Annotated in this window: 55 protein-coding genes (2 of these 55 only partly in view); 27 read left to right on the top strand and 28 right to left on the bottom strand. The window is 75.2% G+C overall.

The genetic code is table 11. The features are described 5' to 3' along the window. The 6 genes from ctaD to ACSUPR_RS01060 all read left to right on the top strand — a co-directional run. Positions 1 to 544 carry the final stretch of an aa3-type cytochrome oxidase subunit I gene (ctaD, locus tag ACSUPR_RS01085; RefSeq protein ID WP_436892189.1) on the top strand. The gene continues 1163 nt to the left of window position 1, outside the view, so the window shows 544 of its 1707 coding nt (coding positions 1164-1707); its start codon lies beyond the left edge, outside the window; the stop codon is at positions 542 to 544. Further along, on the top strand, positions 541 to 900 hold the full coding sequence (locus ACSUPR_RS01080; protein ID WP_436888705.1) for a hypothetical protein: 360 nt from the start codon (positions 541 to 543) through the stop codon (positions 898 to 900). Before ctaD ends, ACSUPR_RS01080 begins: the two co-directional genes overlap by 4 nt. A gap of 917 nt (positions 901 to 1817) precedes the next feature. Continuing rightward, positions 1818 to 3098, top strand: coding sequence for a serine hydrolase domain-containing protein (locus ACSUPR_RS01075; protein WP_436888703.1), 1281 nt, complete (start codon positions 1818 to 1820; stop codon positions 3096 to 3098). Positions 3099 to 3230: 132 nt separating this feature from the next. Then, complete coding sequence (locus ACSUPR_RS01070; RefSeq protein WP_436888701.1) at positions 3231 to 4151, top strand: ketopantoate reductase family protein; 921 nt, start codon at positions 3231 to 3233, stop codon at positions 4149 to 4151. 585 nt (positions 4152 to 4736) lie between these two features. After that, on the top strand, positions 4737 to 8111 hold the full coding sequence (locus ACSUPR_RS01065) for a pyruvate carboxylase (protein ID WP_436888700.1): 3375 nt from the start codon (positions 4737 to 4739) through the stop codon (positions 8109 to 8111). 294 nt (positions 8112 to 8405) lie between these two features. Next, the gene (locus ACSUPR_RS01060; RefSeq protein WP_436888698.1) at positions 8406 to 9962 is read left to right on the top strand and encodes an APC family permease; all 1557 of its coding nucleotides are present in this window, start codon (positions 8406 to 8408) and stop codon (positions 9960 to 9962) included. A gap of 135 nt (positions 9963 to 10097) precedes the next feature. Here the strand turns inward: ACSUPR_RS01060 and ACSUPR_RS01055 are convergent, their stop codons facing one another. From ACSUPR_RS01055 to ACSUPR_RS01030, 6 genes are all read right to left on the bottom strand, one after another. After that, a complete protein-coding gene (locus ACSUPR_RS01055) occupies positions 10098 to 11507 on the bottom strand; it encodes a PepSY-associated TM helix domain-containing protein (protein WP_436888697.1) in 1410 nt (469 codons plus the stop codon). A gap of 114 nt (positions 11508 to 11621) precedes the next feature. Beyond that, positions 11622 to 12197, bottom strand: a complete 576-nt coding sequence (locus ACSUPR_RS01050) for a hypothetical protein (protein ID WP_436888695.1) — start codon at positions 12195 to 12197, stop codon at positions 11622 to 11624. A gap of 204 nt (positions 12198 to 12401) precedes the next feature. Beyond that, complete coding sequence (locus tag ACSUPR_RS01045) at positions 12402 to 13421, bottom strand: pyridoxal-phosphate dependent enzyme (RefSeq protein ID WP_436888693.1); 1020 nt, start codon at positions 13419 to 13421, stop codon at positions 12402 to 12404. Further along, a complete protein-coding gene (locus tag ACSUPR_RS01040) occupies positions 13379 to 14341 on the bottom strand; it encodes a GHMP family kinase ATP-binding protein (RefSeq protein WP_436888692.1) in 963 nt (320 codons plus the stop codon). The genes ACSUPR_RS01045 and ACSUPR_RS01040 overlap by 43 nt, the downstream gene beginning before the upstream one ends. After that, the gene (locus ACSUPR_RS01035; RefSeq protein WP_436888690.1) at positions 14338 to 15147 is read right to left on the bottom strand and encodes a Rossmann-like domain-containing protein; all 810 of its coding nucleotides are present in this window, start codon (positions 15145 to 15147) and stop codon (positions 14338 to 14340) included. Before ACSUPR_RS01035 ends, ACSUPR_RS01040 begins: the two co-directional genes overlap by 4 nt. Continuing rightward, positions 15144 to 15869 (bottom strand): methyltransferase, encoded by a 726-nt coding sequence (locus ACSUPR_RS01030; protein ID WP_436888688.1) that lies wholly within the window; start codon positions 15867 to 15869, stop codon positions 15144 to 15146. The genes ACSUPR_RS01035 and ACSUPR_RS01030 overlap by 4 nt, the downstream gene beginning before the upstream one ends. Positions 15870 to 16164: 295 nt before the next feature. Here ACSUPR_RS01030 and ACSUPR_RS01025 point away from each other — a divergent pair, with 295 nt between their 5' ends. After that, positions 16165 to 17445, top strand: coding sequence for an MFS transporter (locus tag ACSUPR_RS01025; RefSeq protein WP_436888686.1), 1281 nt, complete (start codon positions 16165 to 16167; stop codon positions 17443 to 17445). Position 17446: 1 nt separating this feature from the next. On the opposite strand, the gene ACSUPR_RS01020 is transcribed toward ACSUPR_RS01025, so the two are convergent. Further along, complete coding sequence (locus ACSUPR_RS01020) at positions 17447 to 18775, bottom strand: MATE family efflux transporter (RefSeq protein WP_436888684.1); 1329 nt, start codon at positions 18773 to 18775, stop codon at positions 17447 to 17449. A gap of 172 nt (positions 18776 to 18947) precedes the next feature. Here ACSUPR_RS01020 and ACSUPR_RS01015 point away from each other — a divergent pair, with 172 nt between their 5' ends. From ACSUPR_RS01015 to ACSUPR_RS00970, 10 genes are all read left to right on the top strand, one after another. Beyond that, complete coding sequence (locus ACSUPR_RS01015) at positions 18948 to 20033, top strand: CobW family GTP-binding protein (protein ID WP_436888682.1); 1086 nt, start codon at positions 18948 to 18950, stop codon at positions 20031 to 20033. A gap of 12 nt (positions 20034 to 20045) precedes the next feature. Continuing rightward, positions 20046 to 20288: a 30S ribosomal protein S18 gene (gene rpsR, locus ACSUPR_RS01010; protein WP_436888681.1), complete on the top strand. Its 243-nt coding sequence runs from the start codon at positions 20046 to 20048 to the stop codon at positions 20286 to 20288. 47 nt (positions 20289 to 20335) lie between these two features. After that, a complete protein-coding gene (rpmB, locus tag ACSUPR_RS01005; RefSeq protein ID WP_436888679.1) occupies positions 20336 to 20572 on the top strand; it encodes a 50S ribosomal protein L28 in 237 nt (78 codons plus the stop codon). Continuing rightward, entirely contained in the window at positions 20572 to 20877 is a 306-nt protein-coding gene (gene rpsN / locus ACSUPR_RS01000) for a 30S ribosomal protein S14 (protein ID WP_436888677.1), read from the top strand. The genes rpmB and rpsN overlap by 1 nt, the downstream gene beginning before the upstream one ends. 176 nt (positions 20878 to 21053) lie before the next feature. Further along, positions 21054 to 22169, top strand: coding sequence for a FecCD family ABC transporter permease (locus tag ACSUPR_RS00995; protein WP_436888675.1), 1116 nt, complete (start codon positions 21054 to 21056; stop codon positions 22167 to 22169). Continuing rightward, complete coding sequence (locus ACSUPR_RS00990; RefSeq protein ID WP_436888673.1) at positions 22169 to 22951, top strand: ABC transporter ATP-binding protein; 783 nt, start codon at positions 22169 to 22171, stop codon at positions 22949 to 22951. Before ACSUPR_RS00995 ends, ACSUPR_RS00990 begins: the two co-directional genes overlap by 1 nt. Next, on the top strand, positions 22948 to 23961 hold the full coding sequence (locus ACSUPR_RS00985) for an ABC transporter substrate-binding protein (RefSeq protein ID WP_436888672.1): 1014 nt from the start codon (positions 22948 to 22950) through the stop codon (positions 23959 to 23961). The genes ACSUPR_RS00990 and ACSUPR_RS00985 overlap by 4 nt, the downstream gene beginning before the upstream one ends. A gap of 229 nt (positions 23962 to 24190) precedes the next feature. Continuing rightward, positions 24191 to 25375: an alcohol dehydrogenase catalytic domain-containing protein gene (locus tag ACSUPR_RS00980; protein ID WP_436888670.1), complete on the top strand. Its 1185-nt coding sequence runs from the start codon at positions 24191 to 24193 to the stop codon at positions 25373 to 25375. A gap of 61 nt (positions 25376 to 25436) precedes the next feature. Then, a complete protein-coding gene (locus ACSUPR_RS00975) occupies positions 25437 to 25844 on the top strand; it encodes a ChaB family protein (RefSeq protein WP_436888668.1) in 408 nt (135 codons plus the stop codon). Between the two features lie 58 nt (positions 25845 to 25902). Beyond that, positions 25903 to 27708, top strand: a complete 1806-nt coding sequence (locus ACSUPR_RS00970) for a thiamine pyrophosphate-requiring protein (protein ID WP_436888667.1) — start codon at positions 25903 to 25905, stop codon at positions 27706 to 27708. 54 nt (positions 27709 to 27762) lie between these two features. Here ACSUPR_RS00970 and ACSUPR_RS00965 read toward each other — a convergent pair whose 3' ends face one another. Further along, a complete protein-coding gene (locus ACSUPR_RS00965) occupies positions 27763 to 28617 on the bottom strand; it encodes an SDR family oxidoreductase (RefSeq protein ID WP_436888665.1) in 855 nt (284 codons plus the stop codon). Positions 28618 to 28761: 144 nt separating this feature from the next. Between ACSUPR_RS00965 and ACSUPR_RS00960 the strand changes: the two genes are divergently transcribed. Continuing rightward, positions 28762 to 30852, top strand: a complete 2091-nt coding sequence (locus ACSUPR_RS00960; protein ID WP_436888663.1) for a catalase — start codon at positions 28762 to 28764, stop codon at positions 30850 to 30852. Between the two features lie 87 nt (positions 30853 to 30939). Here ACSUPR_RS00960 and ACSUPR_RS00955 read toward each other — a convergent pair whose 3' ends face one another. Genes ACSUPR_RS00955 through ACSUPR_RS00910 form a run of 10 tightly spaced genes read right to left on the bottom strand, consistent with a single transcriptional unit; the run spans position 30940 to position 42036 of the window. Continuing rightward, the gene (locus tag ACSUPR_RS00955; protein ID WP_436888662.1) at positions 30940 to 31815 is read right to left on the bottom strand and encodes a glycosyltransferase family 2 protein; all 876 of its coding nucleotides are present in this window, start codon (positions 31813 to 31815) and stop codon (positions 30940 to 30942) included. Positions 31816 to 31855: 40 nt separating this feature from the next. Beyond that, positions 31856 to 32839, bottom strand: a complete 984-nt coding sequence (locus tag ACSUPR_RS00950) for an NAD-dependent epimerase/dehydratase family protein (RefSeq protein WP_436888660.1) — start codon at positions 32837 to 32839, stop codon at positions 31856 to 31858. Positions 32840 to 32876: 37 nt separating this feature from the next. Beyond that, entirely contained in the window at positions 32877 to 33563 is a 687-nt protein-coding gene (locus ACSUPR_RS00945) for an SDR family oxidoreductase (protein ID WP_436888659.1), read from the bottom strand. Between the two features lie 58 nt (positions 33564 to 33621). Beyond that, positions 33622 to 34986, bottom strand: coding sequence for a PfkB family carbohydrate kinase (locus ACSUPR_RS00940; protein WP_436888657.1), 1365 nt, complete (start codon positions 34984 to 34986; stop codon positions 33622 to 33624). Further along, entirely contained in the window at positions 34983 to 35573 is a 591-nt protein-coding gene (locus ACSUPR_RS00935; protein WP_436888655.1) for a D-sedoheptulose-7-phosphate isomerase, read from the bottom strand. Before ACSUPR_RS00935 ends, ACSUPR_RS00940 begins: the two co-directional genes overlap by 4 nt. Next, positions 35573 to 36826, bottom strand: a complete 1254-nt coding sequence (locus ACSUPR_RS00930; RefSeq protein WP_436888653.1) for a glycosyltransferase — start codon at positions 36824 to 36826, stop codon at positions 35573 to 35575. The genes ACSUPR_RS00935 and ACSUPR_RS00930 overlap by 1 nt, the downstream gene beginning before the upstream one ends. Continuing rightward, positions 36823 to 37875 carry a glycosyltransferase gene (locus ACSUPR_RS00925; RefSeq protein ID WP_436888651.1) on the bottom strand — a complete coding sequence of 351 codons (1053 nt, stop codon included), beginning with the start codon at positions 37873 to 37875 and terminating at the stop codon, positions 36823 to 36825. Before ACSUPR_RS00925 ends, ACSUPR_RS00930 begins: the two co-directional genes overlap by 4 nt. Further along, entirely contained in the window at positions 37872 to 38891 is a 1020-nt protein-coding gene (locus tag ACSUPR_RS00920; protein ID WP_436888649.1) for a glycosyltransferase family 9 protein, read from the bottom strand. Before ACSUPR_RS00920 ends, ACSUPR_RS00925 begins: the two co-directional genes overlap by 4 nt. Then, on the bottom strand, positions 38888 to 40387 hold the full coding sequence (locus tag ACSUPR_RS00915; protein WP_436888648.1) for an HAD-IIIA family hydrolase: 1500 nt from the start codon (positions 40385 to 40387) through the stop codon (positions 38888 to 38890). The genes ACSUPR_RS00920 and ACSUPR_RS00915 overlap by 4 nt, the downstream gene beginning before the upstream one ends. Then, positions 40384 to 42036, bottom strand: coding sequence for a carbamoyltransferase family protein (locus ACSUPR_RS00910; RefSeq protein ID WP_436888646.1), 1653 nt, complete (start codon positions 42034 to 42036; stop codon positions 40384 to 40386). The genes ACSUPR_RS00915 and ACSUPR_RS00910 overlap by 4 nt, the downstream gene beginning before the upstream one ends. A gap of 208 nt (positions 42037 to 42244) precedes the next feature. Between ACSUPR_RS00910 and ACSUPR_RS00905 the strand changes: the two genes are divergently transcribed. The 6 genes from ACSUPR_RS00905 (at position 42245) to mgrA (ending at position 47717) form a co-directional block, all read left to right on the top strand. Further along, entirely contained in the window at positions 42245 to 42640 is a 396-nt protein-coding gene (locus ACSUPR_RS00905; RefSeq protein ID WP_436892188.1) for a CBS domain-containing protein, read from the top strand. 83 nt (positions 42641 to 42723) lie between these two features. Further along, a complete protein-coding gene (locus ACSUPR_RS00900) occupies positions 42724 to 43722 on the top strand; it encodes a glycosyltransferase family 9 protein (RefSeq protein WP_436892187.1) in 999 nt (332 codons plus the stop codon). A 229-nt stretch (positions 43723 to 43951) separates the two neighbouring features. After that, positions 43952 to 44791 (top strand): SigB/SigF/SigG family RNA polymerase sigma factor, encoded by an 840-nt coding sequence (locus ACSUPR_RS00895; protein WP_436888644.1) that lies wholly within the window; start codon positions 43952 to 43954, stop codon positions 44789 to 44791. A 9-nt stretch (positions 44792 to 44800) separates the two neighbouring features. Further along, the gene (locus ACSUPR_RS00890; protein ID WP_436888642.1) at positions 44801 to 45994 is read left to right on the top strand and encodes an aromatic acid exporter family protein; all 1194 of its coding nucleotides are present in this window, start codon (positions 44801 to 44803) and stop codon (positions 45992 to 45994) included. A gap of 124 nt (positions 45995 to 46118) precedes the next feature. Then, on the top strand, positions 46119 to 46547 hold the full coding sequence (locus tag ACSUPR_RS00885) for an HIT family protein (protein WP_436888640.1): 429 nt from the start codon (positions 46119 to 46121) through the stop codon (positions 46545 to 46547). 129 nt (positions 46548 to 46676) lie between these two features. After that, on the top strand, positions 46677 to 47717 hold the full coding sequence (mgrA, locus tag ACSUPR_RS00880; protein WP_436888639.1) for an L-glyceraldehyde 3-phosphate reductase: 1041 nt from the start codon (positions 46677 to 46679) through the stop codon (positions 47715 to 47717). A gap of 22 nt (positions 47718 to 47739) precedes the next feature. Here the strand turns inward: mgrA and crcB are convergent, their stop codons facing one another. The 6 genes from crcB to ACSUPR_RS00850 all read right to left on the bottom strand — a co-directional run bounded on the left by crcB (position 47740) and on the right by ACSUPR_RS00850 (position 51326). Then, positions 47740 to 48105 carry a fluoride efflux transporter CrcB gene (crcB, locus tag ACSUPR_RS00875; RefSeq protein WP_436888637.1) on the bottom strand — a complete coding sequence of 122 codons (366 nt, stop codon included), beginning with the start codon at positions 48103 to 48105 and terminating at the stop codon, positions 47740 to 47742. Beyond that, positions 48102 to 48518, bottom strand: a complete 417-nt coding sequence (locus ACSUPR_RS00870) for a fluoride efflux transporter FluC (RefSeq protein ID WP_436888635.1) — start codon at positions 48516 to 48518, stop codon at positions 48102 to 48104. Before ACSUPR_RS00870 ends, crcB begins: the two co-directional genes overlap by 4 nt. A 113-nt stretch (positions 48519 to 48631) precedes the next feature. Beyond that, positions 48632 to 48799, bottom strand: coding sequence for a DUF397 domain-containing protein (locus ACSUPR_RS00865; protein WP_436888633.1), 168 nt, complete (start codon positions 48797 to 48799; stop codon positions 48632 to 48634). Between the two features lie 113 nt (positions 48800 to 48912). Then, on the bottom strand, positions 48913 to 49815 hold the full coding sequence (locus ACSUPR_RS00860; protein WP_436888632.1) for an aminoglycoside phosphotransferase family protein: 903 nt from the start codon (positions 49813 to 49815) through the stop codon (positions 48913 to 48915). Between the two features lie 129 nt (positions 49816 to 49944). After that, positions 49945 to 50265 (bottom strand): hypothetical protein, encoded by a 321-nt coding sequence (locus tag ACSUPR_RS00855; RefSeq protein ID WP_436888630.1) that lies wholly within the window; start codon positions 50263 to 50265, stop codon positions 49945 to 49947. A gap of 347 nt (positions 50266 to 50612) precedes the next feature. Then, positions 50613 to 51326, bottom strand: coding sequence for a TioE family transcriptional regulator (locus tag ACSUPR_RS00850; protein WP_436888628.1), 714 nt, complete (start codon positions 51324 to 51326; stop codon positions 50613 to 50615). 92 nt (positions 51327 to 51418) lie between these two features. On the opposite strand from ACSUPR_RS00850, the gene ACSUPR_RS00845 reads away from it, so the two are divergent. After that, the gene (locus ACSUPR_RS00845) at positions 51419 to 52246 is read left to right on the top strand and encodes an erythromycin esterase family protein (protein ID WP_436888626.1); all 828 of its coding nucleotides are present in this window, start codon (positions 51419 to 51421) and stop codon (positions 52244 to 52246) included. 63 nt (positions 52247 to 52309) lie between these two features. Here ACSUPR_RS00845 and ACSUPR_RS00840 read toward each other — a convergent pair whose 3' ends face one another. Next, positions 52310 to 53116, bottom strand: coding sequence for an NmrA family NAD(P)-binding protein (locus ACSUPR_RS00840; protein ID WP_436888625.1), 807 nt, complete (start codon positions 53114 to 53116; stop codon positions 52310 to 52312). 82 nt (positions 53117 to 53198) lie between these two features. Beyond that, positions 53199 to 54185: an SDR family NAD(P)-dependent oxidoreductase gene (locus ACSUPR_RS00835; RefSeq protein WP_436888623.1), complete on the bottom strand. Its 987-nt coding sequence runs from the start codon at positions 54183 to 54185 to the stop codon at positions 53199 to 53201. A 153-nt stretch (positions 54186 to 54338) separates the two neighbouring features. On the opposite strand from ACSUPR_RS00835, the gene ACSUPR_RS00830 reads away from it, so the two are divergent. Beyond that, positions 54339 to 54887: a TetR/AcrR family transcriptional regulator gene (locus ACSUPR_RS00830; protein WP_436888621.1), complete on the top strand. Its 549-nt coding sequence runs from the start codon at positions 54339 to 54341 to the stop codon at positions 54885 to 54887. Between the two features lie 71 nt (positions 54888 to 54958). Here ACSUPR_RS00830 and ACSUPR_RS00825 read toward each other — a convergent pair whose 3' ends face one another. Together ACSUPR_RS00825 and ACSUPR_RS00820 are read right to left on the bottom strand one after the other, a co-directional pair. Continuing rightward, positions 54959 to 55495: a hypothetical protein gene (locus tag ACSUPR_RS00825; RefSeq protein ID WP_436888620.1), complete on the bottom strand. Its 537-nt coding sequence runs from the start codon at positions 55493 to 55495 to the stop codon at positions 54959 to 54961. A 73-nt stretch (positions 55496 to 55568) separates the two neighbouring features. Continuing rightward, positions 55569 to 56180, bottom strand: coding sequence for a TetR/AcrR family transcriptional regulator (locus ACSUPR_RS00820; RefSeq protein ID WP_436888618.1), 612 nt, complete (start codon positions 56178 to 56180; stop codon positions 55569 to 55571). 142 nt (positions 56181 to 56322) lie between these two features. Here ACSUPR_RS00820 and ACSUPR_RS00815 point away from each other — a divergent pair, with 142 nt between their 5' ends. Then, positions 56323 to 56749: the 5' portion of an SDR family NAD(P)-dependent oxidoreductase gene (locus ACSUPR_RS00815; protein WP_436888616.1), read on the top strand. The gene runs 335 nt beyond the window's last position; the window shows 427 of its 762 coding nt (coding positions 1-427); it begins with the start codon at positions 56323 to 56325; the stop codon falls past the right edge of the window.

Below are 56749 nucleotides of genomic sequence, written 5' to 3'. Positions count from 1 at the left end.
CTTCGTGGTGGCGCACTTCCACTACGTGGTGTTCGGCACCGTGGTGTTCGCGATGTTCGCGGGCTTCTACTTCTGGTGGCCCAAGTTCACCGGCACGATGCTCAACGAGCCCCTGGGCAAGATCCAGTTCTGGCTCCTCTTCTTCGGCTTCCACGGCACGTTCCTGGTCCAGCACTGGCTGGGCGCCATGGGCTTCCCGCGCCGCTACGCCGACTACCTGCCCGGCGACGGCTTCACCGAGCTGAACCGGATCTCCTCCGCCTTCACCCTGGTGCTCACGGTCTCCCTGCTGATCTTCTTCTGGAACGTCTTCCACACCGCGAGGACGGCACCCAGGGTCGAGTCGGACGACCCGTGGGGCTACGGCTGCTCCCTGGAGTGGGCGACGTCCTGCCCGCCGCCGCGGCACAACTTCACGTCGCTGCCGCGGATCCGGTCCGAGCGGCCCGCGTTCGACCTCAACCACCCGCACGCCGCCATGAAGGGCGGCCTGGTGGAGGAGGACCGCGAGGAGCAGGAGGAGCCCCGGGGAGGAACACGGTGAGGGGACACCGGGAGAACCCCCCGACCCCGCTCGTCGAAGGACGCATCGTGATGGTGTGCTCGGTCCTGGCCACCCTGGTCACCCTGCTGATGCTGTGGACGTGGACGGACGCGGTCCCCTTCGCGGTGATCGCGCTCTGCCTGCTGGCCGGGGTGGGGGCCCTGGGCCTCGTACACCGCAGGTCGGGCTCGGCCGAACTGGTCGGCGGGCCCTTCGACGGAGCCCGGATCGGTCCCGCGCGGGCCGCGTCGTGCCGCCGCCGGGGGGAGCTCGTCCTCTCCGACCGCGAGGGCACCGTCCGCTACAGCCCGGACCGGTCGGGACGCCTCGTCCACGACCCCGACCACGGTGCGTGACCCCGGTGCACGGGTGCGGCGGACCGCCCCGTGCACCGGGCCGCGGCGCCTCCCCCGCCGCGGTGGCCTCGCTCCGGCCTCCGGGCCGCCGTTCGGCACAGGACGGTCTCTCCGCCGGGACCGTGCGGGACCGCCTCCATGAGCGGTTCGGGCCCCTCCGCCGGATCCGCGTCCACGCCGGGTACCGCAGGCGCCCGGCCCGCGCCGGCCCCGGCGCGGGCGGGCCGCCCGGACCCGGCTGCGAGGTGGCGCCCCGGCCGACGGGGAACGGCACCGGCTCCGGATGGCCCGCACCCTCCCTCCGGGACGTCGACCACCGCGGCCGCCGCCCGTCCTGGGCGGCCCGGGACCGCGGCTCCGGGCCGCCCGGCCGCCACCCCGCGGCGCGGGCCCGGGACACCGCGCCCGGCGGGTCTGCGCCCCCGGCGAACGCCACCGGGTGTCGCCGCCCCGGGGACGCCGGCCCGAGCCCCCGCACCGGCCCGGGGTCCGAGCTCCCGGGGTCGGGCCCGATGGCCTCCAGGCGGTGCGGCGCCCCCGGCGGCGGGCGCCTCCGGTGCGTTCGCGCCGCCCACCGGGCGGTGCCTCCCGGGGCCGGGCGGCCCCCGCCGGTTCTCGGAGGCCTCGGCGCCCGCCGCCGGACCGGGCACCGCGTGCACCAGGTGGTCGGGGCCTGCCGGGGAGGCCCCGACCGTCTCTCCTGCACCCGCCGGAGCACTGGAACGCACCGCCCGGTACGGGGACGGGGGCGGTGCCGCCCGGCGGCGGGCCGCGCTCCGTCCCGGGAGGGCCCGGGGATCCGGGGGAACGGCGTTGACCCGTCGCGCCGGGGTCGGTACCTTCTCCGGGTTCCCCCGCTTCTCCCCGTGCCCCCGCCGGAGAAGGCCCCGCCACCCCCTTCTTCGAAAGGCCTTCCCTTGCCTCACGGCACCCACCCGCGGACGTCCGCCCTCCTCCCCCGGCGCCGGGCCCTGGCCCTGGCCGCCGGGCTCGGTGCGGCCGTGCTCACCGCCGACGCACTGCCCGCCGTCGCCGCGGAGAGGACCTGGCGCACCGCGGGTCCGAACGTCTCCGCCATGGCGCACTTCGACACCGTCATGCGCGAGTACATGCAGGCCCGCGGCATCAGCGCCGGTTCGCTGGCCGTGGCCCGCCAGGGCAGGATCGCCCTGGCCCGCGGCTACACCTGGGGCGGCTCCACCGTGGCGACCACCCGCGAGACCGACGTCTTCCGCATCGCCAGCCTCAGCAAGAACATCGCCGGGACCGCCGCGATGCTCCTGGCCCAGCGCGGCGAACTGGACCTGGACGCCCCCGTCGCCGACTTCGTCGACCTGTCCCCGCTGCCCGGGCGGAGCGCGGACCCCCGCCTGGGGCGGGTCACCGTCCGGCGCGCCCTCCAGCACCTGGGCGGCTGGAACCGGGACGTCTCCGGGGACCCCCTCTGGCGCGACCACGCCATCGCCGGCGCGGCGGGGTTCGACCTCCCGCTCACCGAGGAGAACGTGATCGCGTACACCAGCGGTCTCGCCCTCGACGCCGAACCGGGGACGGCGTACTCCTACAGCAACTACGGCTACCTGCTGGTGTCGCGGGTGATCGCCGCGGTGGCCGGCACCGACTTCGAGGACTTCGTGGTCTCCGACGTCCTGGGGCCGGTGGACGTGGCCCGCATGCGCGCCGGGCGCTCGCTCGCGCAGGACCAGGCGGGCGAGGTCCGCTACGAGTCCGGGTACACCGCGACCACCGTCCTGGACTCCTCCGGCGCCAGGGTGCCCCACCCGTACGGCGGGTTCAACCTGGAGAACCAGCTCGGCAACGGCGGCTGGGCGGCGTCGGCCGTGGACCTCGTCCGGTACTGCACGATCTACGACGCCCCCGGGCGGGCGGGGGTGCTGACCCCCGCGTCCATCGACGAGGTCATGGCGGTCCCGGAGATCGGCGGCGGTGCCACCCACTACGGCCTGGGCTGGTACGTGCGGCCCACCGCCAACGGGCGCAACACCTGGCATTTCGGCAGCATGCCCGGGACCTACACGTTCCTGGCCCGGTCCAACGGCTACACCATCGCGGCGCTGTTCAACCGGCGCGGCGAGGGCGACGGCCTGAACTGGGGAGAGATCGACCCCGAGCTGTGGTCGGCGGTGAACGCGGTCCGGACGTGGCCGACCGAGGACCTCACCCCCCGGTACTTCTGACGGGGACGCGCGGGCCGGTCCCGGCCGCGCCGCCCCCGGCGGGCGGCCGGGCCCCGCGCCCGGTCTTGCCGGGGACCATCCCATGGCCCTACGTTGTTCGATGTTCAACGAACTAACCGGGTGGGAGCAACTGTGAGAATCCTTGTCGTGGGTGCGGGCGCGGTCGGCGGCTACTTCGGGGCCCGCCTGGTCCAGGCCGGCCGGGACGTCGACTTCCTGGTCCGCCCGGCCCGCGCCGACCTGCTGCGCGGGCAGGGCCTGCGCGTGCGCGACCTGGACGGCACCGTCGAGGCGGTCCCCGTCACCGCGGTCACCGCCGACACCCTCGCCCCGGGCTACGACCTGGTGGTCCTGGCCGTGAAGTCCTACGGGTTCGACGCCGCGCTCAAGGACATCACCCCCGCCGTGGGCCCGGGCACCGCCGTGCTTCCGTTCCTCAACGGCATGCGGCACCTGGACGCGCTGGTCGACCGGTTCGGCGCCGACCGCGTGTACGGCGGCGTGGCCATGGTGCAGACCCGGCTGGGCGAGGAGGGGGAGATCGTCGAGGTCGGCAGGATGGCGCAGCTGATCTACGGCCCCGTCTCCGACTCCCCCGTGGTCCCCCTGACCGAGGTGCACGCCGCCCTGGACACCGGGACGTTCTCCGCGACCGCCACCGGGGACGCCGTGCGGGAGCTGTGGGACAAGTGGGTGTTCCTGGCGACCATGGGGGCCTGCAACTGCCTGATGCGCGCACCCATCGGCCGGATCAACTCCGCCGTGGGCGGGCGGGAGTTCTCCCGGGCCGTGTTCGAGGAGGCCGCCGCCGTCTCCGCCGCCTCCGGACACCCGCTCCGGCCCGAGGTGCGCGAGCGCGCCGACCGGATGCTGGGCAGCACCACCTCCGAGACCACCACCTCCATGTACTGGGACCTGACCCGCGGCAACCCGGTGGAGGCCGACCACATCATCGGCGACCTGGTGGCGCGCGGCCGCTCCCTGGGGGTGGCCACGCCGCTGCTCGCCCTGGCCGACCTGCACCTGCGGGTCTACGAGGCCGAACGGGCCTGACCGGGCCGGACCGCGGCGGCCCCCTCCCCGCGCACCCCGGCGACCGGAGCCCCGGCCGCCGGACGGGGAGACCGCCGTGACCGGCGGAACACGGGTCCCGGCCCCGGGCGGCACCGACGCCGACGGCGCCGACGGGTTCCCTCCCGCCCGCCCTCGGGCACCGCGGCCCCACTCCGGCCCGCCCCGGTCCGCCGGCGGACCACCTCGAACAGGCAGGACTCCGCCGGCGCCGTCCCCCAGCGCGTGTCCCGTGGCGAACGTGCCGGGACGCGCCCCGGACTCCAGGGGCCGCTCCTCTCCGGGTACGGAGCGGACCCGGCCCCGGGGACGGTCCTGCCGGAGGCGCACCGGGCCCGACCGGCCGGGTTCGACCGCCCCGCTCCCGGGGAGGACCCGAGGGGACGCATCGCGCACACCCGTTCCCAACACGAGGGCCGGTCGCCCGGCCCGGCGGTGCCGGTGGCTATGGTGCCCGTACCGACGCGCGGGGCGTACACGCGCACGGGATGCGCCCACCGTCGACGGGGCCGGTGGCGCGCCCGCGCGGGTGCGGACCCCGCCGTTCCCACCGATCAGAAGGACACCATGTTCCGCACAGTGCTTGTGGCCAACCGGGGCGAGATCGCCATCCGGGCCCTGCGCGCCGCCTACGAACTGGGCGCCCGGACCATCGCGGTCTTCCCCCACGAGGACCGCAACTCGCTGCACCGGCTCAAGGCCGACGAGGCCTACCAGATCGGCGAGCCGGGGCATCCGGTCCGCGCCTACCTGTCCGTCGACGAGATCGTCCGCGCGGCCCGCGAGTCCGGGGCCGACGCCGTCTACCCCGGGTACGGGTTCCTGTCGGAGAACCCGGCGCTGGCCCGGGCATGCGAGGAGGCCGGGATCACGTTCGTGGGCCCGCCGGCCGACGTCCTGGAGCTGACCGGCAACAAGGCCACCGCGGTGGCCGCCGCCCGCGAGGCGGGCGTACCGGTACTGGCCTCCTCCGCGCCCTCCGCCGACGCCGACGCCCTCGTCGCGGCGGCCGGGGAGATCGGGTTCCCGCTGTTCGTCAAGGCGGTCGCCGGGGGCGGCGGCCGCGGCATGCGCCGGGTGGACCGCCCCGACCGGCTGCCCGAGGCCCTGGCCGCGGCCATGCGCGAGGCCGAGTCGGCGTTCGGCGACCCCACCGTGTTCCTCGAGAAGGCGGTCGTGGACCCCCGCCACATCGAGGTGCAGATCCTCGCCGACGGCGAGGGGAACGTGGTGCACCTGTACGAGCGGGACTGCTCGCTCCAGCGCCGCCACCAGAAGGTGATCGAGCTGGCCCCCGCGCCCGGCCTGGACCCGGAGCTGCGCGCGCGGATCTGCGACGACGCGGTCCGGTTCGCCCGGCGCATCGGCTACCGCAACGCCGGGACCGTCGAGTTCCTCGTGGGCGCGGACGGCTCCCACGTGTTCATCGAGATGAACCCGCGCATCCAGGTCGAGCACACGGTGACCGAGGAGGTCACCGACATCGACCTGGTCCAGTCCCAGATGCGCATCGCCTCCGGCGAGACCCTGGTCGACCTGGGCATCTCCCAGGACACCGTCACGGTGCACGGGGCCGCGCTCCAGTGCCGCATCACCACGGAGGACCCGGCCAACGGGTTCCGCCCCGACACCGGCATCATCAGCGCCTACCGCTCCCCGGGCGGCTCGGGCATCCGCCTGGACGGCGGCACCGCGGCGGCCGGGACCGAGATCAGCCCGCACTTCGACTCGCTGCTGGTCAAGCTCACCTGCCGGGGCCGGGACCTGACCACGGCGGTCAACCGGGCCCGGCGGGCGGTGGCGGAGTTCCGCATCCGCAGCGTGGCCACGAACATCCCGTTCCTCCAGGCGGTCCTGGACGACCCGGACTTCCAGGCGGGCCGGGTCACCACCTCCTTCATCGAGGAGCGGTCGCACCTGCTGACGGCACGGCCCTCCGCCGACCGCGGCACGCGGCTGCTCACCTACCTGGCCGACGTCACCGTCAACAAGCCGCACGGGGAGCGCCCGCACCTCATCGACCCGGCGGCCAAGCTGCCCGAGGTCCCGGCCGGGTCGCCGCCGCCGGGGTCGCGCCAACGGCTGGCCGACCTGGGCCCGGAGGGGTTCGCCCGGTGGCTGCGCGAGTCGCCGGGCCTGGGGGTCACCGACACCACGTTCCGCGACGCCCACCAGTCGCTCCTGGCCACGCGGGTGCGCACCAAGGACCTGCTGGCGGTCGCCCCGGCGGTGGCGCACACCCTGCCCGGGCTGCTGTCCCTGGAGGCCTGGGGCGGGGCCACCTACGACGTGGCGCTGCGGTTCCTGGCCGAGGACCCCTGGGAGCGGCTGGCCGCGCTGCGCGAGGCGGTGCCCAACATCTGCCTGCAGATGCTGCTGCGCGGGCGCAACACCGTCGGCTACACGCCCTATCCCACGGAGGTCACCTCGGCGTTCGTGGAGGAGGCCGCGGCCACCGGGATCGACATCTTCCGGATCTTCGACGCCCTCAACGACGTCGAGCAGATGCGCCCGGCCATCGAGGCGGTGCGCGCCACCGGCCGCTCGGTCGCGGAGGTGGCCCTGTGCTACACCGGCGACCTGTCCGACCCGGCCGAGGAGCTGTACACCCTCGACTACTACCTGCGCCTGGCCGAGGAGATCGTGGCGGCGGGCGCGCACGTGCTCGCGGTCAAGGACATGGCGGGCCTGCTGCGCGCCCCTGCGGCGGCGACCCTGGTGTCGGCGCTGCGCCGGGAGTTCGACCTGCCGGTGCACGTCCACACCCACGACACGGCGGGCGGCCAGCTGGCCGCCTACCTGGCCGCGGTGGGCGCGGGCGCCGACGCGGTGGACGGCGCGGTGGCGTCCATGGCCGGGACCACCTCCCAGCCGTCGCTGTCGGCGGTCATCGCCGCCTTCGACCACACGGAGAGGAGCACCGGGCTGAGCCTGCGGGCCGCCAACGACCTGGAGCCGTACTGGGAGGCGGTACGGCGCGTGTACGCCCCGTTCGAGGCCGGCCTGTCCTCGCCGACGGGGCGCGTGTACCACCACGAGATCCCCGGCGGGCAGCTGTCCAACCTGCGAACCCAGGCGATCGCGCTGGGACTGGGGGACCACTTCGAGGAGATCGAGGCGATGTACGCCGCCGCCGACCGGATGCTGGGGCGGCTGGTGAAGGTGACCCCGTCCTCGAAGGTCGTCGGCGACCTGGCGCTGCACCTGGTCGGCGCCGGGGTGTCCCCGGCCGACTTCGAGGCGGAGCCGTCGCGGTTCGACATCCCCGACTCGGTGGTCGGGTTCCTGCGCGGTGAGCTGGGGGTGCCGCCGGGCGGCTGGCCGGAGCCGTTCCGCACCCGCGCCCTCGAGGGCCGCCCGGCGGCGCGGCCGGTGGTGGAGCTGGACGCGGAGCAGCGCGAGGGCCTGGAGAAGGACCGGCGCGCCACCCTGAACCGGCTGCTGTTCCCGGGGCCGACGGAGGAGTTCCAGAAGCACCGTTCCGCCTACGGGGACACGAGCGTGCTCTCCAGCGCGGACTTCTTCTACGGCCTGCGCCCGGGCCGGGAGTGCACGGTGGACCTGGACCCGGGGGTGCGGCTGCTCATCGAGCTGGAGGCGGTGGGCGAGGCCGACGAGCGCGGGGTGCGCACCGTGCTGGCCCGGCTCAACGACCAGCTGCGGCCGCTGCAGATCCAGGACCGCTCGCTGGCGTCGGCGGTCCGGGCGGCGGAGAAGGCGGACAAGGGCGTTCCGGGGCACGTGGCGGCGCCGTTCGCGGGCGTGGTGACCCTGGTGGTGGGCGCCGGTGAGGAGGTGGAGGCCGGTGCCACCGTCGCCACGATCGAGGCGATGAAGATGGAGGCGGCGATCACGGCCCCGGTGGCGGGCAGGGTCGCGCGGGCGGCGGTCGACCGCGTCCAGCGCGTGGACGGCGGAGACCTGCTGGTGGTCCTGGAGTAGGCCCCTTCCCGTGGTACGCCCCCGTCGCGGCGCGGCGGGGGCGTTCGCGTGTCCGGGCGGCGGCCCGGAGCGCGGGGGCACGGCCTGCGCGGTGAGGAGACACCGTCCGGCCCCGCCCCGGGAGGGCGCGCTCGGCGTCGTTCCCGAACCTGGCGGAGTCCCCTCATCCTGCAACTGAATCCGTTGCCCAAAGTCAATATTACAACTGTGTCCGCACTTTGATGCAAAATCTGATCCGATTTCAGTTGCCCAACCCTTGACTTGCAACGGGCCCTCCGTCTTAGATGGGGCACTATGCGTGAGACACATCACCCCCTCTCCCCCGACCCCGGAGTCGGAGCCAAAGGGCTGGCCCGCGGTCGCGTGGGCGTCCTGTCCGGTGCCCTGATCGGCGTTTCGACCGTGGCCCCGGCCTACACGCTCACCGCCACCATCGGCCTCATCGCGGCCTCCGTCGGCCTGAAGATGCCGGCGATCTTCATCGCCGGGTGCATCCCGATGTTCCTCACCGCGTACGCCTACCGCGAGCTGAACAACGCCATGCCGGACTGCGGTGCGTCCTTCACCTGGTCGGCCCGCGCCTTCGGCCCCTACGTCGGGTGGATGTGCGGCTGGGGCATGGTCGCGGCCACGATCATCGTGCTCTCCAGCCTGGCGTCGGTGGCGGTCGAGTTCGGCTACCTGCTGCTGGGACAGCTCTTCGCGAACCCCGCCGTCGCCGCACTGGCCGACGACAGGGCCGTCAACGTGGCCTCCACCGTCGGGCTCATCGCCCTGGCCGCCGCGGTCGGCTACCGGGGCGTCACCGTCACCCAGCGCGTCCAGGCCGTGCTGGTGGTCTTCCAGCTGGCCGTGCTGGCCCTGTTCGTCGTGGCCGCGTTCGTCCAGGTCGCCAGCGGCCGCGCCGCCGACCCGGCGCCCTTCGACCCCGGCTGGTTCAACCCGTTCACCGGTCTCACCACGGTGGCGTTCGTGGCCGGTGTGACCGGGTCGATCTTCGCCTTCTGGGGCTGGGACACCTGCCTGACCCTGAACGAGGAGAGCCGCGACCCCGAGCGCACCCCCGGCCGGGCCGGGCTGCTGTGCGTGGCCGCCATCCTGCTCACCTACGTGACGGTGACCGTGGCGGCGATGATGTACGCCGGGGTCGGGGACACCGGGCTGGGGCTGAGCAACCCCGACACCGCCGACAACGTGTTCGCCGCGCTCGCCGGGCCGGTGCTGGGCGGGCCGGGCGGCATGCTGCTGTTCCTGGCGGTGGTGGCCTCCAGTATCGCGAGCCTGCAGACCACGCTGCTGCCCGCGGCGCGCACCATGCTGGCGATGGGCTCCTACGGGGCGTTCCCGCGCTCGCTGGCGGCGACCCACCCGCGCTTCCACGTCCCGTCCCGGGCGGTGGTGGTGGCGGGGGCGGCCACCGCGGCGTTCTACACGGTGATGACGTACCTGAGCGAGCGGGTGCTGTACGACATGGTGGCCTCGCTGGGCGTCCTGATCTGCTTCTACTACGGCATCACCGCGTTCGCCTGCGCCTGGTTCTTCCGCCGCTCGCTGCGCGGGTTCCGCGACGTCGTGTTCCGGCTGCTCTTCCCGGTGGCGGGCGGCCTGATGCTGCTCGGCGTGTTCGGGGTGTCGGTGCGCGACAGCATGGACCCGGCCTACGGCAGCGGCAGCTCCGTGGGCGGGATCGGGCTGGTGTTCGTGATGGCCTGCGGGATCCTCGCGGTGGGCGCGGTGCTCATGGCCGTCACCCGGCTGCGCAGCCCGGAGTACTTCCTGCGGGGCGTCGCCCCCGGCACGGAGGACGGGGGCCCGGCCCCCGCTCCGGAGCGCGCGGCCGAGCCCGTCTGACCCGGGTCCGGGACCGCGCCCTCCCGGCCCGGGCCGCCGCCGGCGGCGCCGGTGTCGGGCACCGCGGAACACCGGGCCCCCGGAGAACCGGTCCCGCGCCCCCGCCACCGTCCGCGGCGGGGGCGCGGCCCGTTCTCAGGCGGCGGCGCGGCGGCGGGCCCGGGCGGCCAGCACCAGGTCCACCAGGACGAACGCCGCCAGGGACACCGCGAACAGCGGCAGCAGCCACGCCACGGCCAGGGCCGCCGCGACGACCGCGGCCCGCCCCCACCAGGGCAGCGCCCACCAGGCGCCCCGGGCGGCGGGACGGCCCAGCGCCCAGGTACCCGCGCGTGCGGGGCGGCGCAGCCACCACATCCGGTAGCCCCACACCACCAGGCCCAGTACCCCGAGTGCGACCACCGTCAGCAGCACCTGGTTGGCGACCCCGAACAGCAGTCCCATGTGGAAGGCGATACCCCAGCTCGTGAGCTTGGCGGGCAGCGGGTGGTCGGCGAACCGCAGCTCCTCGACCACCTCGCCGGTGGCGGCGTCCACCGCGACGGCGTCCTTGTGCGCGGGCCAGTGGTCCTGGGTGCCCCGCACGGTGTAGGCGGCGCCCTCCTCCACGGGCAGGGTCACCTCCACCGGGCCGGTCAGCCCGGCCTCGCGGGCGGCGGCCAGCACCGTGTCCGCGTCCACTCCGTGACCCGTGTGGCCGTCGTGACCGGAGTGGTCGCCGTGGCCGCCGTGGTCGGAGGGTGCGGGCGTGCTCAGGCTCGGGGAGGTCCACCCCCACGCCTGGCGCAGTTCGCCGATGTTCTCGCCGGCGAACCGGGACCAGGTCAGCCCGGTGGCGGACAGCAGCAGCACCCCGGCCAGCGCCCACACACCGACCGCCCCGTGCCAGGACAGGGTGCGCGCCCGGCCGGAGGCGGAGTCGTCGGGCAGCAGTACCCGGCGCACCGCCCGGCCGCGGCGCCGCCGCCCGATCCACAGGGCGGCCCCGCCCAGGGCGACCACCCAGACCCAGGTGGCGGCCAGCTCGCTGTAGACGCGCCCCGCCTCCCCCAGGTGCAGGTTGCGGTGGAACGTGGCGAGCCAGGAGCGCACCGGCAGGGAGCCACTGCTCCCGTAGCCGGTGCTCTCCCCCAGCACCTCGCCGGTGTGGGGGTCCACGAACAGGGCGAGCCGGTGGCTCTCGGCCAGGCCCTCGGCCTCGGCCAGTACCCGGGTACTGTCTCCGGGCTCCCGGCCGGGGCGCACGGCGACCACGGTCGCGTCGGGGCGGGCGTCCGCCGCGGCCGCCACCTGGTCGGCGAGCGGCACGCTCCGCGGCCCGGGTTCGACGGTGAGCAGGTCGGCGTACACGGCCTGCTCGATCTGCGGGGTCCACACGTAGACCAGTCCGGTGAGCGCGGCCACGGCGACGAACGGGGCGACGAGCACCCCGGCGTAGAAGTGCAGGCGCAGCAGCAGGGGCCGCACCGCGGCCCAGGCGCCGGAGCGGGGTGTGTCGGCGGGCCCGAGGTTCTCGGGCAGGGCTGTGGAGGTGTCGTCGGACACGGGGGTTCCTTCTGGTCTGCGCGGCGCGGGCCGCGGGCACGTCGGGGGGCCGGTGCGGGCGCACCGGGGGCGGACCGGGCGCGGGGGCGCGCACGGCCGCGGAACGGCGTGGGATCAGAAGGAGGCGGGCGGGCCGCGCCGCACGTGGACGTGGCGCAGCAGGGCGGACCGGGGCGGGCGCCGGTCGGCGGCGGGCCGGGGCGCCCCTCCGGGCGGGGCGGCGGGCACCGGCACCGGGCGCGGCAGGACCAGCACCGCGGCCAGCAGGGCCCCGACGAACCCGAGCAGGTCGAAGAAGCCGCGTTCGCCCTGGCGCAGCCACCAGGCGCTGACGCACCCGGCGGCGGCGTGCGCGGCGACCATGGTCGCGCTCAGCCCGCCCCCGTCCAGGTCGGCGGTGGCCGCGGTGTGCGCGGCGGAGGTGTGGCCGGCGGTGGGGGCGGTGATCGTGAACAGCAGGTGCAGGGCCCCCTGCCCCCACAGCATCCAGCCGGTGAGGACGCCCAGGCGGCGCTCGGACCCGGCCATCGCCCAGGCGGCCGCGAAGAGCAGGGCGAACCCCGCGGCCAGGGCGGCCGGGGAGACCGCGTGTGCGGAGTTCAGCGCGTGCCCGCCGGCCGAGACCCCGGTGCACACCCCGGCGAACACGGCGGCGCGCGCCGGCCGGAGCGGGGGCGGGGTCTCGTTCACGGGGCCGACCCTAGCGCCCGGCACCGGGGACGGCCATCCCCCCAGGGGGAAGGGAAGGGTTCCGTCCGCTCTCCTCCGGCACCGCGGAACATCGGCGCCGCCGCACCCCGGGCCGCGGGGCGCCGGGCGACGGGACCGCCCGCACGGCGGACGCGCGGCGCCCGTCCGCGGCCGGTGCGGGCACCGGCCGCGGACGGGACCGGCTCAGTCCTCGACGTGGACGGCGCGGGCCGGGGCGGGGGCCCGGCCCCATTCCATGCGCGACCAGGGCGCGGCCAGCTCCGCGGTGTCGCGGATCGCCACCGGCTCCAGCGAGTCCGCGTCCGGCGCGCCGCCGTGGCGGGCGAACACCGACTCCACGTACCGGTGCCCGGTGTCGGCGGCCACGAACACCACCCGCCGCTCCGGTGCCCGCCGCGCCTCCCAGCGGGCCACCAGGTGGGCGGCCCCGGTGGACAGCCCGGCGAACACGGCGTGCTCGCGCAGCAGAGCCACGCTCCCCGCCAGGGCGGCGTCGAACCCGACCCAGTGGACGACGTCGTACAGGGCGTGGTCCACGTTGCCGAAGGGGATGGAGCTGCCGATCCCGGCGATGATGATCTCCTTGTCGCGCACCGCCTCCCCGCCGAAGGTGACGCTGCCGAAGGGCTGCACCCCCACCAGTCCGGTGTCGGGTGCGCGCTCGCGCAGGAACGTCGCCAGCGCCCCGGTGGAGGCCCCCGACCCCACCCCGCCGACCACGGTCAGCGGGGCGGGGTCCAGTTCCTTGGCGATCTGGTCGGCCACCGCGCGGTAGCCCAGGTAGTGCACCGAGTCGTGGTACTGGCGCATCCAGTGGTAGTCGGGGTGCTCCGCCAGCAGCTCCCGCACCCGCGCGACCCGGCGGCTCTGGTCGAACCGGAGGTCGTCGGAGGGCGGCACCTGCTCCAGGGTGGCGCCCAGGATCTCCAGCTGCACCCGGGTGGTCCGGTCGATGGTGGTGGACCCCACGATGTGGCAGCGAAGCCCGTACCGGTGGCAGGCCAGGGCCAGGCCGTAGGCGTAGATACCGCTGGAGCTGTCCATCAGGGTGTCGCCGGGGCGTACCGCCCCGGTGTCGAGCAGGTGGCGCACGGCCGCGGCGGCGGAGGCCACCTTCATGGATTCGAACCGCAGGCACACCAGCCCGCCGCCGAGGTCGATCAGGTCCGGTCTGCCAAGGGTCTCGCACACGTGGTCGTCCACGTCGTCTCTCCAGGTTTCGGGGGGCTGGTGGGAAAGACCCGGGTGGGGGCGAGCCCCGCCCCGCGCAACCGTTCCAGGGCGGAGTCGATCCGGGCCCCCAGGTCGTCGGCGCGCGCGTCGAAGAGCACACCGGCCACGTTGCCGCTGTGCGCGACCTGGACGCCGACCGCCCCGCACAGGCGGGCGACGTCCCTGAGCGTCCCCAGTTCGGGCTTGGGCAGAACCCGTTGGTTGAGGACGGCGCTCTCGGTGCTGATCCGGCCCACCTCGGCGGCGTCCCCGGCGGCGACCGCGGAGCGCAGGGCGTCGCGCAGCCGTTCGTACACGGCGGCCTCGCGCCGGTCCACCCGGGCCCGCAGCCCCAGGGTGTCGACCGGCGCCCCGCCGCCGGTGAGGCAGCCGACGACGACCAGCGGCGGCAGGGGCGCCCCCAGGTCCTCCAGGACCCGGCCCTCGCGCTGGGCGAACAGCAGCGCCCGGTCGTCCTCCCACATGATGGGGTCGCTGGCGCCCTCGGCGGCGACGGCGATGCGGGCGACGGTGGCGGGCGCGGGGTCCACCCCGAACCCGGCGCACACCGCGCGCACCGCAGCGGTGACGTCGCTGGTGGAGGAGCCCAGGCCCAGTCCGGTGGGGGCGCCGCCGCGCAGCCGCAGTGTCCCGCCGCACACGCGGGCGCGGCGGGACGCGCACTCGGCGGCGGCCAGTGCTGCGGCACGGGCCGCCTTGACCCGGCCGGGCGGGTGGACCTCCACCCGGTGGGCCGGGGTGCCGGGGCGGGGGGTGAAGACGGCCTCGGTGACCGGGTCGGCCATGGGCAGGGTGACCAGGCCCCGGCGGGGGCGGCCGCGCCGGTCCAGGAACACCCCCTGGACGATCTCGCCGTGGTGGCAGGCGGCACGTCCGGTGCCGGTGATCACGAACCGGCCCCCGCCCCGTCGGCGCGGTACCGGTACAGGGCGGTGGGGACCGCGCTGAACTGGGAGAAGGGGAAGGGCTCGGCGGACAGGGCGGTGACGCCCTCGCCGAGCAGGGCGCGGGCGACGGCGGCGCCGCTCTGGGCGTAGACCACCAGGGGGATCCCGCGTTCGCGGCAGCGCCCCAGGATGGTGTCGAAGCTGCCGTTGCCCAGGGTCATACCGGTGGCGACGACGGCGTCGGCCTCCTCCAGCACCCCGTCCATGGACGCGGAGACCTCGTCGCCCCACTGGGTGCGGCGCAGGTTGAGGTCGCAGGGCAGGCATTCCCCGCCGCGCTCGCGGATTGCGGCGACCAGCGGGTTCACCACTCCGATCAGCCCGATCCTGCGGCCCCGCGGATCGGGCAGGAGTCCGGCGATGGCGGCGTCGCGGGCGACGGCACGCTGTTCGGGGGTGCCCTCGGGCAGGGTGACGGCCTCGGCGCGCGGGTCCCGGTGGTGGGGCAGGGCGGCGGCCAGGTGGGCGTCCAGGGCGGCCAGCCGCAGGGGCGTCGGCCGGTCCTCGGAGAGGAGTTCGCCCAGGGGCAGGCCGGAGGCCTGCGCGCACACCGCCGGGTCGAGTTCGCCGTCCTCGAAGGCGCAGGCGCCGAAGGCCGGTCCGACCCGGACCAGTACGTACCGGTTGAGGTAGGTGACGTCGCCGCCGGCCAGGCGGGTGCCGTGGTGGACCCAGAACACGCTGGTGGCCACCGGCAGCGGGGCCGGGGAGGTGCGGGCCGCCTCGAACAGGTCGCTGAGGGTCTTCACGCGTCCCCTTCCCGGGTCAGGCGGAACAGGTAGGTGAGCACGCCGTCCTCCCAGTCGTGCAGGTGGGCGACCCCGGGGGTGAAGCCGAGGTCGGCGGCGCGGCCGATGATGGTGCGCAGGTCGGCGGTGTTGGAGACGATGAGGTAGGCCTCCCCGCCGGGGGCGAGCAGTCCGCGTTCGGCGATCTGGGTGAAGAACGCGTCGGTGGCGGGGGCGCCCACGCAGACGTTGCGCACCACGTCGGGGTCCTCGCTCACGGCCTGGCTGACGGCGGGCGGGTTGAACGTGATGACGTCGAAGGCGGTGCCGTCGGGCACCGCGGAGAACTGGTCGGAGACCACGGCGGTGAACGCCGTGCCGGGCGCGGTGTCGCCGACGACGGTCCGGTAGACGGCCTCGGCGGCGCCGACGCTGGCGGGGTGCACGTCCAGGGCGTGGACGGCGCGGGCGCCGCGCAGGGCGGCGACGGCGGCCTCCACGCCCAGCCCGCAGCCCATGGCGGCGTAGCGGCGGCCGCGCACGTCGATGGCGTCGTCGAGGATCCTCTGGTGGATCATGCGGCTGGTGGCGCCGGGCAGGAAGACGCCGGGGGGCACGTCCAGGGTCCAGCCGTTCCACTCGTAGCGGCGGTGGGTGGCCAGGTCGGCGCGGGGGCGGTTCAGATCGATGATCTGCTCCGCCGGGAGCGGGGGCGGCAGGGTGGCGATGAGGGAGCGGTCCACTCGGTTCCTTTCGGGGAGGGTCGTCCTGAGCGGCACTATAGGGGAAATGAAAATCGTTGTCACCGAATTGCAAGAACACGGAACGTGACTCATCCCGCACCCGCGGATGCGGCGTGCCGCACCCGGAACGGACATTCCCACTTCTCTCCACCCGAAAGCGGACCACTTCCGGCCCGCCCGCCCCCTTGCGGCCCACCACCCACTCCGGTATCGCCACAACGGTCGCGACTGATAATCGTTTTCACTAGAGTGGACCCGCAGCCATCGCCACCTTCCGGAGAGTGAGAACAACCGCGTGTCCTCGACAACGGCGCCGAACACCGAACCCGCCGCCCGCCCGGGCGGCCCGCTGCGCGACCCCGCCTTCCTGCGCCTGTGGAGCGCCACCACGGCCTCCGGCCTGGCGACCTGGGCGCTCCCCTTCATCCTGGGACTGGCCGTGCTCGACGGCTCCCTCACCGCGGTCGGCCTGGGGCTGGTCCTGGCCCTGCGCACCGCGGGCTTCCTGGTGGCCGTCCCGGTCGGCGGCCTGCTCGCCGACCGCTACTCCCGCCGCGCCGTCGTGCTGTGGTCGGGTCTGGCCGCCGCCCTGGCCACCCCCGCCATCGTGCTGGGCCTGGGCTCCTCCACCGCCCTCATGGCCGCGGCCGCCGTCGTCGTGGGCGCCGGGCAGGGCGCCTGCCGCCCCGCCTTCCAGGCGCTGACCGCCGAGGTCGTCGCCGAGCAGGACCGCCAGCAGGCCAACGCCGCGCTGACGTTCTCGACCCGGGTCAGCACCCTGCTCGCCCCGGGCCTGACCGCCCTGCTGGCGCTGGTCGCCGGGCTCTGGGTGCTGCTGCTGGGCACCGCCGCGCTGTGGCTGGTCGCCGCCCTGGCCCCCGCCCCCGGCACCGCGGGGCCGGGCCCCCGCGCCCGCGCCCCGTTCCACGTGGAGTTCCTGGACGGCCTGGCCGAGGCCCGCCGCCACCCCTGGTTCCTGGCGGGGCTGGGCGCGCTCACCGTGGTCATCGCCACCGGCTACTCCGCCACCGGCGTGCTGCTCCCGCTGGCCAGCCGCGACCACTACGGCAGCGAGGCCGTGCTGGCGGGGGCGCTGACCGCCTACACAGCGGGTGCGCTGCTGGGCGCGGTGATCGTGTCCCGGTGGCGGCCGCGCGCCCGGGGCTGGGTGGCGCTGGCGGGGCTGGGGCTGTACGCGCTGGCACCGCTGAGCCTGGTCGCCCCGGTGGGCCCGGTCGTGGTGATGGCCGCGTACGCGCTGGTGGGGGTGGGCATCGAGCTGTTCAACGTGCCCTGGTTCACCGCCGTTCAGCGCGAGGTCGCCCCCGACAAGCTGGCCCGGGTGTCCTCACTCGACTTCCTGTTCTCCTACGGGCTGGCACCGGTGGGCCTGGCGCTCATCGGGCCGGCGGCCGCCGCCTGGGGCGCCGGCCCGGTGCTCGTCGCCTGCGCGCTGGCCTGCGTGGCCGCCCCCGCCCTGGCGGCCCTGGTCCCGGGCGGCCGCACCTTCTCCACCCCCGGATCCGCCCCGGCCCGCGCCACCGCGGACGCGGGGGCGGAGGCCGCCGCGGGCTGAGTCAGGGTTCCGGCGGGCGGCCCAGGGCCCGGCCCAGGACCAGGGCCGACGCCCCGTACCCGACCCCGCGGGCGGCCACCGCCCCGAACGCCGACCCCCACAGGAACACCGCGCACCAGGCCAGTGGGACCGTCACCGCGTAGGTGAGCAGCGAGGTCGCCGCCAGCACCCCGCCGCGCCGGTGCACGATCAGGAAGCGGGCCCGGAGCTGGTCGAAGAAGTACGGCGGCAGTCCCAGCATGTACGCGAAGAAGAGCCACCGGGCCGCCCCCTGGTCCACGCCCTCCCCCGAGAACGCCGCGACGAGCCAGGGGGAGGCGGCCACCGCGAGCGCGCCGCTGAGGGCGGTGACGGCGCCCGCGTACCGGGTGAGGGTCCGCGCCGCCCGCTCCCGCGCCGCGTCCCCCTGCGCGTAGCCGTAGAACACGAACGCCGCCTCGAAGCACGCCTGCGGCAGGCGGCAGTACAGCGTGTAAACCCGGGTCGCCACGGCCGTCGCGGCCACCGCTCCGGCGCCCAGGGTGCCGATGAACAGCACCGGCAGCACCGCGCCCATGTAGTCGTTGAGGTGGCGTCCGCCGACCCCGCAGGCCGTGGGGGCCAGCGTGCGCAGCTCCTCCCCCACGGCCCTGCGCGTCGGCCGGGCGGGGCGCCGCCCGCGGCGGGCCAGGACCCGGTACAGCAGGAGTCCGCCGACGGGGATCATCACCGCCTGGGCGGCGACGGTCGCCCAGGCCACCGCCGCCTCGGGCGAGGGGAACCAGGCGGCCGCCCCGGTGTACAGGAAGGCGTGGTCCAGGCCCAGGTTGGCGGCGAACCCGACCGCCGGCACCAGCGCGGCCGCACCCCGGGATCCGCACACCCGCAGCGCCGTGCCCAGGGCCACGGCGGCCAGGGCGGGGGCGAGGCCGCACAGCCGCACCGCCAGGTGGTCGGCGACGGCGGGAACGATGAGCGGATCCTGTCCGGCCAGCGCGAGCAGCGGAGCGGCCAGGGGGACCAGCGCCAGGGCCGCCAGCTGGAAGGCCCCCAGGACCACCAGCGCGGCCAGGCCCACGGCGGACAGGCGGAGGAGCAGTTCGCCCGCGCCCTCGGCGGCGGCCAGCCTCCCGCCCAGGGCGTGCACCAGCCCGCCGAAGAACGCGAACAGGGCCACGGCGAGGAGGTCGGCCAGGCCCAGCGCCGCGATGTGGACCATGCCCAGCGGGGCGATCATCAGCAGGTCCACCGCCCCCATGCCCACGACCAGGAACTCCACCGGCAGCATCGTCCCGGCGAACCCGGCGAAGGCGCGCCCGGTCAGGCGCGTGTGGTCGGCGGACCGGGCCACGGCGGTCCCTTCCTGCGGGGGTGCGGACGCTCCGTTCTCTCACGGCGCGCGCCGGGGCGCCATCGGTTTTCCCGGCCAGGCGGGGCGGCGGCCCGGCCCCGGGGGTCCCGGTGCCGGGTGGCCTGGTGTATCTTTTGACAATGGTTTTCATTTCCATCGAGAGGAGGCGACCATGCGCGTGGCCGTGATCACCGGTCTGCACCGCCGGGCGCGCGAGCGCGCCGTCGAGGCCGCACTGGGTCTGCCCGGTACCCTCGTCGTCCACCACGACCTGTCGGAGATCGGCGAGGGCGAGGTCCACCGCGTCACCCGCGACCACCGCGGCGAACTCGACCGCAGCCCCGTCCACCTCGTCCACGCCTGCGCCTCGTGCACCCTGCGCGAGGACCTGGTCCCCTTCCTGCTGGCCACCGCCGCCATCGGCGAGCACGACCTGTGCGTGGTGGACGCCTGGGACGGCGTGGAGCCCCGGATGGTCGCCGAGGCGGTGGCCGCGCAGCCGGAGCTGACCCTGACCGCGGTCGTCACCGCCGTGGACGCCGACCGGCTGCTGCCCGACCTGGCCTGCCACGACGACCTCGTGGACCGGGGACTGGACATCGCCGAGAACGACGAGCGCGCCGTCAGCGAGGTGCTCACGGCCCAGATCGAGTACCCGACCGCGATCGCCCTGCACGGCCGCCGGCACCTCGCCGAGGCCCGCGCCCTGGTCGAGCACCTCAATCCGGCGGCCGCCGTCCTGGACCCCACCGACACCTCCGCCCTCACCGCGGGCCGGTTCGACACGGAGGCCGCGCACAACCGCACCGACCCGCTGGGCGCCCACCACGCGGGCCACGCCACCGGACGGGTGCGCACCGTGGTGTGGTCGCGGCGCCGCCCTCTGCACCCCGGCCGCCTGCACGAGGCCATGGACGACCTGGTGTCCATGACCCTGCGCGGGCGCGGGCGCCTGTGGCTGGGCAGCCGCCCCGACACCGTCCTGGTGTGGGACTCCCACCGCGACCTGGCCACCGTGGCCGCCGCGGGCCCGTGGCTGGCCGCCCTGCCCGACGCCGCCATGGAGATGGTCCCCCAGGCCCGGCGCACCACCGCCCTCCTGGACTGGGACCCGCAGGTGGGCGACCGGGGCCAGCACCTGGCGTTCACCGGTGTGGACCTGGACGCCGACCGGCTCACCGCCCTGCTCGACTCCTGCCTGACCACCGACGACGAGACCGCCTTCGCCGACGACCCGTTCGCCGCCGCCGAGGGCTGAGAGGAGACCCCGATGCCGACCGAGCGCCGCCCCAGGAGGGCGCCCCGCAGGTTCGCCGATCCGCTGGGCGAAACGGACTACGTCGACTACAAGGACGTCGACCTGCTGCGCAGGTTCATCTCCGAGAAGGGGAAGATCCGCAGCCGCCGCGTCACCCGGGTCACCGCCCGGCAGCAGCGCCTCATCGCCGCCGCCGTCAAGAACGCCCGCGAGATGGCCCTGCTCCCCTACCCGGGACCGCACTCCCCGCGCTGACACACCGGACCCGAACACCACCACCGAGAGAAAGGAAGGAACCACCCGTGTCCCGCATCTGCCAGGTCACCGGCAAGGCGCCCGCCTTCGGCAACGCCGTCTCCCACTCCCACCGGCGCACCAGGCGCCGCTTCGACCCCAACATCCAGAGCAAGCGGTACCGGCTGCCCGGCGAGCAGCGGTTCGTCAAGCTCAGGGTCAGCACCAAGGGCATGAAGGTCATCGACGCCCGCGGAATCGAGCGCGTGGTCGCCGACATCCGGGCCCGGGGGGAGAAGATCTAGTGGCCAAGAAGAGCAAGATCGCCCGCAACGAGCAGCGCAAGGCCGTCGTCGCCCGCTACGCCGAGCGCCGCGCCGAGCTCAAGCGCCTCATCAGGAGCCCGCACACCGACGGGGACACGCGCGCCGCGGCGGTGGCCGAGCTGCGCCGCCAGCCGCGCGACGCCAGCGCCACCCGCGTGCGCAACCGCGACTCCGTCGACGGCCGCCCCCGCGGCCACCTGCGCAGGTTCGGGCTGTCGCGCATCCGCTTCCGCGAGATGGCCCACCGCGGCGAGCTGCCCGGCATCACCAAGTCCAGCTGGTAGCCCGCCCTCCGGTCCGGGCGCTCCCGCCGGACCCCCGCCCTCCCCCGCGCGGCGGGAGCGCCCCCGACCGGACCCCCCGTTCCCCTCCCGCAGGGGGCGCACACCCCCTAATATGACAACCGTTGTCATTTCCATCACCGTGGCGCGACCACCGCCCCGACCCTGGAGGAGCACGGGTGTCCCCGACCCCAGCACCCCCGCTGACCGCGCCGCCCCCCACGGCGCCCGCCCCGGCCCCCGGCCCCCGGTGGCTCGCAACCCCCGCCGGGACCACCGCCACCGCCGCCGGGCTGGCCCTGCTCCTGGCCGCCTCCACCCTGCCCGCCATCGGCCTGGGCACCGCCCTGATCCCCCCCGACGAGACCGCCCGCTACCTGTGGGCCGCCCTCACCGGCGGCGCCATCACCCCCGACGAGGTCACCCGCTACCAGATCATCTGGAACATCCGCACCCCCCGCGTCCTGCTGGCCGCCCTGGTCGGGGCGGGGCTGGGCGCGGTCGGCGTCGCCGTCCAGGCCCTGGTCCGCAACCCCCTCGCCGACCCGTACATCCTCGGCGTCTCCTCCGGGGCCTCCGTCGGCGCGGTCACCGTCGGCGTGCTGGGCGCCCTGGCCGCGCTGGGGCCCTACGCCGTCTCGGCCGGGGCCTTCGCCGGGGCGCTGGCCGCCACCCTGCTGGTGCACCTCATCGCCCGCTCCCCCGCCGGGATCACCCCGCTGCGCCTGGTCCTGACCGGTGTCGCCCTCTCCTTCGGGTTCCAGGCGATCATGAGCGTCATCGTCTACCTGGCGCCCGGAAACGAGGCCACCGCCACCGTCCTGTTCTGGACCATGGGCGGTTTCGGCGCCGCCACCTGGGGATCACTGCCCGTCGTCGCCGTCATCGTGCTGGCGGGCCTGGCGGTGCTGCACTCCCTGGCCCGGCGCCTGGACGCCACCGCCCTGGGCGACGAGACCGCCGCCAGCCTGGGCGTGGACACCGAGCGGCTGCGCCGCGTCCTCTTCCTGGTCACCGCCCTGATGACCGGGGCCATGGTGGCCGTCAGCGGAGCGATCGGGTTCGTCGGCCTGGTGGTCCCGCACGTGGTGCGCATCCTCGTCGGCGCCGCCCACCGGCGGGTGCTGGCCGTCGCCCCGCTGGCGGGCGCGGTACTGATGATCTGGGTGGACCTGGCCTCGCGCACCGTCGCCGCGCCCCGCGAGCTCCCCCTGGGCGTGCTCACCGCGCTCATCGGCGTCCCGGTGTTCCTCATCCTCATGCGCCGCCGCGGCTACCTGTTCGGGGGCCGCTGATGCACCTGAGCCTGGACGGCCTCACCGTCGCCGTCGACGGCGCCACCCTCGTGCACGCCCTGTCCCTGGACGTCCCCGACGGAACCGTGGTCGGCCTGGTCGGCCCCAACGGGTCGGGCAAGTCCACCGCACTGCGCTGCGTCTACCGGGCACTGCGCCCCACAGGCGGCACCGTCCGCGTCGGCGGCGACGACCTGGCCTCGCTCAGGCCCCGCGAGGGCGCCCGCCGGGTCGCCGCCCTGACCCAGGAGAACGGCAGCGACCTCGACTTCACCGTCGCCGAGGTCGTCGCCCTGGGCCGGGTCCCGCACCAGCGCGGCAACGGGCCGCTCACCGCCCGCGAACACGGGCTGTGCGCGGACGCCATGGAGGCCATGGACGTCGCCCACCTCGCCCACCGGGGCGTGCTGACCCTGTCCGGCGGCGAGCGCCAGCGCGTCCTCATGGCCCGCGCGCTGGTGCAGGAGCCCCGGGTGCTGGTGCTGGACGAGCCCACCAACCACCTGGACGTGCGCCACCAGATCCACCTGCTGTCGCTGCTGCGCGAGGTCGGCGTCACCACCCTGGTCGTCCTGCACGACCTCAACCTGGCCGCGGCGGCCTGCGACCGCATCGGCGTCCTCAGCGAAGGACGGCTGGTGGCCACCGGCGCGCCCGCCGACGTGCTCACCCCCGGCCTGGTGCGCGAGGTGTTCGGCGTGGAGGCCACCGTGGTCCCCCACCCGCTGACCGGCGCGCCCCAGCTCCTCTACCGGCTCACCCATCAGGAAGGCACCCCGTGAACCACCCTCCCCTCCCCCCGCGCCCCCTGGCCGCAGCGTCCCTGGCGCTGGCCGTCCTGGCCGCCACCGGCTGCGGCGCCCGGGTCGAACAGGACCCCGCGCAGGCGGGCCCGGCCCCCCGGACCACCACCGTGAACCGCTGCGGCGAGGAGGTCGGGTACACCACCCCGCAGCGGGCGGTGGTGTACGAGGGCGGCAGCGCCGACAAGATGTTCGCGCTGGGCCTGACCGAGCACGTGCACGGCTACGTGATGCCCCCGGCCAACCCGCCGGTCACCGAGTCGCCCTGGGCGGACGAGTACGCGAAGGTCGAGTTCCTCAGCGACGACCTGCTCAACCGCGAGCTGGTCGTGGACGCCGAGGCCGACTTCGTGGTCGCCGGGTGGAACTCCGGGTTCAGCGACCAGCGCGGTATCACACCGGAGATCCTGGACGGGCTGGGCATCCAGAGCTTCATGCACACCGAGTCGTGCTTCAACTACCCGGGGTTCCCCGAGCGGGTCGCCCCGTTCGAGGGCCTGTACACCGACCTGGAGCGGCTGGGGGCCATCTTCGGGGTGGAGGACCGGGCCGAGGAGCTGGTCGCCGACTACCGCGCCCGTGTCGAGGCGGTGCAAGAGCAGGCGCCGCAGGGAGACCCGGTGCCGGTGTTCCTCTACGACTCGGGCACCGACCAGGCGTTCACCGCCGGGTCCCAGGTCCCGCCCAACGACATCATCCGGTTCGCGGGCGGGGAGAACGTCTTCGGCGACCTGGACGAGCGCTGGACCCAGGTCGGCTGGGAGGCCGTCGTGGAGGCGCGGCCCGAGGTGGTCATCATCCTGGACTACGGCGACCAGCCCGCCGAGGACAAGATCGCGTTCCTCCAGGACCTGCCCGCGCTGTCCGACGTCCCGGCCGTCGCGGAGGAGAACTTCTTCGTCCTGGACTACAACGAGGGCATCTCCGGGCCGCGCAACATCGACGGCCTGGAGAAGTTCGCCGAGTACCTGCGCGAGCACGCCGCCTGACCCCCGCGGGCGCCTCCCGGCGGACCTGCGCCGGGAGGCGCCCGCGGTCGCGGACCCGCCGGGACCGCACCGGGTCGAAGCCCTCCCGCGGCCCGACCCGGTACAGGCACGGCAGCGCGGCCCCGAAGCCCTCCCGCGGCCCCGCCCCGCCGGTGTTTCCCCTGCAGGCCCCCGGGTAGTGGCCCGCCCACGACGGACCGACGACGCTTTCCGACACCGTGGGGGGAACATGAGGGCGGTCGTGTGGAACGGCACCCGCGACGTGCGCACCGAGGAGGTGCCCGATCCGCGGATCGAGGAACCCGGGGACGTGATCCTGCGGGTCGACAGCTCCGGCCTGTGCGGCTCCGACCTGCACCTGTACGAGGTCCTGGGCCCCTTCATGCACGAAGGCGACATCCTGGGCCACGAGCCCCTGGGCACCGTCGAGGAGGTGGGCCCGGGCGTGCACGCCCTGTCCCCGGGCGACCGCGTGGTCATCCCGTTCCAGATCTCCTGCGACCACTGCGCCATGTGCGCCAGCGGGCTCCAGACCCAGTGCGAGAACACCCGCGACGACGAGCAGGGCACCGGCGCCGCCATCTACGGGTACAGCTCCCTGTACGGGTCGGTCCCCGGCGCCCAGGCCGAGTACATGCGCGTGCCCCGGGCCGAGGCCAACGCCATCCCGGTCCCGGCCCAGGGGCCCGACGACCGCTACCTGTACCTGTCGGACGTGCTCCCCACGGCCTGGCAGGCCGTGCGGTACGCGGACGTCCCGCCGGGCGGCTCGCTCGCCGTCCTGGGGCTGGGCCCCATCGGCGAGATGTGCTGCCGGGTGGCCCGCCACCTGGGCGTCGGCCAGGTGTTCGGGGTCGAGCCCGTACCGGAGCGGCGCGCCCGCGCCGCGGCCCGGGGCGTCGAGGTGTTCGACTCCTCCGGAGGCACCGACGACCTCATCGCGCAGATCCGCGAGCAGACCCGCGGCCAGGGGCCCGACGCCGTCATCGACGCCGTGGGGCTGGAGGCCGAGGGGCACGGGTCGGCCCGCCTCGCCCAGCGGCTCACCGCGTTCCTGCCCAAGGGCGCCGCGGCCAGGCTGATGGAGACCGCCGGCGTGGACCGGCTCTCGGCCCTGCAGACCGCCATCGAGCTGGTCCGGCGGGGCGGCACCATCTCCGTCGTCGGCGTCTACGGCGGAACCGCCGACCCGCTGCCGATGCTCACCCTCTTCGACAAGCAGATCCAGCTCCGCATGGGACAGGCCAACGTGCGCCGCTGGACGCCCGAGATCCTGCCCCTGCTCGGTGAACGCGACGTGCTGGGGGTGGAGGACTTCGCCACCCACCACGTCGGCCTGGACGAGGCCGCCGACGCCTACGCGATGTTCCAGGCCAAGCGGGACGGGGCCGTCAAGGTCGTCTTCCGGCCCTGACGCCGCGCACCGCGCCCGGACCCGAGAGAACACGACAACGGACACGAGGGAGGTGGGTCCCATGCCCGGGACCCGGGAACTGCCCGACACGCTGCGCAGGTCCTCCAAGAAGGCCCAGCGCACCTGGATCAAGGCCCACGACTCCGCCGTGGAGCAGTACGGCGAGGGCGAGCGCGCCCACCGGGTGGCCATGTCCGCCGTCAAGCACTCCTTCGAGAAGGTCGGCGACCACTGGGAGGCCAAGGACGGCAAGGGCCCCTCCGACTCCCGGGCCTCCGACCCGGACGCCAAGAAGCGCTCGGGCTCGGGGGGCACGGCCGGGGGTGTGGACGCCAACGCCGGTAAGGACCACCTGTACGAGCAGGCCCGCCGCCTGGGCGTGAAGGGCCGCTCGAAGATGACCAAGGCCGAGCTCGTGGACGCCCTGCGCAAGGAGAGCGGCACCCGCACCTCGCGCGCCCGGGGCTGACCGACGACGACCAGCGGGGGCCGCGCAACGCCGCGGCCCCCGCTTTCGAGGGGGAGAGATGACGCAGAGCGTCGCCGAGCACCTGCTGCGCCGACTGTCGCAGTGGGGCGTGACCAAGGTCTTCGGCTACCCGGGGGACGGGATCAACGGGCTCATAGCCCAGATGGGGCGGCTGCCCGACGGACCCCGGTTCGTACAGAGCCGCCACGAGGAGATGTCGGCCTTCGAGGCCGTCGGCTACGCCAAGTTCGGCGGCGGGCCCGGCGTGTGCCTGGCCACCGGCGGACCCGGGGCGATCCACCTGCTCAACGGGCTCTACGACGCCAAGCTGGACCGGGTGCCGGTGGTGGCGGTGGTCGGCCAGGCCGACCGCACCGCACTGGGCGGCTCCTACCAGCAGGAGGTGGACCTGCACTCCCTGTTCAAGGACGTCGCCGCGTACCTGGCCACGGTCACCGTGCCCGAGCAGCTGCCCAACGTCCTGGACCGGGCGGTGCGCACCGCCGTGGGCCGGTCCGCGCCCACCGTGGTCATCGTTCCCGGGGACGTGCAGGAAATGGACTACAGCCCGCCCCAGCACGCGTTCAAGCACGTGCCCTCCAGCGCCCCCGACCCGCTCGCCGAGCGCAGCCGGACGCTGCCGCCGGTGAAGGAGCTGGACCGGGCCGCGGAGGTGGTCGACGCCGGTGAGCGGGTGGCCCTCCTCATCGGCCAGGGCGCCCGCGGCGCCGCCGAGGAGGTCCTGGAGCTGGCCGACGCCACCGGTGCGGGCATCGCCAAGGCCCTGCTGGGCAAGGACGTGCTCCCCGACGACCTCCCGCAGGTCACCGGCGGCGTCGGGCTGCTGGGCACCCGGCCCTCCTGGGAGATGATGCGCGACTGCGACACCCTGGTCATCATCGGCTCCAACATGCCCTACACCCAGTTCCTGCCGCCGTTCGGCCGCCGGGCCGTGCAGATCGACACCGACCCCGGCGCCATCGGCATGCGCTACCCCACAGAGGTCAACCTGGTGGGCGACGCCAAGGCCACCCTGCGGGCGCTGCTGGAGCGGCTCGAGCCGTCCCCGGCCCTGGCGGAGCCGCGCCGCCGCTGGAGGGAGACCGTCGAGGAGGGCGTGGCCCGCTGGTGGGAGGTCCTGGACGCGCAGGCCCGGGTGCCCGCCGATCCGGTCAACCCGATGCTGATCGTGCACGAGCTGTCCCTGCGCGTGCCGGCCGACGCGGTGGTCACCGCCGACTCCGGGTCGGTCACCAACTGGTACGCGCGGCTGCTGCGGATGCGCGCGGACATGCGCGGCTCCCTGTCGGGGACGCTGGCGACCATGGGCTGCGCGGTGCCCTACGCCATCGGAGCCAAGTTCGCCGCCCCGGACCGGCCCGTGATCGCCCTGGTCGGCGACGGCGCCATGCAGATGAACGGGCTGATGGAGCTGCTCACCGCCCGCCGGTACCACGAGCTGTGGGAGGACCGGCGGCTGGTGGTGTGCGTGCTGCACAACAACGACCTCAACCAGGTCACCTGGGAGCTGCGGGCCATGGGCGGCTCGCCCCGGACGCCGTTCTCCCAGGACCTGCCGGAGATGTCCTACGCCGCGTTCGCCGAGCAGATGGGGCTGGTCGGCATCTCGGTGGACCGCCCCGAGGACGTGGGCCCCGCCTGGGACCGGGCGCTGACCGCCGACCGCCCGGCGCTGATCGACGTGCGCTGCGACGCCGACATGCCGCCGATCCCGCCGCAGGTGGACCGCGAGCAGCTCGTGGACACCGTCAAGGCCCTGCTGTCGGGAGACCCGGAGCGGCGCGGCGTCATCGCCCGCGGCCTGGCCGCCAAGGCCCGGGAGTTCCTGCCCGGGCGGGACTGACCCCGGACACGGGAGGGCGGGGCGGACCGGGTCCGCCCCGCCCTCCTCGCGCGGTCAGCCGGCCTGGATCTCCCCGCCGGTCGGCGCCAGTGTCTCCCCCGTGTAGTACGACGACAGTCGTTCACTGGCGAAGAACACGTAGGAGGGCGCGATCTCGTCTGGATCGGCCGCCCTGCCCATCGGCGCCTGCTCCCCGAAACCCTCGGCCCCCTTTTCTCCGAGGGTGGCGGGGATGAGCGGCGTCCACACCGGCCCGGGCGCCACGCAGTTCACCCGGATGCCGCGCTCCATGAGCGACTGTGAGAGCGACATCGACAGGTTCATGGCGGCGGACTTGCTCGCCGCGTAGTCGATGAGCGTGTCGTTGCCGCGCAGTCCGTTGATCGACCCGGTGATGATGATCGATCCGCCCTGGGGGATGTGCGGCACGGCCTCGCGCACCGTCCAGAACACCCCCATGACATTGACGTCGAAGGTCCGGCGCAGCTGCTCGGTGGTCAGCTCCGTGATGTCATCGACCGGGGCCTGGGTGGCGGCGTGCTCCACCAGGATGTCGATCCCGCCCAGCTCCTCCACCGCCCGGCGCACCAGGTGCGCGCAGTAGGACTCGTCGGCCAGGTCGCCGCGCACGCCCACGGCGCGCCGCCCCTGTTCCTGCACCAGTCCCACGGTGTGCTGGGCATCGGCGTCCTCGCTGAGGTAGCCGAACACCACGTCGGCCCCCTCCTTGGCGAAGGCCACCGCCACGGCCCGCCCGATACCCGAGTCACCGCCGGTGATCAGGGCCCGCTTGCCCTCGAGCAGTCCGCTGCCCCGGTAGTCGCGCATCTCGTCGCGCGGTTCGGGGTCCATCGGTTCGGTGCGCCCCGGATAGGGCTGGCTCTGCGCCGGCGGTCGTTTGTCCGTCATCACCGATCCCTCCCTTCGCTTTCCGCGTGCCACTGCCCGGTTCTCCGCGGCTCACACCTGGACGGCGCCCGGACCGGGGGTTTCACCACCGCCCGGTCCGGTCAGTGGCACCCGGGGAGAGGTATGAGACACCGAGGGGACCCGATGAACGACGGCACGCGCGACGCCAAGGACAGGGCGCTCGACAGCGCCCGCACCGACTCCGAGGGGCCGCTGACCACCGACACCGGGGTGCGGGTGGAGGACACCGACAACTCGCTCGCCGCCGGTGAGCGCGGCCCGACGCTGCTGGAGGACTTCCACGCGCGGGAGAAGATCACCCATTTCGACCACGAGCGCATCCCAGAGCGGGTCGTGCACGCGCGCGGCGCGGGCGCCTACGGGCACTTCCGCCCCTACGAGGACCTGTCGGACCTGACCGCGGCCCACTTCCTCAGCGGGCCGGACGTGGTCACGCCGGTGTTCGTGCGCTTCTCCACCGTCGCCGGGTCGCGCGGCTCGGCGGACACGGTGCGCGACGTGCGCGGGTTCGCGGTGAAGTTCTACACCGAGCAGGGCAACTACGACCTGGTCGGCAACAACATGCCGGTCTTCTTCATCCAGGACGGGATCAAGTTCCCGGACTTCGTGCACGCGGTCAAGCCCGAGCCGCACAACGAGATCCCGCAGGCGCAGTCGGCGCACGACACCCTGTGGGACTTCGTCGGGCTCCAGCCCGAGACCACCCACATGATCATGTGGCTGATGTCGGACCGGGCCATCCCGCGCAGCTACCGGACCATGCAGGGGTTCGGGGTGCACACCTTCCGGTTCGTCAACGCGCAGGGGCGGGGCGTGTTCGTCAAGTTCCACTGGAAGCCGCTGCTGGGCACCCACTCCCTGGTGTGGGACGAGGCCCAGCGCATCCAGGGCAAGGACCCCGACTTCAACCGGCGCGACCTGTGGGAGGCCATCGAGCGCGGGCAGTTCCCCGAGTGGGAGCTGGGCGTGCAGCTGGTCCCGGAGGAGCACGAGCACGCGTTCGACTTCGACCTGCTGGACGCCACCAAGATCATCCCGGAGGAGGAGATCCCGGTCCGGCCCGTCGGCAGGCTCACCCTGGACCGCAACCCGGACAACTTCTTCGCCGAGACCGAGCAGGTCGCCTTCCACACCGCCAACGTGGTGCCGGGCATCGACTTCACCAACGACCCGCTGCTCCAGGCCCGCAACTTCTCCTACCTGGACACGCAGCTGCTGCGGCTGGGCGGCTCCAACTTCCAGCAGATCCCCGTGAACCGGCCGGTGGCACCGGTCGACAACAACCAGCGGGACGGGTTCGCCCAGCACCGGGTGCACCGCGGCAGGACCTCCTACTTCCCCAACTCGCTGGGCGGCGGCTGCCCGGCCCTGGCCGACGAGGGGGTGTACCGCCACTACACGGAGAAGGTGGAGGGGAGCAAGATCCGCAGGCGGGCGGAGAGCTTCAAGGACTACTACTCCCAGGCCACCCTGTTCTACAACAGCCTGTCCTCCTGGGAGCGCGAGCACCTGGTCGCGGCGTTCCGGTTCGAGCTGGGCAAGTGCGAGGAGGTGGCGGTGCGCCGCCGGGTGGTCGCCAACCTCGTCAACGTCGACCTCGGGCTGGCCGGGGCGGTGGCCGAGGGGCTGGGCCTGGAGCCGCCCGAGGAGGAGGCCGTCCCCAACCACGGGCGGTCCTCCCCCGCGCTCAGCCAGGCCCGGACCTCCTTCGGGTCGGTGGTGGGCCGCAAGGTAGCGATCCTGGTCGCCGACGGTGTGGACGCGGCGAGCGTGGAGGGGCTGCGGGACCCGCTGGCGCAGGAGGGCGCGGTGGTGGAGCTGCTCGCCCCGGCGGCCGGCGCGGTGCGCACCTCCGACGGCGGGTCCCTGGCCGTGGACCGGGCACTGCCCACCATGTCCTCGGTGCTCTACGACGCCGTGGCGGTGCCCGACGGCGCGGACGCCGTGGCGGCCCTGGCCGGCGACGGCCTGGCCCGCCACTTCGTGCTGGAGGCGTACAAGCACCACAAGCCGCTGGCGCTGGTGGGCGCGGGCGCGGAACTGGGAGTGGCGCCGCCGCTGCCCGAGCACGCCGTCACCCCGGCGCAGCGGACCCGGGAGGAGCTGGGCGTGGTGGTCGCCCCCGAGGCCGACGGCACCTGCGCCGCGGAGTTCGCCCGGCTCGTCGGACTGCACCGCGTCTGGGACCGTCCCACCGACGCCGTCCCGGCCTGAGGCCGCGGACGGACCACGGACGAGAACGGGGCGAGGGGGCCGTGCCGCCGACCGGCGGCACGGCCCCCTCCGTGTCGGCGGCGGCCCTCAGGAGGGCGCCGCCGCCTCCAGGTCGCGCTCCACCCGGGCGGGCAGGCGCCTGCGGCGGACGAGCACGGCGGGGAGCCTGAGCAGCGCTCCCGCGAGCGCGTGCCGCGGGACCGGGTCGGACGGGCAGCGGACGAGGACGCGCAGCGTGCGCTCCCGGACCACCGCGGGGCTGCGGCGCAGCCACACCGTCAGCAGGGCGTTGCGCTCCTGGAGCGCCTCCCGCCGCCGGCTCGGCGGCCGGTGCCGGGAGGGGTGGTGGCTGACCACCGCGGAGGGCAGCAGCCGCATCTCCCACCCGGCCGCCGCCAGGTCCAGGGCCAGCAGCTCCTCCTCCCCCCCGAAGAACAGCAGCGGCTCGAAGCCCCCGACCGCCTCGAAGGCGGTGCGGCGCACCACCGCGGCGCAGGCCAGGAAGCCCAGCACCCGGGGGCCGGGGCCTCCCGGGGAGGGCAGCGGCGCGCGGAGCTGCGCCAGGGTGACGGGGTCGGGCCGACCCTCGGGGCCGACCCGGACCGAGGCGGTCACCAGCGCCACGTCCGGATGGGCGTCCAGGGCGTCGGCGGCGGCCTCCAGGGAGCCCGGCTCCCACCACGAGTCGTCGTCGCAGAAGGCGACGTAGGGGGTGCGGGCCCGGGCGGCACCGACGTTGCGGGCCGCGCACCCGAGGTTGCGGGTCCGGTGCAGGAGGCGGACCCACGGGAAGCGCTCCCGCACCGCCTCCGCGGTACCGTCCGTGGAACCGTTGTCCACGACCACCACCGGGGGGCGGGGGTCCAGCCCGCCCAGCCGGGACAGTGTGCGGCACAGCTCCTGCGATCTGTCGCGGGTGGCGACCACCACGGTCACCCTCGGCTCGCGCGCCGTGCCGTCCACGACCCCCACCCCCCGTTCGTCCGGCCGCTCGGCCCGGTCCTCAGCTCTTCGACGCGACGGTTTTCCCGGGGCGGGGACGGGTCCTCGCGAAGTGGTCGATGACCCGACGCATGCCCTCCCTGATCCGCACCCGCGGGCTCCACCCGAGAAGCTCCCGGGCCAACCGGATGTCGGGCCTGCGGAACCCCGGGTCGTCCTGCGGGCGGTCGACGAACACGATCTCCGAGTCCGACCCGGTCAGCCTCAGGACCAGCCCGACCAGGGAGAGCACGCTCATCTCCTCGTCGCTGCCGATGTTGACCGGCCCGCGCACCCCGCGGCGGGCGGCCAGGGCCATCAGCCCCCGGACCGTGTCGTCCACATAGCACAGGGACCTGGTCTGGTGGCCGTCCCCGGCGACGGTCAGCGGCCGCCCCTCCAGCGCCTGGTTGACGAAGGTGGGGACCATGCGGCCGTCGTCGGCCCTCATGCCGGGCCCGTAGCTGTTGAAGATGCGGGCGATGCCCGCGTCGGCCCCCCGGGCCCTGGCGTGCGCCATCACCAGCGACTCCGCGTACCTCTTGGCCTCGTCGTAGACGCTGCGCGGCCCCACCGGGTTGACGTTGCCCCAGTAGGTCTCGCGCTGCGGGTACTCCAGCGGATCACCGTAGACCTCGCTGGTGGAGGCCAGCAGGAACCGGGCCCCGTGCTCCTCGGCCAGGGCCAGGGCGTTGCGGGTCCCCAGGCTGCCGGCCTCCAGGGTCTCCACCGGCATCCGCAGGTAGTCGGGCGGCGACGCCGCCGACGCCAGGTGGAACACGGTGTCCACCGGGCCCTCCGTCCGGACCGGGCGGACGAGGTCGGCCTCCTCCAGCCGGAAGCGCGGGTGGTCCGCCAGCCGGGCCACCGCGGCGGGGCTCCCCGTCGCGAAGTTGTCCAGGCACACCACCTCCGCCCCCTCCTCCAGCAGCCGCCGGCACAGATGGGATCCGAGGAACCCGGCGCCGCCGGTCACCACGGTCCTCCCCCAGGTCGCGGTCGTCATGCCGTCTCCTTCCTCTGGTGCGGTCACGGGGCTCCGGTCAGGGCCAGGAGACCTCCTCGGAGGGGCACACGACCATCTCGCGCACCTCGCACCCCGCCGGGCGGGTGAGGGCGAACAGCACGGCCTCGGCGACGTTCGCGGGGTCGTTGAGCGCGGCGTCGGGCCCGGGCCGGTACCGGTCGGGCCTGCCGTCGAAGAAGGAGGTGGCCATGCCGCCGGGGATCAGCAGGGTGACCCCCACCTGTCCCGCCGTCTCGGCGGCCAGGGCACGGGTGAACCCCACCACCCCGAACTTGGAGGCGCAGTAGGCGGTCGCGTCCCCCACGGCGCGCACCCCCAGGGTCGAGGCGCAGTTGACCACCTTCCCGCCGGAGTCGCGCAGGTGGGGCAGGGCGGCACGGGTGACGGCCGCGGTGCCGAGCAGGTTGACCGCCAGGACCCGCTCCCACTCGCTCGCGGACACCTCGGTCAGGGAGCCGCAGGCGTCGATGCCCGCGGCGTTGACCACGGCGTCGATACGGCCGTGCCGTTCGACGACCCTGCGGACGGCCAGTTCCACCTCTTCCCGCTCGGCCACGTCGACCTGCTCGAACGGCAGGTCCTCGCCGGGGTGGCGCCGGTCGAACACGATCGGTTTGCCGCCGGCGTCGCGCACGGCGCGGACCGTGGCCGCGCCCAGTCCGGACGAGCCTCCGGTGATGACGGTGTTCCCCAAGGAGACCATGTCCCCTCCTCTCGCTTTCGCGTCTCTGTCTCTCCCGCACGCCCCGGCGGGGCGCGGTTCAGGACACGGCCTCGCGGCCGCGGATACGGGTGATGAGCCCGGTGGTGGACCGGCCCGGGATGAGCGGCACCGTGAGGACCTCCCCGCCCCAGGAGCGGACCACCGGGGTCTCCGGCAGCCGGTCCGCCTCGTAGTCGCCGCCCTTGACCCAGACGTCGGGCCGCAGCCGCGCCAGCGCCTGCACCGGGGTGGGCTCGTCGAAGATCCGCACGGCGTCCACGCAGTCCAGCGCCGCCAGCAGCCGGGCCCGGTCGGCCTCCCCCACGACGGGCCGGCCCTCCCCCTTGAGGGCACGGACGGATGCGTCGCCGTTGAGCAGGACCACGAGCCGGTCGCCGAGGCGGCGTGCGTAGCGGAGGAGTTCGACGTGTCCCGCGTGCAGGAGGTCGAAGCAGCCCCCGGTGGCCACCAGGCGCTCGCCGTCGCGGCGGGGGAGGTCCGCCCCGCCCCCGGTGAACGCGTCCGACCCCACGCTCTCCGGTCCGCCGTCGCGGGAGCACGTCCCGGCCCCGCCCCGGGCCACGAACTCCGACGCCGCGGCCACCCCGGCCCGGACGCAGGCGGCGGGGCCCAGCCCGTCGGCCAGGGACGCCGCGCAGGCGGCCGCGAAGGCGTCCCCGGCGCCGCAGGTGTCCCCGTCGGCGGGTACGGCGGGGATCCGCTCCCCCTCGCCCGCCCGGTCCGCCCGGACGGCCCCCCTCCCGCCCAGGGTGACGGCCACCTGCCGGGCGTCCCAGACGCGGGCCAGGTGCGCGGCCCGCTCCAGGGCCGCGGCGGGGTCGCCCACGCCGGCCTCGGCCGCGTTGGGGGTGACCAGCCATGCGCCGCGCACGGGCGGGGCCCCGCGCGGATGCGGGTCCCACACCAGCGGCCGCCGCTCCGCGTGGGCGGCCAGCAGGTCCCGGACCTCGGGGCGCGAGGTCAGCCCCCGGCCGTAGTCGGACACCAGGACGGCGTCGGCTCCGGCCAGCGCCTCCTCGACCGTGTCCCGGTCCACGGGGCCGTCCACCCGCCCGGCCCCGCCGTCCACTCTGGCGACGGTGCGGCCGTCGGCCATGATCCGGGTCTTGGTGGGCGTGCCGGCGGCCGTGGGGAGCCCGACCAGGCGGACCCCGGCCCCCAGGATCCCGGCGAGGGTCTCGGCCGCGCCGTCGCGCCCGACACCCGTGACCAGGGTGACGGCCCGCCCGTCGGCCGCGGCGCGGTGGGCCGCCAGGGCCGCGCCGCCGGGTCGGTGGCGGGCGGCGGTGTCCTCCACCACCGGTGCCCCCGGGGCGTCGGGGCAGTTCCGGTGGGAGGACCCGCACAGGTCGATGTCGAGCAGGGCGTCCCCGATGACCGTGATCGCTCCCTTCGAGCTCATGACGCCCTCCTCTCGCGGGGCGCGGGCACGGACGCCCGGTCCTCGGCCAGGCCCCGTTCGACGCCGGAGCAGAACACGTGCACCAGCGCCAGGTGCACCTCCTGGACCGTGGAGGTGTCCGGGGCCGGAACCGCCACGGTGTCGTCGCTGAGCGACTCCAGGACGGTGGGCCCCGGGCCGGTCAGCGACCAGCACAGGACCCCGATCTCCCGGGCGGCCTCGGCCGCGGCCAGGACGTTCTCGCTGGACCCGCTGGTGGACAGGCAGACCAGGAGGTCGCCGGGCCGGGCGTGGGCGCGCAGCTGCCGCGCGTACACCTGGCGGTATCCGTAGTCGTTGGCGATGGCCGTGAGACTGGAGGTGTCGGCGTGCAGGGCGATCGCGGACAGCGGTTCGCGCTCCCCCTCGAAGCGCCCCGTCAGCTCGGCCGTGAGGTGCTGGGCCTCGGCGGCGCTCCCCCCGTTGCCGCAGCAGAACAGCCGCCGCCCGGCGGTGAGCGCCGGGGCCGCGCGGAGCCCCCATTCCTCGACGCGTTCGGCGTCGGTCAGCGCCAGGGCCGCTCCCAGTGATTCCAGGTGTCCGTGCATCACTCCCCCTCTCCGTGGCGGGCGGCGGCGATCGGCTCCGGCCGTGCCGTCCGGGGGCGCGGGACCGGGGACGCACCCAGGACGGCGCGGTAGCACTCCTCACTGCGCCGGGCCACCTCGGCCCAGGAGTAGAGCCGCCGGGCGCGTTCGGCCGCCGCGGCGCCGAACATCTCCCGCGCCCGCCGGTCCGCCGCCAGCCGGGTGAGCGCGTCCGCGGCCCGCCGGGGGTCCCGGTCGGGCACCAGCAGCCCCGTCTCACCGTGGAGTACCGTGTCGAGGTGGCCCCCGACCCGGGAGGCGACCACGGGGACGCCGCAGGCCATGGCCTCGACCGTGGACATGCCGAACGGTTCGTACCAGGGCAGGTTCACCGCGATGTCGGCCGAGCGCAGCAGCGCGGGCACCTCGGACCGGTCCACCGACCCGATGAAGCGCACCCGCTCGCCGACCCCGGCCCGGTCGGCGATCGCGCGCAGCCGCCGCACCTCGGGGTCGTCCTGCACCAGTCCGGCCGGGGGGCCGCCGGCGACGAGGAGCTCGGCCCCCGGCACCCGGCGCAGGGCCCGGACCGCGGTGTCCACCCCCTTGCGGGGGACGAGCCTGCAGAGGCTGAGCAGGCGGAGCCGCTCCCCCCGCGCGACGGCGGGGCCCTGTGGGGCGAACCTCTCGGTGTCCACCCCGCAGGGCGCCACCGCCACCCTCCCCGGTGCGACGCCCCAGGACAGGAGTTCCCGCCGTTCCTCGGTGGATGTGGCGATGACCAGGTCGCTGCCGTGGGCGACCGCCCGCTCGGCCGGGATCCTCTCCACGGGGCTCGTGTCGGCCGCGCCCTGGTGGCGGGCCTTGACCACGCCCAGCGCGTGGAAGGTCGACACGACCGGCAGGCCGAGCCGGTCCGCCGCCTCCAGGGAGGCCTGCCCGCTCATCCAGAAGTGGGCGTGGACCACGTCCGGCCGCTCGGTCCGCCAGGAGGCGCGCAGGCGGCGGGCGAACTCCCCCATGAAGGGGAGCAGTTCGTCCTTGGGCACCGGGTACTCCGGTCCCGCCCGTACGTGTTCGACGCGGACCCCCGGCGCGACCGACACGGTCTCCGGACGGTGGACGTCGGTGCGCCGGGTGTGGACGACCACCTCGTGACCCCGCTCCGCCAGGGCCATGGCCAGTTCGGCCACGTGCACGTTCTGTCCCCCGGCGTCCTCTCCTCCGATCGCCGCCAACGGGCTGGCGTGCTCGGAGACCATGGCGATCCTCATCCCGTCACCTCCTCGATCACACGGTCCCAGTCCTCCAGGAACCTGGTGAGTCCGTAGCGGCGCAGCGCGGCCCGACGGGCCTGCGCGCCGACCCGTCGGGCCAGTCCGGGGTCGTCGACGAACGCCCTCGCGGCCTCCGCCAGGAAGCGGGGGTCGGTCGTGACGGTCCCCGCCCCGTCCGGCAGCGCCTCGTACGCCTCGGTCGCGCCGAGCGCGACCACGGGCAGGCCGAGCATCATGGCCTCGATGAGGGAGAGGCCCAGCGAGGTCCACCTCGACGTGTGCACGTAGACGCTGGTGCGGGCCAGTTCGTCGTGCATGAGCGCCTGGGGCAGGTCCTCCCGGGTCCGTATGCGGCCGGGCGGCGTGCCCAGGTGCCCGGGCACGCCCTCCACACCCATGCCGAACAGGTCGACGGGGACCTCTTCGGCCAGGCCGGGGAGCAGGTCGGTGCCGGTGAACCGCCACCGGCGCAGCGGTTCGTTGATGACGACCCCGGCGCGGGGGACGTCGGCGACCCTGCGGTGTCCGGGGTCGGGGACGCCGTGCTCCACCACGCGGACGGGTGCCCGGCCGCAGTCCCACATGAGGGCGTTGAACCCGGTGACGTGCACGACCGGGATGTCGCCGCGGTCGGCGAGCGGGTGGCGGGTCAGGGGGACGTCGCCGCGCGGGGTGTTGTGCTCCACGTACACGGCGGGCACCTCCCTGCCCGGGGCCCGTCCCAGCAGCCGCTCGGCGAGCTCGATCTCGTGCGGGCGCTGGAGGACGACCAGGTCCGGTCCGCTCTCGCCCACCAGGTCCCAGGGGACCTCGCGGGCCCGGTCGGGCCAGTCCCAGGTGCTGGCCCGGCCCCTGCCGTCCGGTCCCCGGTCCGGGGTCACCGGCAGCAGGAAGGTGTGCGCCCCCTGGACGAAGGCGGTGGTCCACGAGCCGTGGACGTGCCAGAGCAGGATGCGGCGCCCGGGCGCCCGCTCCCCTGCGTCCCGCCGGGAGGGCTGTTCCCCCCGGTCGGTGGAGGGCTGTTCCCCCCTGTCGGTCGCGGTCATCGCGCCTCCTGTATCTCGTCGACGGCGGCCATCACGGTTTCCGGGGAGACGGAGGTCAGGCAGGGGTGGCCCGGGACGGGGCACACCCGGGCCCTGCTGCCCGCACAGCGGGCGTGCTGGTCGCCCAGCACCCGCACGCGGGAGCCGCGGGGCGCCCAGACGGCGGCGGGCACCACGGGGGCGAACAGGGAGACCACGGGCGTGCGCACGGCGGCGGCCAGGTGGGCGGGGCCGGTGTTCCCGCAGACCGCCGCGGCGGCCCGGGACAGGACCCCGGCGAGTTCGGGCAGGCTCGTGCGCCCGGTCAGGTCCACCACGCCCGGAGCGCGGAGCACCCCGGGGGCGCTGTGCGGTTCCCCGGCCGGACCGGTGACGACCACCCGGTCCCCGCGGTCCCGGAGCGCCCCGACGATCTCGACGGCCTTGGCCGGGGGGATCGCCCGGGCGGGGGCGTCGGAGCCGGTGTGGACCACCGTGTACCCGTCCGGTCCGGTGAGCTCCCGGGTGTCGGGCAGGGGGCCGCGGACCGCGGGCAGCCCGTCGTCGTCCGCGGCGGGCTCCATCCCGCAGGCCCGGGCCAGGGACAGCATCTGCTCGGACTCGGGCAGGCCCTCCGTGGGGCGGTGCCGGACGTCGAGCAGGCTGCCCGGGTAGTCCACGCTGGTGCCGCCGATCCACGGCACCCCCGCCATGCGCAGCACCAGGGCCAGCGGCAGCGGCGACTGGTGGAAGGAGGCGGGCAGGACGGCGCGGTCGATGCCGATCCCGGCGAGCAGGCGGACCAGGCGGCGCATCCGGGCGGGGTCGACCGGCGGCGGGTCGGCGACGATCCACGGCACCGTGCAGACGACGACCCGGTCCACGCCGGGCAGCATCCGGGCGGCCCCGGCCCCGCGCGGACCGGCGAGGTAGACGACCCGGTCCGCGTGGCGGGCGACGGCGCGCACGGCCGGGCCGGACAGCAGGACGTCGCCCATGCCGTCGGGACGGGCCACCAGCACGGTCCCGGCGCTCACGCGGTCCTCCCCAGCAGCCGCACGACGGCGGCGAGGGGGTCGGCGGCGGTCTCGGGGGCGGTGCGGCGCTCCTCCTCCCGGGTCGCGGCGGTGGGGACCAGGACGCCGCGGGCTCCGGCGGCCCGGGCCGCCTCCACGTCGGATCCGATGTCGCCGACCACGGCGCACTCCTGGGGCAGCACCCCCAGCCGGCGCGCCGCCTCGTGCACCAGGCCGGGGGCGGGCTTGCGGCAGCCACAGCCGTCGTCCTCGCCGTGCGGGCAGACGCACCAGGCGTCGAAGCCGCCCAGGAGGGAGTCCACCCGGTCGTTGACCGCCCGGACCTCCTCCTCGGACAGCAGGCCCCGGGCGATCCCGGACTGGTTGCTCACCACGGCCACGGCCAGCCCGGCGCGGGAGGCCAGGGCCACCGCCCGGGCGGCGCCGGTGCGCGGACGCACGCGTTCGGGGTCGCCGTTGTAGGGGACGTCCTCGACGAGGGTGCCGTCCCGGTCGAACAGCACCGCCCGCAGGGCGGTGCGCCGGCGGGCGCCCCGGTGCAGGACCTCCCCCCGAAGCCGGTGCAGGCAGGCGGCGGGCGGGATGAGCGCGCTGGTCACCGCCATGTCGGCGACCTCGGCTGGGGTCCGCGGCCCGGGCCGCACCCGGTCGAGGGTGAAGGCGGCGGTGCGGGCGGCCCACCACAGGGCCAGGGCCCCGGCGGGGAGCGCGCGCCCGGCCAGGGCGGCCCCCGCCGCTCCGGCCAGGACGGCGGTGGTCGCCGCGTGCCACCGCAGGCGGCCCCGCGGTTCGCCGACCCGGTCGCGCCACCCCTTCCCGTGCAGGCGGTCCATGAGTGCGTCGTCGGCGTTGCCGCGCTGGTCCCGCAGGCTGCGCAGGCGGCCCCCGCCCTCCCGGAGGGGGTGGACGCACACGCGCTCGCCGACCACCAGGCGGTGGCCCGCGTCCAGCACGCGCAGGGCCAGATCGGTGTCCTCGCGGTAGGCGCGCCGGAACCGGAGGTCGAAGCCGCCGACCTCCTCCAGGACGGACCTGCGGTAGGCCATGTCGGCGGTGATCCACCGGGCCCCCGCCAGCGCCAGGGTGGACCGCTCGGCGTCGGTGGGCTCGCGCCCCGGCGGCGGGGGGACGGTGATCCGGCCCTGCACTCCTCCCACGTCCGGGGGCAGGTCAGCGAGGTCGGCGCACAGGCGCTCCGTCCAGTCGGCGGGAGGCGCGACGTCGTCGTCGAGGAAGGCGACCCAGGGCGTGCGGCAGGAGTGCCAGCCCGCCTGGCGGGCGGCGGCGGGCCCGCGGCCGCCGCCGCCGAGCACGCGCAGGCCGGGGTGGTCGGGCAGGTCCAGCGCGGCGGCGTCCCGGCCGGGCCGGTCGTCGACCACCACGATCTCGCGGGGGGCCGTCCCGCGCGGGGCGTCCACGAGGGGACGCAGGGTCCGGGCCAGGCTCGCCCGGCCCACCGTGGGGACGACCACCGAGTACTCCGCGCGCGCCGTCACAGCACGCCCCCCCGGTGGCGGCGGACCAGGAACGGGCCGATCGCCAGGACGTCCACGGGTGCGGACCCGAAGCACTCCAGCGCGTCGCGCGGGGAGTCCACCATCGGCCGCCCGGCCGTGTTGAGGCTGGTGTTGACCAGCACCGGCAGCCCGGTCCGGCGCTCGAACTCCGTCAGCAGGCGCGCGGTGAGCGGGTCGTCCTCGGAGGAGACGGTCTGCACGCGGGCGGTACCGTCCACGTGCACCACCGCGGGGATGCGCTCGCGCCACTCCTGCGCCACCTCGTGGACGAAGAGCATGTACGGGCTGGGCAGGGGCCCGCCGAAGAAGATCTCCGGAGCCCGCTCCTCCTTCACCATCGGGGCCACCGGCCGGAACGACTCCCGCCCCTTGACCCGGTTGAGGCGGTCGAGGTTGGCGGGGTCGGCGGGATCGGCCAGCAGGGAGCGGTGCCCCAGGGCGCGGGGCCCGTACTCCGAGCGGCCCTGGAACCACGCCACCAGGGCGTTGTCGGCCAGCGCGTCGGCCACGGCGGCGGGCAGGTCATCGGGGCGCTCGACGGCGACCTCGGCGTCGCGGAGCAGGGCCGCGAGCTCGTCCTCGTCCCAGGAGCGCCCGAGGTCGGCCCCGGGCATCGGCAGGGGGTCGTCCCCCGCCTTGGCGGCGACGTACAGGGCGCCCCCCAGGGCGGTCCCCGCGTCACCGGCGGCGGGCTGCACCCACACGTCGTCGAAGGGCCCCTCGCGGAAGACCCGGCTGTTGGCCACGCAGTTGAGCGCCACTCCGCCCGCCATCGTCAGGCGCGGCAGCCGGGTCTGCTCGTAGGCCCAGCCCAGTACGCCCAGGATCGCCTCCTCCATCGCCTCCTGGACGCTCGCGGCCAGGTCGGCGTGCTCGGGTCCGGGTTCGGCTCCGGGGCGGCAGGGCGGGGCCAGGGAGTGCCAGGGCACGTCCCGGGCGCGGACCCGGCCCTCCTTCTCGTGGTGCAGGTGCTCGCGCACCGCGTCGAGCATCGTGGGCCGGCCGTAGGAGGCCAGGGCCATCACCTTGTACTCGTCGCTGGAGCGGTGGAACCCCACGTGCTCGGTGAGCTCCTCGTAGACCAGCCCCAGCGAGTCGGGCAGCGGCTGGCGGGACAGGACGTCGAACTCCCCGCCGCGGTAGGCCCCCACCAGGTGCGAGGTCGACTCGCCCCGCCCGTCGGCGGCGAAGACCACCGAGTCCCGCCCTCCCTCGAAGGGGGGTGCGGCGAACACGGCGGAGGCGGCGTGGGCGATGTGGTGCGGGACGTGCACGACCCGCCGGCGGTCCAGGCCCGGCAGCGCCGTCGCGAGGAAGTGCGGTGCCCGCTCGACGTAGAAGAGGCGCAGGTGCTCCCACCGCTCGTCCTGCCCCGGGCCGTCGGGATCGGCCAGGTCGGGGTGGTACGAGTAGGTCACGGCGTCCAGGTCCCGGGGCTCCAGGCCGCCCTGCTCCAGGCACCAGTGCATGGCGCGCACCGGCAGTTCCCAGGTGGAGAAGGGGACCGCCTCCTTCCCGTGCTTGCGCCGTGAGAAGCGTTCCTCCTCGGCGGCCGCCACCGTGCGGCCGTCGACGACCAGGGCCGCGGCCGGATCGTGGAAGACCGCGTTGACACCGAGGACGCGCATGGGTCCAGCCCCCTCCCGCTAGTGGAGCGCGCGAGCCGATGCTCGGCGCAACCAAGCGACTACCTGTGGAAACGGCGGTTAAACATCGGCCGCCGACCCGCGGCCGCGTGTTTACCGCCTGCTCCCGGGGCTAGTGGCGGGATGTATCCGGCAGTCACGGATCAGAAGAAAGGTGCCGACGATGGCGGCGAACAGCATTTCCGACGTGATGACCACACAGGTGCGCACCGTGGCGCCCGACACGTCCCTGCAGGAGGTCGCGCGGATCATGCGCGACTCCGACCTCGGTGACGTCCTGGTGGCCGAGGACGAGCACCTGGTGGGCATCGTCACCGACCGGGACGTGGTCGTGCGGTGCGTGGCCGAGGGGGGCGACCCGGCCCAGCACACCGCCGGGGAGATCTGCAGCTCCGATGTGGCGACGGTGCCCCCGCAGAGCGACATCCGCGACGCCGTGAACACCATGCGCGAGGGGGCCGTGCGCCGGCTTCCGGTGGTGGACGGCGACCGGGTCGTGGGCGTCGTGACCATGGGGGACCTGGCCAAGGTGGTCGACCAGGACTCGGCCCTGGCCGACGTCAGCTCCGCGGAGCCCAACCGGTGAGACACCGCTCCTACGCGAGGCGCCTCCCGTCCGGTCACGGGGGACCGGACGGGAGGTCGTCCACCGGCGCCCGCCGCACGGTCCTGGTGAGCCGCTCCCTGGGCCTGGGCGACTTCGTCACCGCCGTGCCCGCGCTGCGGGCCCTGGAGGGCGCCCTGCCCGAGTGGCGCCGTGTGCTGGCGGGCCCGCCGTGGTACCGCCACCTGCTCCGCCTGGCGGGGCTGCGCTGGGAGGTCCTGCCCACCGAGGCCCTGCACGTACCCGAACCGCGCCCGCCCGTATGCCCCGACCTCGCCGTCAACCTCCACGGCCGGGGCCCGCAGAGCACCGCGGCCCTGGACGCGCTGGCGCCCCGGAGGCTGTGGACCTACGAGCACCCGGACGCACCCCAGTGGCCGGGGCCGCCCTGGCCGGAGGGGCTGCACGACGCCGACGTGTGGGCCGGCCTGACGACCTGGCACGGCCTGCCCGCCGACCCCCGCGACCTGCTGTGGCCGGTTCCGGAGGCGCCGTACGGGAACGGGCGTCCCACCGCGGTCGTCCACCCGGGGGCCTCCTCCCCCGCCCGGCGGTGGCCGCCCGAGCGGTTCGCGCTCGTCGCGGCCCGGCTGGCCGGCCTGGGCCTGCACGTGGTCGTCACCGGCTCGCGGCAGGAGGTCGCCCTGGCCGAACGGGTGGCCGACGCGGCGGGACTGCCCCAGTCGTCCGTCCTGGCCGGCCGCACGTCCCTGAGCCTGCTGGCCGGGCTGGTCGCGCACGCCCGCCTCCTGGTGTGCGGCGACACGGGTGTCGCGCACCTGGCGACCGCGTACGCCACCCCCTCGGTGCGGCTGTTCGGCCCCGTCCCCCCCGCCCTGTGGGGGCCGCGCCGGGACGAGCACCTGCACACCTGCCTGTGGTCGGGGCGCCGCGGCGACCCGCACGGCCGGGAGCTGGACCCCGGGCTGGCCCTGGTGGAGCCGGAGGAGGTCCTCTCCGCCTGTCGGGGCCTGCTCGACGCGGCCCCGGCCGGGTCCTCCGCCGGACCCTCGCGGCTCCACGCACCGGTCAACTTTCCCGAAAACCGCGTATCGGGATGTTAGTCCCGCGCTCAGTGGGCAGGTAGATGCGCGAGGTCACTCTTCGAAGCCATGGTCTGGGCTTCGGGTGACCGGGGCCGCCGGTCCGCTCCGATGCCGCAGGCAGAGGGAGGGGAAGCGGACGAGGGCCCGCACATGACGAGGACGCGTGAGCGCAAGCGGGGATTCGACCCAGCCGCGGACCGTGTCACGCATTCACTCCCGTTGACGTGGAGGAAACATGCCCGCAGCCATGACCGAAACGTCCCCCACCACCGGACCCACCGCCGAGAGGGACGCCGAGGGGCGCTCGGCGGAGGAGCTCCTGGAAAGCCTCAAGGGCCTGCCCGAGGGCACGCCCGACGCGGAACGCCTCCAGGAACAGGTCCTGGAGATGTACCGCCCCCTGCTGTACCGGATCGCCCGCCACTACAGCGGCCGCGGCGAACCCTACGAGGACCTGCGCCAGACGGCGCACCTGGGCCTGGTCAAGGCCGTCCGGGGCTACGACCCCTGCCGTGGGAAGAAGTTCATCTCCTACCTGCTGCCCACGGTCACAGGTGAGATCAAGAGGCACTTCCGCGACCACACCTGGGCGGTCCGGGTGCCCCGCCGCCACCAGGAGCACCGGGGGCGCCTGCACCGGGTGAGCCTGGAGTTCCAGCAGCGGCACGCCCGCGAGCCCCGGCCGGACGAGCTGGCCCGGGAGATGAACCTGCCCCGTAAGGAGATCGACGAGCTGCTCCAGGCCTCGGAGGCCTACAGCGCCCTGTCCCTGGACCTGCCCGAGCACAAGGACGAGGAGGGCGGCTCCACCCTGGAGGAGCGGATCGGCCACGACGACGGCTCCTACGACCTGGTGCTGGAGCGCGAGTCCCTGCGCCCGGCGATGTGCTGCCTCGACGAGCGCGAGCGCGTCCTCCTGCGGCTGAGGTTCTTCGAGGACCTCACCCAGGCGCAGATCGCCGAGGAGATCGGCTGCTCGCAGATGCACGTCTCCCGGCTGCTGTCCGCCACCCTGGAGAAGCTGAGGGAGCGGGTGGAGCGGTTCGACGGGGAGGAGCCGGACGGCACGGATGACACCCGAGGCTGAGGAGGGGCGGTGACCCACGACACCTGGGAATCCGCGTCCCTCGCGGCCGGGGCCCGGCGCTGGTCGCGCCGGGCCCTGGACGTGTGGGGGCGGGAGCGGGAGACCGCGGTCCTGGTCCTCAAGGCGGCGCTGGCCGCCACCCTGGCGTGGGTGGTCGCCCACGGAGTCATGGGAGCGGCCACACCGGCGTTCGCCCCGTTCGCGGCCCTGATGATGGTGGAGGTGACCCTCTACCGCTCCCTGCTGCGGTCGCTGCGCATGGTGGCGGCGGTACTGCTGGGCATCACCCTGGTCACGGGGCTGGTGGTGCTGGCCGGCACGGGTCCGGCGGTCTTCGCCGCCGCGGCCCTGCTCGCCCTGGCCCTGGGGCGCTGGCGCCGCCTGGGCGACCAGGGGACCCAGGTCGCCACGGCGGCGTTCTTCGCGTTCTCCGTCTTCGTGTCCCTGAACGGGGTGCGGGAACTGCTCGTCCAGGGGGCGGAGATCCTCGGGGTGGTCCTGACCGGGTCCGTGATCGGGGTGGCGGTCAACCTCCTGCTGCTGCCGCCGCTGCGCCTGCGCGGCGCCGCCGGTGCCGTCGCCGCCCTGGCGGGGGACCTGCGCCGCCTGTGCGAGGACATGGGGAACTCCCTGTGCGGGGGCCTGCCGGACAGCGACACCGCCCGGGAGTGGGGGGAGCGCACCGAGCGTCTGCTGCGCCAGGCCCGCCAGGCCCGCCAGGCGACCGGGACGGCACGGGAGAGCACCTTCTACAACCCCCGGTGGCTGCTGCACCGGCGCCGTGTCCCGGTACGCGAGCACGACCGGCTCATCGACGCCCTGGAGCGCACCGTGCACCGGACCGCCTCCATCGCCCGGAGCCTGGAGCGCGGTCGGCGGGAGGGCGACGAGACCGCGCCCGCCGTGGTGACGCGGTGCGGGGAGCTCCTCCTGGCGGCGGCCGACGCGTGGGGTGTCCTGGAGGAGTGGGAGGGCACGGACGAGCCCGGCTGGAAACCTCCGGTCGAGCGCTTCCACGGAGAGGTGGAGCGGGCCGGGCGCCTGGAGCGGACCCTGGAGGAGACCCGCCGCGAGCGCGGCGGCCCCGCGCTGGACGACCCCTGGCTGCCCTATGGAGCGCTCCTGGTGGAGTCGGCCCGCCTGGTCGACGAACTCCAGGGGACCGACGAGGCCCTGGCGGCCTCGGCCGGGGACCGCCGCTGAGGTCCGGGCCCGGGCCGCGGGGCGGCGGGCCGGGCCCTCCCGGTTCCGGGCCGGACGTGAGAGCGTGTCATGCGGGGGTCCGCACCCCTCGCAGCGCTCCGCACCGCTCTCCGGAAAGGCGACCATGCCCACCCTGTTCACCCGCATCATCGACCGCGAGCTACCGGGCCGTTTCGTCTGGGAGGACCCCGTGGCGGTGGCGTTCCTGACCATCGCCCCGCTCAACCCGGGGCACACCCTGGTCGTCCCCCGGGCCGAGGTCGACGACTGGACCACCGCCGACCCGGATCTGCTGGCGCACTGCACCCGGGTGGCCCAGTGCATCGGGCAGGGGGTCCGCAGGGCGTTCGGCTCTCCGCGCGCCGGCTTCCTCATCGCCGGACTGGAGGTCCCCCACCTGCACATCCACGTGTCCCCGCTGTGGCGGCTCCAGGACCTGGACGTCACGGACGTGGAGGTCGAACAGGACCAGGGCGCCCTGGAGGACGCGGCGCGGCGGCTGCGCGCGGCGCTGACGGAGCTGGGGTTCGCGGAGGCGGTCGCGCCGGACTGAGGCCCGCTCCCCCACCGGACTTCGACGCCTGTTGGACAACAGGACACGGATGGGAGCAGAGTGGGACCGGTCGTCCACGACGACCATCCGTATCAGCAGTCACACCAGCCACACGAGGAAGCCCTCACGATGACCTACGTCGCCGCACCCGAACGCTACGACGGGAGCATGCTCTACCGGCGCACCGGCCGCTCCGGACTGAACCTCCCGGTGCTGTCCCTGGGCTACTGGCACAACTTCGGCGACGACCGGCCCTTCGAGACGCAGCGTGCCATCGCCCGCCGCGCGTTCGACCTGGGCATCACCCACCACGACCTGGCCAACAACTACGGGCCTCCCTACGGGGCCGCCGAGACCAACTTCGGCCGCCTCATGCGCGAGGACTTCGCCCCCTACCGGGACGAGATGGTGATCTCCACCAAGGCCGGCTGGGACATGTGGCCGGGGCCCTACGGGCAGGGCGGCGGCTCGCGCAAGTACGTCCTGGCCTCGCTCGACCAATCGCTGAAGCGGATGGGGCTCGACTACGTCGACATCTTCTACTCGCACCGGCTGGACGCCTCCACCCCCCTGGAGGAGACCATGGGGGCGCTGGACACGGCGGTCCGGCAGGGCAAGGCGCTGTACGCGGGCATCTCCTCCTACGACGCCGAGCGCACCCGGCGGGCGTACGAGATCCTGCGCGACCTGGGGACGCCGCTGCTCATCCACCAGCCGTCGTACTCGATGCTCAACCGGTGGATCGAGACCGAGGGCCTGCTCGACACCGTCGGGGAGCTGGGCGTGGGGGTCATCGGGTTCACCGCGCTCGCCCAGGGGCTGCTCACCGACCGGTACCTGAAGGGCGTGCCGGAGGGGTCGCGGGCCACGCAGGGCAAGTCGTTCGACACCGGGTGGCTGTCGGAGGAGACCCTGGGCCACCTGCGGGCGCTCGACGGCATCGCGTCCCGGCGCGGGCAGACTCTGGCGCAGTTGGCGCTGGCGTGGGCGCTGCGGGACCCGCGGATGACGTCGCTGGTGATCGGGGCGTCGTCGGTGGCGCAGCTGGAGGAGAACGCGGGGGCGCTGGGGAACCTGGAGTTCACGGCGCAGGAGCTGGCGGAGATCGACGAGCACGCGGTCGACGGCGGACTGGACCTGTGGCAGGACGCCCGCACCGGCGCCCTGTAGCGGTCGCGGGCGGGCGCGCCGGTCACCCCCCGGCCAGCGCGGCCGCCCCGGCCAGCGCCCCGATCCCGGCGGCGAGGCCGGCCAGCACGTTCACTGCGGCGGTGCGGCGGCGGCCCGCCTCGGCGAGCATCAGCGTCTCGTAGGAGAAGGTGGAGTAGGTGGTCAGGGCGCCGCAGAAGCCGACCCCCAGGGTGAGCCGGACCGCCTCGGGGACGCCGCCGCGGGTGGCCAGGCCGGTGAGCACGCCCAGGACCGCGCTGCCCAGGACGTTGACCGCCAGGGTCCCCCACGGGAAGGGCGTCGTGGCGCGGGCCCCGGCGGCCCGGCCGATGAGGTGGCGGGCGGCGGCGCCGAGCGCGCCGCCGAGGAACACCAGCAGCCAGCTCACGGGCGGGCCCCCCGGGAGAGCACCCGCCGGGCGAGGGCGGTCCCCGCCGCTGTCGCGGCCAGCGCGGCGGCCGCCGTTGCGGCCAGGTACAGGCAGCCCGCCGCCACCCGGCCCGCGCCGAGCAGGGCATGCACGTCGGCGGCGTAGGCGGAGAAGGTGGTGAAGCCGCCGAGCACCCCGACGCCCAGGAAGGGGCGGACCAGGGGGTGCGCCTCCCGGACCTCGGTGACGGCGACCATGAGGACGCCGATGAGCGCGCAGCCGAGGGTGTTCACGGCCAGGACCGCCCAGGGGAAGGCGCCCGGGGCGGTCGGGGCGAGGGTGGCGGCATGGCGGGCGAGCGCGCCCAGTCCGCCTCCCAGGGCGACCGCGGCGACGACGGACGCCGTCCGCGGCGCGGGGTGTTCGGGCAACGGGTCTCCTCCTCGCACGGGGCCCGGACGCGGGCGCGGCCCCCGCCGGACGGGAGCCGTCGACGGCGCGGGGCCGGCGGGCCGGGCTCGGCGGGCCCCGCCGCCGAGCCGGGTCAACGGCTCACGGACCGCAGGAGCGCCGCCCACTCCGCCCGGTCGAAGGACAGGTGTCCGGCCTCGCGGTGGCGGGTGTCCCGGACGTCGGTGCCCCGGTGGCGCGCCCGGACCTCCACACAGTTGCCCTCGCAGTTGCTGTAGGTGCTCTTGCGCCATTCGTTCACGGATATCCCCTTTGCGTTCTTCGGCGATCCAGGTCCACTTCTACACCTTGTTTCCCGTTGAAGAACAAAGAACCCCCGCGCGAACGCGGGGGTCGGGGCGGCGGGGCCCGAGCTCAGTCCCCGGCGTCGAGGATCCGGCGCAGGGTGCGGCGACCTGTGCGGCTCATCGGCGGGTTGCTCTCGCGGTAGTACCGGACCAGGCCGAGTGCCTGCTCGAACGCCCAGGCCCGGCCGCGGTCCCACTCCTCGTCGTCGACGCCCAGGGCCTCCCTGAACGCGTGGCGCGGGCGCTCCTCGAGGACGTTCCAGGCGCAGATCAGGTCCAGTGCGGGGTCGGCCGGCCCCAGACCGCCCACGTCCACGACACCGGTCAGGCGCCCGTCCCGGACCAGGAGGTTGCCGGGCATCAGGTCGCCGTGGGCCATGGTGTCGGGGACGCCGCCCCGGGGCAGGTCGCGCAGGCGTTCCTCCCAGAGCCGCCGCAGACGGGGCACGTCCAGCATGCCCTCGGAGCGTTCCAGGCAGGTGCGGACCCAGGCGTCGTGGTCGGCGATGCGGCCGCCGCGGCCCGGCCCGGAGAACACCCGGCCCCGGGTGCCGATCGAGCGCACCCCGCGCACGAACTCGGCCAGGTCCAGGGCGAAGCCCGTCCCGTTCCCGGGGTCGAGCCGGTCCGCGGGCGTGCCGGGGACCCGGGTCTGCACGCTCCACGGCATGGGGTAGCCCTCCCCCGGCTCGCCGACGGCGAGGGGTTCGGGGGTGGCGAAGCGGGTGCGTCCGAGGAGTTCGCGCGCCGCTCCGGCCTCTTCCTCCAGGGCGAGGAGCGCGTCGCCGGGGTCCGTCGGCAGCAGGGGGAACCGGGCGATGAGGCGGTCTCCCAGGTGGAACACCGCGTTGACCGTTCCTCCGGGGAGGACGGGGGTGAGGGGCAGCCCGGCCCAGTGCGGGAAGCGGTCGGCGATGAGCCGCGCGGCGGTCTCCGCGGTGACCGTGAGCTGGTCGGTGTGCATGTGCATCGGCCCAGTCTGGCGATCCGGGTCCGGCGGGGCACCCCCTTTTCCCGCCCGGGAGCAGGGCGGCGCCCCGGGGGTGCCCCGGGGCGCCGTGATGGTCGCGGGGAGTCCTTGTGGGTCTCCGCCGTCCTCTCAGTCGGAGAGGCCGGAGACGAGCCGGTCCAGCTCCTCCAGCCTCTCGGGGCACACGTGCTCGACGTTCACCCTGCGCAGGGCGAGTCCTCCGTCGGCGCTGACGCTCATCGTGGTCGTCAGGGCGAACACGCCCTCCTCTTCCTCACAGGTCTGCCGGGCGGAATCCAGGATCTCCGTCCAGGTGCTGTCGGTGAGCGATTCCCTGCCGAGGGCCGCGGCGGCCGCGGCGCGGTGTGCGGACTCGTCGGATCCGGATCCGCACCCGGTGAGCAGCAGCACGGCCGCGGCCGTGGCGGCACAGGTGGTTCGCGTCATCATGGGGGATGCCTTTCGAGCGGGCGCCGGAGCGGGCAGCGCGAAAAAGGTGTGCCCATCAGTGTGCAGTACTTCACTCTCGGGCCAAAGTGCGAGCCCACGTGGCATAGACCTCACTTTTCGATCCTCTCGGAGCCCGCCCGGCACCCGCGGCGGTGGAACCGGCCCGCCCGGGTCCGGCGCCTCACCGTCGGCCGCCCCCGGCCGTACGGCCCCCGGGCGTCCGCCGCCTCCTCCACCTCTCCCGGGGCGGGACGGATCCGGCGTGCGACACCGTGCCCACCGACCGGGTGGAGCGCGGGATCAGGCCGACCGCCTCCGCCGGCGGCCGGGCACCGCCCCGGCCCGGCTCACCGCCCCGCCAGGCCGTTCAGCTCCAGGTAGCGGCCGAGATGGGCCGCGGCCCCGAGCATCGCCACCCCGCGCGCCGTGAGCCTGTTCCGCCAGTCCTCCAGAGCACCGGCGAGCGCCTCGGTGTCCCCCGCCGCCCGGACCTGGCGCACGACCTCGGCGATGTGCTCCAGCGGGTACCCCCCGCGCCGGAGCAGGTGCGCGAGTTCCGCGTCGCGGACGTCGTCGGCGCGGAACACCCGGTAGCCGGTGGCCGGTTCCCGCGCGGGCGCGAGGATCCCCGCCTCCTCCCAGTTGCGCAGGGTCGCCGGAGTCACCCCCAGGCGCCGGGCGAGCCCGCCGATGGTGCGGGCCGCACCGCCGTCCGGGCGCTCGGGCACCGCGTGGCCCCGCCCCATGAGGTGGTCGACCGCCTCCCGGACCGCGTCGAGGGTGGCCCGGTCGCGGAGCGACTGCCGGTGCCCCTCGTCGACGACCGCCAGAGCCTCGTCGAGCCTCCCCCGGTGCACCGCGCGCATGATCCGCCCGGCGGGCGCGTGCCCGTGGGCCGCGATGAGGGAGATGTAGGCGCGCAGCGCCGCCGCGTGCACCTCCGTGTACACCCGGTACCCGCTGGGGGTGCGCTCGGCGGCGGGCAGGCAGCCGTCCCGTTCGTAGTTGCGCACCGCCTGGGTGGAGATGCCGTGTTCCCGTGCGAGGTCCGCTGGTCTCAAGAGTCCATCACCGCTTTGAGACTTTACAGCACACGCGCTCATCAGTGTCCGGAAAAGTTTCAACTGCTCTTTCAGAGATACGCTTGAGACGCATGAGTCTGGACATCACCGACCTCGCCACCCCCGCCTGCGAGCTGCTCGCCCTGGGCGAGCCCGTGTCCGGGGAGCCCGCCTTCCCCCTGGTCCGCAACGAGCTGTTCGCCCGGCTGGCCGGGCACGGCTTCCGCTCGATCGCCCTGGAGACCGACCGCGACGCCGCCCGGACCCTCGACGGGTTCGTGCGCGGAACGGTGCCCGCGGCCCTGGACGCCGTGATGCGGGAGGGCTTCCCCCGCGGCCCCGGCGAACCGGGCGCCGACCGGCAGCTGGTCGTCTGGATGCGGGAGTACAACCGCGGCCGCCCGCCCGGGGAGCGGCTGGCCCTGCACGGCTTCGGCACCGCGGGGCCCGTCGGCGACGGGCGCCGGAGCGGCGCCGGGTCGGACGCGGCCACGGTCCGGCACCTGCTGGACATCCGGGAGGCCGAGCGCCGCCGCGGCCCGACGCTGGTGTACGCGCACAACCGCCGCCTCCGGAAGAACCCGGGCCGCCGGGATCCGGAGGGCGCGGGCCCCGCCCGGTCCGGCACGGGCGCCGTCCTCTCGGAGCTGACGGGCGGGCGCTACTCCTTCGTCGCCGGAAGCCTGGGCCGCAGCGACGCACTGCGGCTGGGCCACCCGGAACCGGGCACCCACGAGGCCTTTCTGGACGGCCGGGTCGGAGCCTGGGGGCTGGTGGACGCCGTCACCGACGCCTCCGCCCGCGTCCGGGCCGACCGGGTCCCGGCGCGGGACCACCTGCCGCTGGACGGGGCGACACTCGCCGGGGCCGACGCCATCCTGCACGTCGCCGACGGGGCGGCCGCCGCCGCGTCCTTCTGAGCCGGGCCGTCCCGCCGCGGGCCCCGTCCGCGGCGGGACGGCCCGGTCCCGGTGTCGGGCCGCTCAGAAGCGGTCCGCGTGCTCGGCGACCCACTGCGCGAACGTGCGCGCGGGGCGGCCGGTCACCCGCTCCACCGTGTCGACGACGGTCCTGGACTCGGGGGTGGAGTCGGCGTACCAGCCGATGACGTACTCGGCGTCCTCGCGCGCCACCCCGGTGTCGACCAGCCGCTCGACCGCCTGCCCGTGGGTGATCGGGGTGAAGGCGATGTCGCGGCCGGTCACCCGGGCCAGGGCGGCGACGCGCTCGCTCGGGGTGAGCACGTCGGGTCCGGTGAGGTTGTAGGCCTTCCCGGAGTGGCCCTCCTCCAGCAGCGCGATCGCGGCCACCTCGCCGATGTCGGCCTCGTGGACCAGGGCGCTGGGGAGGTCGTAGGGTTCGCGCACGACCCCGTCCTTGCGGATCGGGTCGACCCAGGTGAGCGTGTTGGACATGAACTCCTGGGGTTCCAGGCGGGTCCATTCCACCCCGGAGTCCGCCACCGCCTGTTCGACCGGTCCCACGCCGCCGCCCCACACCACGGTGATGCGGCGCACGCCCGCGTCGACCGCCCGCCGCACCAGTTCGGGCCCGACCCCGGCCAGCCCGGCGGTCACCGTGATGTGCAGCCGGTCGGCGCCGGCGAGCGCGGAGCCCAGTTCGCCGGGGGCGGTGTGCGTCCCGGCGACGATCTCGGCGCCGGCCGGGAGTCTCCCCCGGGCTGCGACCGGATCGCGGGTCAGCGCCCGCACGTGCTCGCCGCGCCGGAGCAGTTCCGCCACGACGTGTCGTCCGGTGTTGCCGGTGGCCCCTGTCACGAGTGTCGTCATCGCCGGCACTCCTCTCGTTCCGCGGCCCGTACCTGGTCCCGGGCCTTGGCAGGAGACGGTAGGACCTCAACCGGACTCGAGGTCAAGGAGCGGGGTCCGCCGCGGGGACGGGCACCGCGACCCCGGCCAGCTCCTCGAGTCGGCGCCACAGGCCGTCGACCCGGTCCGGCGGGGCCGGCTCCCCCGGTTCGAGCCGCACGGGCAGGCCGCGGACGCCGTTCTCGGGGGCGTAGAGCTCGCCGCCCCGGACCCGCGGGTCGGTGAGGGCCCGTACCGCGGACCACGCGGCGGCGTCCTTGCCCTGGGCCCAGGGGGTGAAGGGATTGCGGCGGAGCGGGACCGTCTCGTCGCGGACGCCCGGCCGGCGCGGTGTCCGCGCGTCCACCCCGACACCCGGCCGCACCGTCAGGGAGCGCACGGGCACGCCCGCGGCGCGCAGCCGCCGGTCGAGCTCGGTCCCGAACACCTCGGTGAGGGCCTTGGCCCTGGTGTAGGCGACCACGCCGATCCCGGAGGTCCGGAGCGGGTCCGTGACGGGCCTGCGGAGCAGGTCGACGAACCCCGTCGAGGTGTGCACGATCCGCGCGGGCGTGCCGGTGCGCTCCCCGGTGCGCGCGAGTGCGGGCAGCGTTCCGGCCACCAGGGCCACGTTGGCGATGACGTGGGTGCCGAGCTGCATGGGCAGGCCGTCCCCGGTGGTCTCGGACGCCTTCATCGCCATGGACCCGCCGTTGAGGAGCAGTCCGTCGATCCGGTCGAGTTCCGACAGCTCGGCAGCCGCCCGGGCCACCGATTCCAGCGAGGCGAGGTCGATGGCCACCCGCTCAACGGCCGCCGCCGGGACCTGCGACCGGATCGCCGCCTCGGCGGTGCGCAGCCGCTCGGGCGAGCGTCCGGCGAGCACCACACGGGCTCCGGCTCCGGCGAGCCGCTCGGCGGCGAAGTAGCCGATGCCCGAGGTCGCGCCGGTCACGACCACGGTGCGCCCCCGCTGGTCCGGGAGGGCCGCCGGGTCCCATGCGACCTGGTCCCCCGGTGCCCTGCGTGTCCTCCGCGGCGTGCGCGCCATGGCCTGCTCCTCACATCCCAGAAAAACGGATAACCCATCCGCTGAGACCGACCCTAGCACCGAAGCGGATGACTTATCCGTTTTTCTGGCCGGGATGTGTCCCGCGCCACGGACCCCCGCCCGTTCACCGGGGGCCGGATAGGATCCCGTGGCATGACCTCCACCCCGCTCCGCGCCGACGCGGCCCGCAGCCGCGAGCGCATCCTGGCGGCCGCGCGCCGGGCCGACCCCAAGGACCTGCGCCTCAACGAGGTGGCCCGTGAGGCGGGCGTGGGCGTGGGCACCGTCTACCGGCACTTCGCCACGGCGCACGCCCTCGTGGAGGAGCTCACCCGGGACGCCCTGGAGCGGCTGAACGGGATCGTGCGCCGGGCCGCCGCCGACCCCGACCCCGGGCGCGCCTTCGAGACGGGGCTGCGCGCCGTGGTGGACCTGCACCTGGAGTCGGGCGGACTCCAGGCCGTCCTGCTCGCCGCACAGGACACGAGCCCGGAGGTCGCCGCGCTCAAGGCCGAGACCCTCCGGGGGCTGCGCGAAGTGCTCGAACGCGCCCAGCGCGCCGGTGCCGTGCGCGCCGACCTCACCGGGGACCAGGTGGAGCGGCTCGTCTGCGGGATCGAGTACGCCGTACGCCTCACCGGCGCGGACGACCGGGCGGTGTTCGTCGACGTCCTCCTGGCCGGGCTGCGCCGCACCCCCTGAGCGGGCGCCCCGAACGCCGCGGCCCCGGACGGCACGGACCGTCCGGGGCCGCGGGATCCGCGCGCGCCCCCTCAGAAGGGCGGCATCATCGGCTGCGGCGGAGCCGCCTCCGGGATCAGCAGGAAGGCGGCCGCCCCGGCGAGCATGAAGAGCACCCCGACGATGACCCCGGCCGTGGCCACCCACTTGGCCCAGGGGCGGCTGGCCGCGTTCCCCAGCAGCAGCGACAGGGCGAACGCGAGGGCCGCGAGCAGCGCCAGCGCGCCGCCCGCGAGGATCTGGGTGCGGATCTGGGAGATCTGTTCGGCGGCGATCGGCTGGCCGCCGACCAGGACCATGCCGGTGAGCAGCTCCACCAGCTGGCCGGACTGGATGGTCACGACGAGCAGGGCCAGGCCGACGAGCGCGAAGGTCTCGGCGGAGAAGGCGCCCCGGCGGGCGGGAGCGGCGGCCGCCTCGCCCCCGTCCTCCCCGACGGGGTGCTCCTCCCCGGTGTGCTCGGCCCCAGGGGTCCGGGGCGCCTCGGCGACGTCGGCCGCGGGCTCGAAGGTCGGCTGCCCGGTCCCCTCCGGCTCCTGACCTGTGTTGTCTTCCGGTGTGGTGCTCATTGGGCCAACGTACCCGCGGCGGGGTGGCGGCGGGACGGGGAAACGCCCGGCCCGGGCACCGCTCGCGTCGGCCTCAGGCCCGGGCGGGCCCGAACCCGTCCGCAAGGGCGACCAGGGCCACCCGCATCAGGGCGCCCATCCCGGCACTCCCGCCGCGCAGGGCCTGCTGCTCGGCCGCCGAGCGCAGCGCCGCGTTGAGGGCGGCGGCCTGGACCCGCACGGAGAAGTCGCCGGGCTCGGCCCCCCGGCGTTGGGCGAGGATCCGCGCGAACACGTCCTCGGCCGCCCGGTGCACGTCCAGCCAGACCGCCATGAGCCCGGGCTCCGCCGGTGTCATGCGGATCAGGGCGGCCACCGGCTCCTCCACGGCCTCCCCGCCCTCGGCGAACGCGCCGGCCCGGTCCAGGTGGTCCACCAGCGACAGGTCGGCGGGCCAGTCGCGCAGGCGGGCGGCCATCATCTCCAGGCCGCTGGTGAGCAGCGGCCGGACGCACCCCTCCTTGTTGGGGAAGTAGCGCCACAGGGTGCGGGTGGAGATGCCGAGGGCGCCCGCGATGTCGTCGCCGGTGGTCCCCGCCACGCCCTTCTCGGTGAACAGCTCCATGGCCGCGCGGGCGATCTGGAACCGGATGACCTGCTTGCGCTGCTCGGTCATGGGAGGCCTGCCCTTCGCGGCCGTCGCCATCGCCCCACCGTCCTCTTCCCCTCGGTTGCGCGCAGTCCAGTCGAGCATGCCACAGACAGACAAAATGTCGCTCAGTGACAAAAAGACATAAGGTGACATCGGCGGCCCTCCCGGCCGCCTCCGCACACACGAAGGGGCAGCGATGGAAACGGGTCTCAAGGGCAGGAAGGTCATCGTGACCGGCGGCGGTTCGGGCATCGGCCGCGCCGCCGTCCTGGCCTTCGCCGCCGAGGGCGCCTCGGTCCTGGTGGCCGACATCGACGGCGACAACGCGGTCTCCGCCGCCGAGGAGGCGCGGGCCGCGGGGGTCGACGCCCGGGCCGTCGTCGGCGACCTGAGCGCGCCGGAGGTCGTGGCCGAGGTGGTCCGCACCGCGGTCGGGGAGCTGGGCGGCGTCGACGTGCTGGTCAACAACGCGGGGATCATGGACGACATGTCCGCGACCGCCGACGTCAGCGACGAGATGTGGGAGCGGCTGATCCGGATCAACCTCACCGCACCGTTCCTGCTCACCCGAGCGGTCCTGCCGGCCATGAAGGAGCAGGGCTCCGGGTCGATCGTGTTCACCG

Origin of the sequence: Nocardiopsis dassonvillei, from assembly GCF_964273065.1 — a bacterium.
GTDB lineage: Bacteria > Actinomycetota > Actinomycetes > Streptosporangiales > Streptosporangiaceae > Nocardiopsis > Nocardiopsis dassonvillei_B.
The sequence above is the reverse complement of the archived record's forward strand: the minus strand, read 5'-3'. Positions and strand labels throughout refer to the sequence as shown.

Bases quoted from the DNA above. Each gene is read 5' to 3' on its own strand.
- ACSUPR_RS01065 (WP_436888700.1), top strand. From the start codon at position 4,737: ATGTTCCGCACAGTGCTTGTGGCCAACCGGGGCGAGATCGCCATCCGG.
- ACSUPR_RS01060 (WP_436888698.1), top strand. From the start codon at position 8,406: ATGCGTGAGACACATCACCCCCTCTCCCCCGACCCCGGAGTCGGAGCC.
- ACSUPR_RS01015 (WP_436888682.1), top strand. From the start codon at position 18,948: ATGCGCGTGGCCGTGATCACCGGTCTGCACCGCCGGGCGCGCGAGCGC.
- rpsR (WP_436888681.1), top strand. From the start codon at position 20,046: ATGCCGACCGAGCGCCGCCCCAGGAGGGCGCCCCGCAGGTTCGCCGAT.
- ACSUPR_RS00990 (WP_436888673.1), top strand. From the start codon at position 22,169: ATGCACCTGAGCCTGGACGGCCTCACCGTCGCCGTCGACGGCGCCACC.
- ACSUPR_RS00980 (WP_436888670.1), top strand. From the start codon at position 24,191: ATGAGGGCGGTCGTGTGGAACGGCACCCGCGACGTGCGCACCGAGGAG.
- ACSUPR_RS00975 (WP_436888668.1), top strand. From the start codon at position 25,437: ATGCCCGGGACCCGGGAACTGCCCGACACGCTGCGCAGGTCCTCCAAG.
- ACSUPR_RS00970 (WP_436888667.1), top strand. From the start codon at position 25,903: ATGACGCAGAGCGTCGCCGAGCACCTGCTGCGCCGACTGTCGCAGTGG.
- ACSUPR_RS00965 (WP_436888665.1), bottom strand. From the start codon at position 28,617: ATGACGGACAAACGACCGCCGGCGCAGAGCCAGCCCTATCCGGGGCGC.
- ACSUPR_RS00960 (WP_436888663.1), top strand. From the start codon at position 28,762: ATGAACGACGGCACGCGCGACGCCAAGGACAGGGCGCTCGACAGCGCC.
- ACSUPR_RS00950 (WP_436888660.1), bottom strand. From the start codon at position 32,839: ATGACGACCGCGACCTGGGGGAGGACCGTGGTGACCGGCGGCGCCGGG.
- ACSUPR_RS00945 (WP_436888659.1), bottom strand. From the start codon at position 33,563: ATGGTCTCCTTGGGGAACACCGTCATCACCGGAGGCTCGTCCGGACTG.
- ACSUPR_RS00940 (WP_436888657.1), bottom strand. From the start codon at position 34,986: ATGAGCTCGAAGGGAGCGATCACGGTCATCGGGGACGCCCTGCTCGAC.
- ACSUPR_RS00935 (WP_436888655.1), bottom strand. From the start codon at position 35,573: ATGCACGGACACCTGGAATCACTGGGAGCGGCCCTGGCGCTGACCGAC.
- ACSUPR_RS00930 (WP_436888653.1), bottom strand. From the start codon at position 36,826: ATGAGGATCGCCATGGTCTCCGAGCACGCCAGCCCGTTGGCGGCGATC.
- ACSUPR_RS00925 (WP_436888651.1), bottom strand. From the start codon at position 37,875: ATGACCGCGACCGACAGGGGGGAACAGCCCTCCACCGACCGGGGGGAA.
- ACSUPR_RS00910 (WP_436888646.1), bottom strand. From the start codon at position 42,036: ATGCGCGTCCTCGGTGTCAACGCGGTCTTCCACGATCCGGCCGCGGCC.
- ACSUPR_RS00905 (WP_436892188.1), top strand. From the start codon at position 42,245: ATGACCACACAGGTGCGCACCGTGGCGCCCGACACGTCCCTGCAGGAG.
- ACSUPR_RS00895 (WP_436888644.1), top strand. From the start codon at position 43,952: ATGACCGAAACGTCCCCCACCACCGGACCCACCGCCGAGAGGGACGCC.
- ACSUPR_RS00885 (WP_436888640.1), top strand. From the start codon at position 46,119: ATGCCCACCCTGTTCACCCGCATCATCGACCGCGAGCTACCGGGCCGT.
- mgrA (WP_436888639.1), top strand. From the start codon at position 46,677: ATGACCTACGTCGCCGCACCCGAACGCTACGACGGGAGCATGCTCTAC.
- ACSUPR_RS00860 (WP_436888632.1), bottom strand. From the start codon at position 49,815: ATGCACATGCACACCGACCAGCTCACGGTCACCGCGGAGACCGCCGCG.
- ACSUPR_RS00855 (WP_436888630.1), bottom strand. From the start codon at position 50,265: ATGATGACGCGAACCACCTGTGCCGCCACGGCCGCGGCCGTGCTGCTG.
- ACSUPR_RS00845 (WP_436888626.1), top strand. From the start codon at position 51,419: ATGAGTCTGGACATCACCGACCTCGCCACCCCCGCCTGCGAGCTGCTC.
- ACSUPR_RS00840 (WP_436888625.1), bottom strand. From the start codon at position 53,116: ATGACGACACTCGTGACAGGGGCCACCGGCAACACCGGACGACACGTC.
- ACSUPR_RS00835 (WP_436888623.1), bottom strand. From the start codon at position 54,185: ATGGCGCGCACGCCGCGGAGGACACGCAGGGCACCGGGGGACCAGGTC.
- ACSUPR_RS00830 (WP_436888621.1), top strand. From the start codon at position 54,339: ATGACCTCCACCCCGCTCCGCGCCGACGCGGCCCGCAGCCGCGAGCGC.
- ACSUPR_RS00825 (WP_436888620.1), bottom strand. From the start codon at position 55,495: ATGAGCACCACACCGGAAGACAACACAGGTCAGGAGCCGGAGGGGACC.
- ACSUPR_RS00820 (WP_436888618.1), bottom strand. From the start codon at position 56,180: ATGGCGACGGCCGCGAAGGGCAGGCCTCCCATGACCGAGCAGCGCAAG.